The sequence below is a fragment of the Pseudomonas segetis genome, from assembly GCF_900188155.1.
Classification (GTDB): Bacteria; Pseudomonadota; Gammaproteobacteria; order Pseudomonadales; family Pseudomonadaceae; genus Aquipseudomonas; species Aquipseudomonas segetis.
The window spans coordinates 1-57671 of record NZ_FZOG01000006.1; the positions used below are offsets into that span (position 1 = coordinate 1).

Sequence of the window (57671 nt, forward strand, 5' to 3'; positions counted from 1 at the left end):
GGGTGCGGTCAGCGTGGGTGACGCCACCACTGGTCAGTTCCGCCAGATCACTGGCGTCGCGGCAGGTACCGAAGACAGCGATGCGGTAAACGTTGCGCAGTTGACTGCTGTGGCGGATACCGCAAGCGATGAAATCGATGCAGCCAAGACCCACTACTACAGCGTCAACGACAACGGCGTGCAGGGTGCTAACTACGACAACGACGGTGCCACCGGCATCAACGCCTTGGCAGCGGGTGTCAATGCTTCTGCCAGCGTCGACGACGGTATTGCCCTGGGCAGCAACTCGGTTGCCAACACCGCTGGCGGTATCGCGGGCTATACGCCAAGCAGCGCAGATGCTGCCCATATGGCTGCCATCACCGCTACAACCAGTACCTTGGGCGCACTCAGCGTGGGCGATGTTGCCACCGGCCAGTTCCGTCAGATCACTGGTGTGGCGGCAGGTACCGAAGACAGCGATGCAACCAACGTGGCTCAGCTCAAGGCAGTTGCAGCAGCAGCCAGCGATGAGGTTAATGCAGCCAAGACCCATTACTACAGCGTCAACGACAACGGCGTGCAGGGTGGCAACTACGACAACGACGGCGCCACCGGCATCAACGCCTTGGCGGCAGGTGTCAATGCCAGCGCAAGCGTTGAAGGCGGTATTGCCCTGGGTAGCAGCTCGGTTTCAAACCGTGCAGCCGGGTTGGCAAGCTATGTGCCTGCCGGCGCAAGCGATGGCCAGCGCGCTGCGATCAATGCGACCACCAGCACCCAAGGTGCATTCAGTATTGGTGACGCCGATGCTGGCATCTTCCGCCAGATCACTGGCGTGGCTGCCGGTACCGCAGACAGCGACGCGGTTAACGTGGCTCAGTTGAAAGCGGTATCCGCTGCTGCTGCGGCTGGCGCGGTTCATTACTACAGCGTCAACGACAACGGCACCCAAGGGGCCAACTACGACAACACCGGCGCAACTGGCACTAACGCCATGGCTGCAGGTGTTGCTGCAACCGCCACAGGCGAAGCTGCGGTGGCCATGGGTAATGAATCGCAGGCCAATGCAGGCAACAGCGTGGCCGTTGGTAATGGCGCCCATGCCAATGCCGAAGGCGGTGTAGCGTTGGGCGGTGGCTCAGTGGCTGACCGTGAGGCAGGTGCGGCAGGTTATGTTCCTGACGGTGCCAGCGATACTCAGCAAGCTGCAATTGCCGCGACCACCAGCACTCAAGGTGCAGTGAGCGTGGGTGATGCTGCCAACGGCCAATTCCGTCAGATCACCGGTGTCGCCGCCGGTAGCGAAGACAGCGATGCGGTCAACGTAGCTCAGCTCAAGGCGGCCGGTGCGGCCACCAGTGATGAGATCGAAGCCAGCAAGACCCATTACTACAGCGTCAATGACGGTGGCAAACAGTCGGCCAACTACAACAACGATGGCGCGACAGGCAACAACGCCATTGCAGCCGGTACCAACGCTTCGGCTTCTGGTAAGTCTGCTGTCGCCATGGGTGACGGTGCACAGGCTGCCGCTGCCAGCAGCGTGGCGATCGGTAATAACGCTAGAGCGACCACCAGCAACTCGGTCGCCCTGGGTAGCAACTCGGTTGCCAGCCGCGACAACAGTGTCTCGGTAGGTTCTGCGGGTAATGAGCGGCAGATCACCAATGTGGCAGCTGGTACAGCTGATACCGACGCGGTCAACGTGTCGCAACTCAAGCAATCGACTGGCGATATCAACAACCGGATCGACAACACCTACAACGCACTCAGACATGACCTGAAGGATCAGGACGACACGCTGAGCGCGGGTATCGCCGGTGCCATGGCTGCAGCTGCATTGCCACAGCCATATTCTCCAGGCGCCAGCATGGTCTCGGCCGGTGTTGGTAACTACCGCGGTCAAAGCTCTCTGGCGATTGGTGTTTCGACCATCTCGGATAACGGCAAGTGGGTAAGCAAACTGGCGGGCACCGCTGATTCACAAGGCGAGTTCGGTGTGTCAGTGGGTGTTGGTTACCAGTGGTAAGCAACTAGGGCAGCGAGCCCGGTTTCGACCGGGCTCCTCTTTGCAAAGGTTTAGAGGTATTCAAGATGTATAAGCAATTTATCCACAGCGGTTTCCGACTGGCACTGGCTGCCACCGCGCTCGCCGCGTTATCTGCTTGCGGCACCATCAGCAATGTCGATGATGCAGGCAAGACCGACCAGCCGGTTTTTCCCGAGATGAGCGATGCCAGCATGCCCGAGGGCTACTACGTCAATCAGGATAACCTGGCCAGCATTCGCGCCGGCATGACCAAGAAGCAGATCATGGCCTTGATCGGTCATCCGCAGTTCAATGAAGGCATCATTGGGGTACGCGAATGGGACTATATCTTCAAGTTCCGCCAGCCCGAGGGGCCTGACAAGGTGTGTCAGTACAAGGTGTTGTTTGACAAGGACGTGCTGGCGCAGTCGTTCTTTTTCTCCCCTTCCGACTGCATGACACCCGCACCGCAAGCACCAGTTGTGAAGAATGTGGACCTGTCCGCCGATGCAGCCTTCGGTTTTGCAAGTGCAACCCTGAGCGCACAGGGCCGCGCAAGCCTGGATCAGTTGGCCAATGATATTGACCTGACGCAAGTAGATCGAATTGAAGTGGTTGGCTATACCGATCGTATTGGCAGCCGTGCAGACAATGATGCACTGTCGACCGCCCGTGCTGTTGCAGTTCGCAATTACTTGCTTGAAAAGGGCATTCCGCAATCACTCATCAGCGCAGAGGGTCGCGGAGCCAGTGAACCTTTAGTGAACTGCCCTGGTGCAAAGTCTGCTCAAGTCATTGAGTGCCTGGCTCCCAACCGGCGCACAAGCATCACGATTCACTTCATCTAAACCGGATTCAGGGCAGCTCAATGCCGCCCTGCTCCACCAACAACCATTCCCTACGGATCAGGCTGGTTGCGCTCAGCGCTGAGCCTGGGAAATCATCCAATATTGTGAGGTCGCGCCATGGCGTTTCGTTCTCTTACTGCAGTCACCTTGGTTGGGTTGCTGGGGCTAACAGGTTGCAATCAAGCCAACACACCCGTTGCACAAGCCGCTTCCACTCAACGTAATTGGCTGAGCATTCCAGCTCTGCCCATCATTCAAGAAGGGGTATTTTCGCTAAAACCTAATCTGAACAAACAGAACGAATCCGACGTGATGACGCAAATCTGTGGTTTGGCCCGCGGTGACCTCAGCCAAGATAAGGTGAATGCATTTCTTCAGCAGCACAAGGTCGAGCCAGGCACTGTACCCAAGCAAGGCAATCCCTTGTCATTGCTGGTCAATGGCGATAACGCAGCACAGAGCACCGCTTGTGCGGCTTACCTTGCAGCAGGCGTACTTTCACCAGTAGACGCCAAGGAGTTTATGGTCTGGAGCCAGGTAAAACCTGAAGCCTCCACGGCACCTGCCAAGCAGGACAGTAAAAAAGACAACAAAAAGGACAGCAAAAAGGACGAGGCGGATAAACCGAAAGTTGCGGCCCAGCCAAAGACCAAGACAGAGCTGCGCATTGACCAGAAAAGCCTGGCCATGACATTGCCAATCAAGCTGGCAGTTGCGCGGGCAAATGCGGATGTATTCGCCTTGATTGCCAGTGAATTGCAACGCCGACCTGGATTATCGATTGATCAATACCATCGGTTGACCACCCAGCTGTTCGCCAAACTTGCCCCGGTTTATTTAAAGCGCGTCAAGCAGCAACTGCCCGCTGCCGGAACACGCTATAACCTGCTGCGAGCGGACGCTGAACAATTTGCCTTTAGTGCTTCGACAGGCTCTTTATTCGAGTTCGGTGCGGGTGGCTTGACACTTAAGCAAAATGGCATCACCTGGTATGGCCAAGGCAAGTTGCTGGGCCGGGACTACCCGTTGCAGGTGGCTTATTTCGATGCTTCGGTCAACGCCTTGCTAGCCCCCGGAAAAAAATAAATCCACGGCAACATTGCCCCCCCAAAAAGCGTGGGTGATCAGGCAAGCCAACAACGCAGATAGTCTTTGGACAGCAAGCTGCGACTAGACGGTTAGTGAAGCCGTCACCATGACACCCTGCGAGGCGCTGGCTTCGCAGGGTGTTTTAGTTTGCGCAGGCGCTTGGCATTGGATATTTCCGCTCGCCCCTCTTTGCCATGGGGCCAGCAAATCTGAAAAATTCTTTCCTATTCCCCTTCAACCGGGGCCGCGCTGAAATAATCGACCTATAGCGAAATGTTTGTGACTCACAAGCACTTCCCTCTTGAGCTGAGGATTCAATACCGGCCTAACCCCGGCTATTCAATGCTCAGCAACAACAGAACCGTACAAACCAACTCAGACTGGTTAAACCTGGCATCAGTATTCGGCCGCGACCATAAGTGGGCAATTGCAGCCAATGCCATCGTACGGGCTCCCTGAGCAACGCCTGCCAATGGTTTTTAACTCACAGGCCGCTCGCCCATTTAAAAGATGGCTAACGTGATAGTAAATCCTAATTCACCCTTGCTGCGTTTGCGCAGAAAGGCTCATGCCCTTGTGTTCACTGCTCACCCTCTCTGCCTCTGCATGGCGTTGGCGTGTTCGAGCACAGTAGCAGCACAAACTTCAGGCTATGACCAACTTGTGATTGGTGCGCGTGATGGCGACTTTACGCCCGCACTCAACTTCCTGCGTGATGCCAATAAGACCCAGCGCTCACAGCTATATGCCAGCGACCACATACTCATCGCTGGCTGGGCCGGACTGGATAAGGAAGTTGTCAGCCAGTATGAAGACAGCCGCACCTTTCTAAAGCCCAACGCAGATGTATTAGCCACTGTTGCCCGGGCGTATCGCAATTTGCAGCAATGGCCGCAGGCACTGGCCACTTACACTCAGGTACTGCAACTAAGACCGTCCGACAACGGTGCTCTTGTCGGTCGGGTCATGACCCTGGCCGACTCAGGCAAACAAGCTGAAGCAGCACGCCAGGCACAATCCCTGGTGGCCAAACAACCCAAAAATGTAGAACGTCGCTTGGCCCTCGCTTATGCCTACACGCGCAACCAGCAGCCATATAGCGCACTGCAGGAAATGGCCGAAGCTCGCAGATTGGCGCCTAAAAACAACAGCGTAAAACGCGAATACCTCTTGGCTCTGCAGCGTGCGGGCCTGAACTCCAAAGCGCTCAAGCTTGCCGAACAAACGCCAGGCCTGATCAATGACCATGAGTTACGCACCTTGCAAAGATCAAGAGTGGCGGACTACGTGCGCATGTCTGATCTGCCAACAGCCAAAGAAAACGAGCGTTTCAAGCTGGCTGACAAAGCCCTGTCCGAAGCTGGCAAACTGCTGGCTGCCTGGGCGCCCATTGCCCAGGCGAAAGAGGATGCAAAGGCACTGCGAATTGACCGTATTGGCGCACTTTACAGCCGCAGCTATATGCAACAGGTGCTGGATGAATATGCGTACTTCAACGCCCAGGGCGTGCAGCTGCCGAACTATGCATTGCGCTGGGTTGCAGGTGCTCAACTCTATCTGCGCCAACCCGAGAAGGCTGCAACTTTATACCGGCAGATAGTGGACGCAGGCGATAGAAAATCCCCCGCCCACCTGTCTGACTTGCAAGCGCTGTATTACGCCCTTGAAGAAAGCCAGCAAGATGCTGAAGCCGCCCAGCTTATCCCCATAATTGCCGAGCAGCCGAAGCGGCTCTATCAAAAAGGCTTACCCGGCGGGAAGAATAATCCCGACTGGTTGTCCGGCAAGGTCATGGAGGTCAATGCGACTCAATCGAGTAACGACTTGGCTGGCGCTGAAGCAAAAGCCCAAGACCTGGCCAACAGCGCACCAGGCAATACAGAACTCCGAACCCTTCGTGCTGACATCTACTCCGCGCGTGGCTGGCCGCGTCGCTCCGAAACAGAGCTGAAGGAAGCGGAGAATATCTCGCCGCGCTCTCTCGATGTCGAGCTTAGTCAAGGCTATACAGCCCAAGCGCTTCAAGAGTGGCGACAGTTTGAGTTGTATGCAGACGATGTGATTACGCGCAACCCGCAGGGGCTCGCCGCGCAACGTCTTGATCGCGCCCGCCAACTACACAATATGGCGGAGTTGAGGATTTCCAGTAATGGTGGTGTCAGCCCCGACAACACAGCCACAGGCACTGGTGACTTTGGAATCGATACCGTCCTGTACAGCTCACCGATTGACTACAACTGGCGGGTATTTGGCGGCCTTGGTTACAGCCAGGGTGAGTTCCAGGAAGGCAAGGGCCGCAACCGTTACCAGCGTGCAGGTGTCGAGTGGCGCAGCCGCAATCACAGTGTTGAAGCTGAGATTAACAATCAGAATTACGGCCATGGCAACAAACAGGGCTTGCGGCTCAGCGCCAGCCATGACCTCAACGACTACTGGCAATATGGCTGGTCGATGGACTGGCTGTCTCGCGAAACACCCCTGCGCGCGCTAAACAGCGACGTCACCTCCGACAGCTTCTCGGGTTACCTGATGTGGCGCCAGAACGAGAGCCGCATGTGGCGCGTATCGCTTTCGCCTCAGCGCTTTGATGATGGCAACAACCGCATAAGCGGCTCTATTTCAGGTCAGGAGCGAGTTTATACATCGCCCAAGCTGATTGCCGACGCCCTGCTTGATATCAGTGCGAGCCATAACAGCCAACCCGGCGAAGGCCCGTACTTCAGCCCTGACAATGACTTTAGCTTCATGCCTGGCTTACGCCTTTCGCACTCGCTGTATGAACGCTACGAGCGGACCTGGAGCCAACAGGCTCAGTTCGGCCTGGGCAGCTACAACCAGCGCGATTATGGCACCGACCCCATTGGCTTTATCAGCTACGGCCAACGCGTAAGCCTGGATGACCAGCTCAACTTCGGTGCAACCGTCTCTGCACTTAGTCGCCCCTACGACGGTGAACGCGAGACTGAATACCGGCTTGTGTTCGACCTTTCGTACCGTTTTTGATGAGTACCGCCATGCGCTTTCTTTATAAAGTCATCTTTTGGGCATTGAGCCTCACACTCCTCACGGCCTGCGCCTCTGAAGGGCCGCCCTTTGTGCCACCACTTGCCCGCGCCTTGCCCGCTAGCGAAGCCCCCTGGCCAGAAGGTCAGGTCTTGGCTATTTGCTATCACGATATTGAAGACCAGGAAGCAGACCAGAACTATGTGTCGGTGCGCACGGCCAACCTGATCGCCCAGCTTAACTGGTTGCATGACAGCGGTTACCAAGCGGTTTCAGTCGACCAGGTCCTGGCAGCGCGAATAAGCAAAAAACCGCTGCCTGAAAAAGCGATCTTGCTGACCTTCGATGACGGCTACAGCAGTTTCCATGACCGCGTGCTGCCCCTGCTCGAAGCTTACAACTGGCCAGCCGTTTATGCCCCTGTGGGCGCCTGGGTCAGCACGCCCCAGAACAGCCCTGTCGACTTCGCCGGCATGCCCACCGAACGCAAGAAGTTCGCGACCTGGGATCAAATCAAGCGCATGGCCAACAATTCCCTGATCGAGATTGCGGCACACACCGACAACATGCACACCGGGGCCTTGGCAAACCCGCAGGGCAACCTGGAGCCATCGGCAGCCAACCGTCACTACGACCCTGTACAAAAGCGCTATGAGACGGATGCCGAAGCCAAGGCACGCTGGAGCAATGATATTGCCCGGATCAGCACAAAAATACAGCAAGCGACCGGCCGCAAACCACGGGTTTGGGTATGGCCATACGGTCAGCAAAACGGCGAAGTTCTGAGCATTGCGGCCGAGAACGGCTACAGCATCGCGCTCACCCTGGATGATGGCATGAGCCGCATCTCTAGCATCAAGGAAGGGCCTCGTCACTTGGTCAGTGGTGACCCTGAAATCGACCAGTTTGCCTCTGCCATCGTGAACATTCGTGAAACCAGTTCGATGCGCGTTGCCCATGTAGACCTCGACTACGTCTACGACCCTGACCCGCAGCAGATGGACAAGAACATTGGCAGCTTGGTCCAACGCATCTATGACCTGGGAATCAACACGGTCTTCCTGCAAGCATATGCCGACCCCAAAGGTGATGGCACCGTCAGCGAAACCTACTTTCCCAATAGCGTCCTGCCAATGCGCGCCGACCTGTTCAACCGTGCCTCATGGCAGTTGCAGACCCGCGCTCATGTGCAGGTCTACGCGTGGATGCCGGTGTTGAGCTTCGACCTGGATAAAAAACTGCCTCGCGTACAACGCTGGGACCCTGAAACTGGCAACCTATCGGTTGACCCCAAGCAATACCAGCGGCTTTCGCCCTTCAATACCGAAGTGCGCAAGCAAATCACCAAGCTCTACCAGGACCTTGCCCGCTACAGCAATTTCAATGGTGTGCTCTTCCATGATGATGCGCTGCTATCCGACTTCGAGGACGCCGGCCCGGACGCCTTGGCCGCATACCGCAAAGCAGGTTTGCCGGGTGACATATCCCAACTGCGAGGCAACAGCGCAACCCTGCAGAAATGGACGGTGTTCAAGACTGCGTACCTGACTGACTTCACCCTTGAACTGGCAGATAAAGTAAAAGCCATTCGCGGCCCGCAGGTACAGACTGCCCGCAACATCTACGCAGAACCCATCATGAACCCTGAGAGTGAAACCTGGTTCGCGCAAAACCTCGACAACTTCCTCGCCAGCTATGACTGGACGGCGCCAATGGCGATGCCGCTGATGGAAGGGGTCAAGCTGGAGGACTCCAACGCCTGGCTGGAAAAAATGGTGGCCATTATTGGCAAGCGTCCAGGCGCGCTGAAACGCACAGTTTTCGAGTTGCAGGCCCGGGACTGGAGCAAGCCCAACGCACCGGCAATCGATGCCGGGCAACTTGCCCAATGGATGCAGCGCCTGCAATGGCAAGGCGTCGTCAACTACGGCTATTACCCAGACAATTTCGTCCGCAACGAGCCGGCGCTGGAAGGGATTCGCCCGGCATTCTCCAACGCCTGGACGCCGCAACCATGATAGACCGACTGATAGCACTAATAGTCCTGGCCATCGTTATTGGCCTCCCATTTGGCTTGGCTGAAGGCATCAGCAGTGCAGTGATGCTGAATTTTATCTTTATCTACCCATTGCTGATGTCGATGCTTTGGATTGTCGGTGGGCTGTACTTCTGGCTTCACTGGGAGCGCCATTGGAAATGGTCGCATGATGGCGACAACCCAGCCCCTGCCCTGGATGGCGAACCGTTAATTTCAATCATCATCCCCTGCTATGACGAGGGCGATAATGCCCATGAGACCATTCGTGCTGCCCTGAGCCAACGCTACCCGAATATCGAAGTCATAGCGGTAAACGATGGCTCAAAGGACAACACCGGCGAGGTCCTCGATCAAATTGCAGCGCGCGAACCACGCTTGCGTGTGCTCCACCTGGCGCAGAACCAGGGCAAGGCCGTGGCCCTGCGCATGGGCGCGCTTGCCGCTAACAGCGAATACCTGGTCTGCATTGATGGTGATGCACTGCTGAGCCGTGACACTGCAGCATTTCTGGTCAAGCCATTGATCGAAAACCCTCGTGTCGGCGCCGTCACCGGCAACCCGAGGATTCGTACACGCTCAACCCTGGTGGGGCGTATTCAGGTGGGTGAATTCTCTTCGATTATCGGCTTGATCAAGCGCGCGCAAAGGGTCTACGGCCGTGTATTTACAATTTCGGGGGTGGTCGCGAGTTTTCGCCGCAGTGCGTTGGACCGCATTGACTACTGGAGCCCGGACATGATCACCGAAGACATCGACGTCAGCTGGAAACTTCAACTCGACAGTTGGACGATCTTCTATGAGCCGCGTGCCTTGTGCTGGATCCTGATGCCTGAAACCCTGGCCGGGCTCTGGAAACAACGCAAGCGCTGGGCGCAGGGCGGCGCCGAAGTCCTGTTGAAAAACATACGCACCATCTGGTCCTGGCGCTATCGCTATATGTGGCCATTGCTACTGGAGTTCGCCATGTCGGCGACCTGGGCATTTGCGCTGGCACTGTCACTGGTGCTGTGGCTTATCGGCCAGTTTTTCGAGGTAGCGCCTAACTACCGTGTCAACGATATGTTGCCGCCCGGATTTACCGGCGTACTGCTCGCGTCAGTCTGCCTCGCACAATTCGGACTCAGCCTGTTGATTGAGCGCAAGTATGAAAAAGGCCTGGGCCAAGCCCTGTTCTGGACAGTCTGGTACCCCCTGGCCTTCTGGCTACTGACGTTTTTCACGACGTTGGTGAGCTTCCCGAAAGTAATGATTAGCGCTCGAGGAAAACGAGCACGCTGGACCAGCCCTGATCGTGGCATCAAACGGAGTGAACCATGAGCATCATCAGAACTGAACAAAACTGGCTGCCGAAAAGCATCGACACCCTGCTGACCCTGGCTGCATGGGCAGGCTTTATCTACCTCACGACCAACGGCGCGGTGCCCTTTATCAAACAGGTGATTGCCAACCCCGAGCAATACCAGAATTTGTTTGTCCAATCGTTCATGCCGCTGATCGAGCAAATCTCGTTCTACCTGCTCGAAGGCGCATTGCTTGGCGCAATACTGATCACATGGGCCAAGTACAATCAACTGCGCGCACCGCGTCGCTCACGCCGCGAGTACAGCCCTAACCTGTGCGACCGGGGCCTGTCGAAAAGCTTCTCGGTCTCCAGCGACGATATCGATACCTTGCGCAGCATCCAGGTGCTTATCTTGCACAACACTGAACATGGCGACCTGGCTTGGATCGAAACTCCTGGATTACAGCAACCCAAGGTCCTCAGCATCAACAGGCCCAAGTCACGCACAGCGGTATAACCCCCAGCCCTGCAGCCATCGACAGCCTGGCTCTACCAGCACCGAAACCGGGCGCAATACCTGCAACGACTAGACTTACGTCGAATGGGCGCATTGCAGCAAGCAAAGCACCATGGTCAAAACAGGAACGCTGGCATGGCTGAGAACGAGTTCGAACGTGCAGGTAAAACCGCGGTGTCGCAGAACATCCACGGCACCGTTGAATTCCTGCAAAAATTCCCACCTTTCAACCAAATGGACTTGACCCACCTGGTCTATCTGGTTGAACACTGCCAACTGCGCTTCTATAGCCAGGGCGAGAGCATACTCAAGCCCAGCGACGGCCCGGTCGATTACTTTTATATCGTCAAGCAAGGGCTTATCCGTGGCGCCCGCCCCCATGCGGCAAAAGCGAACGGCGAAACCACCTTTGAGATCACCACAGGTGAGTGCTTTCCTCTTTCCGCGCTGATCGGCGAACGCGCTACGCGAACCGAACATATCGCCGCCCAGGACAGTTTTTGCCTGTTATTGCGCAAGGCGATATTCATCAAGCTGTTTGAGCTTTCCGCTCCCTTGCGCGATTTCGCCTTGCGTGGCGTCAGTAGCCTGCTCGACCAGGTCAATCAACAGGTACAGCTACGCGCAACCGAAAGCCTTGGCTCGCAGTACTCGCTGGACAGCAAGCTGAGTGAGCGGCTGATGCGCAAACCGGTCAGCTGCGCGCCGGATACGACTGTGCGCGAAGCCGTCAAAATAATGCATGAGCAACATGTCGGCAGCATCGTGATTGTCAGCCAACGCCTGCAACCGCTGGGCATATTTACCCTGCGTGACTTGCGCCGGGTCATTGCCGATGGCAGTTCACTCGAGTTGCCCATCGAACAATTAATGACCGCCAAGCCCTTTCGCCTGCCCGCCAGCGCCAGCACCTTCGATGCCGCCATTGCCATGACCGAGCGCAATATCGCCCACGTCTGCGTAGTCGAACATGGCCAGCTCAGTGGCGTGGTTTCTGAGCGCGACCTGTTCTCGTTGCAGCGGGTTGACCTGGTCTACCTGGCGCGCAGCATCCGCAATGCAAGCAAGCTGGAAACCCTGATCAATTTGCGCAGCAACATCCAACAGTTGGTTGACCGAATGCTGGCACATGGCGCCAGCTCCACACAGATCACCCAACTGATCACCCAACTCAACGATCACACGGTATGCCGGGTGATTGAACTGACCATCGAGGAACTCGGTGATCCTGGCTTCGCATTTACCTGGCTATGTTTTGGCAGCGAGGGTCGACGCGAACAAACGCTGCTGACCGACCAGGACAACGGCATCATGTTTGCGGCTGAAAACACCGCTGACGCAGCCGCCAAGCGCGAGCGACTGCTACCCTTGGCCCATGCAATCAACCTGCACCTTGCCCAATGCGGCTTCACCTTGTGCAAAGGCAACATCATGGCGGGCAACCCCGAATTGTGTTTGTCGCAACAGGAGTGGTCGCAACGCTTCGACGACTTTATTTCCAATGCCACCCCCGAGAACCTGCTTGGCTCCTGCATCTACTTTGATCTGCGGGTGGTCTGGGGCGAACCGCAAGGCTGCGCGCAGTTACGCACCGAGTTGCTGGATAAGTTTGCCAAGAACACCCTGAGCCAGCGCATGCTTGCCGAGAACGCCCTGCGCCAACGCCCACCGGTCGGGCGATTTAGAGACTTCGTAGTGGCGCGCAAAGGCGTGGAAAAAGACACCCTCGACCTCAAGGTTCAGGGCCTGACACCCTTTGTGGACGGTGCTCGCCTGTTGGCGCTGGCCAACGGAATCGAAAGCAGTAACACCCTTGAGCGCTTGCAGGGCCTGATCGACAAAGGCGTGATTGATGCCCAGGATGGCGCCGCTTATGAGGAGGCCTATCACTTCATTCAGCAAACCCGTATGCAACATCATCAACAACAAGCCAAACAAGGGCTGGAATACTCCAACCGGATTGATCCAGACAGGCTCAACCATCTTGACCGGCGTATCCTGCGTGAATCATTTCGTCAGGCCAAACGCCTGCAGTCCAGCCTGGCGCTACGTTATCAACTATGAATGCACTGAACTGGCTTACCGGCCGCCCAACACAGTTAAGCGGCGAACAACAACATCGACTGGAGCAGTTGGCGGCACCCGCAGCGCTCGACACAGCCATACTCGACCAGCAGCGCATGGTGGTCGTGGATGTGGAAACCAGTGGCCTGAATGTCAAGCGCGACCAATTGCTGGCGATTGGTGCGGTGGTCATCGAAAACGGCGCCGTCGACCTTGCCCAGCACTTCGAATGCACCCTGTCGTGCGAAAACCATAAAGTCAGCGCCAGCGTACTGATCCACGGCCTTGCGCCCAGCATGATCGCCGCCGGAACCGAACCGGCCGAGGCGTTATTGGACTTCATGACATTTGTCGGCAGCAGCCCACTGTTGGCGTTTCATGCCGCCTTCGACCAACGCATGCTCAGCCGGGCACTCAAGCAAAGCCTGGGCTATCGCCTGCAACACGATTTTTTCGACGTTGCCCAACTCGCTCCGATGTTATGTCCGGATGCCGCGCTGGAACACGCTGGGCTGGATAGCTGGACCCAGCATTTTGGCTTGCAGGTGCAGCAGCGTCACAACGCCAGCGCCGATGCACTGGCCACAGCCGAGCTGAGCCTGATCCTGCTCTGCAAGGCGCGCCAGCAAAAGCTCGACAGCCTGCTAGCGCTGCAACAACGGCTTAACCTGTGGCTTCGCCGACCGGGTAGGCACTCGCTTTGACTTGGTTTGGAGCGGCGACAACAGCGTCCAGGTCACGCAGTAACAAGGCGTAATCGAGTTCAAGGTCATCCGGCACGGCCAGGTAAACGACATGGCCGTCTCCGGGCGCAACGAGCAGGTCTTGTCCACAATTCCCATAGAGTTCGGTCAGGGTGAACCGCAGGTTGCCCTTGGGCGTCATCAACTCAAGTCCGTCGCCGACAGCAAAGCGATTCTTCACCTGAACCTCCGCCCTGCCTGAAATGCGCTTGCCGGTGAACTCACCCACAAATTGCTGTTGTTCCGAAACAGACGAGCCACGCTCATAATTCTGGTACTGGTCATGCACATGCCGGCGTAAAAACCCTTCGGTGTAGCCACGGTTGGCCAGCGACTCCAGGGTATCCATCAGCTCCATGGAAAACGGCTTGCCCGCCACGGCATCATCAATCGCCCGGCGATAGGCTTGGGCAGTGCGGGCGCAATAGAAGTGCGACTTGGTCCGTCCTTCAATTTTCAGTGAGTGCACGCCCATGCTTACCAATTGAGCGACGTGCTGGATCGCGCGCAGATCCTTTGAGTTCATGATGTAGGTGCCGTGCTCGTCCTCAAACGCTGGCATGGCCTCGCCCGGCCGAGTGCTTTGCTCCAGTACAAAAACCTTGTCGGTTGGCGCACCCTGTCCAAGGGTTGGCTCTGCCTGTTCAGCGCCTGTGCAATCGGTGCAGCCCTGCTTTGTGGACGCGACAATATTGCCCAGTTCGTTCTCACGACCCTCCTGCGCCTTGTATTCCCAGCGGCAGGCATTGGTGCAGGCGCCTTGGTTGGGATCTCGCTTGTTCATGTAGCCAGAGAGCAGGCAACGCCCTGAATACGCCATGCACAATGCGCCATGGACAAAAACCTCAAGCTCCATATCCGGGACCTGTTGCCGAATTTCGGCGATTTCCTCCAGCGACAACTCGCGTGACAGGATCACCCGGCTCAAGCCCATTTGCTGCCAGAACCTGACACTGGCCCAGTTAACCGCATTGGCCTGGACCGACAGGTGTACAGGCATCTGTGGAAAGGCCTCCCGCACCAGCATAATCAGCCCCGGATCTGACATGATCAAGGCATCCGGGCCCATCTCGACCACAGGCTTCAAGTCCTTGATAAAGGTCTTCAGCTTGGCGTTATGGGCAGCAATATTTACCACCACATAAAACTGCTTGCCCAGCGCATGCGCCTCGTTGATGCCCAGCGCCAGGTGCTGGTGGTCGAACTCGTTATTGCGCACACGCAAGCTATAACGCGGCTGCCCTGCATACACGGCATCGGCGCCATAAGCGAAGGCATAACGCATGTTTTTCAGGCTGCCGGCAGGTGAGAGCAACTCGGTTTTGCGGGGTAAGGTCATGGAATGGCACACAACAAAAGGCGAAAGCTTGAGGTTAAGGCATACCCAGCCAGGACTTATTGATCTGAATCTATGGACAGGGTGATGCCAGCTTCATTCGTCAGCCAGCATTTGCAGCCAGCGCACGACCACTGATCCAGCATTTGCTGGAGTAGATTGCGGTCGACACTGCATTCCTGCGAATATATGCGAATAGTTCTCGATGTATTTTCTATTTAGATAACAGAGCAGTTCGCGTGACTTCGGCAAACTCCATTAACCATCAGCAGGTGGGCATGCTTTATCGTGACCACCGGGATTGGTTATTCGGCTGGTTACGCAAAAGCCTCAACTGCAGCCAACGCGCTGAAGACATCAGCCAAGACACTTTTGTGCGCCTGCTCGGGCGCTCAGAGCTGCTCGCACCTAACGAGCCGCGCGCGTTGCTGACCACCATCGCCAAAGGCCTGCTGATCGATCAGCACCGGCGCAACCGCCTCGAACAGGCGTACCTGGCGGAACTGGCCCAGTTGCCAGAACCCTTGCAGCCAGATCCGGAACAACAACAGATAGCGCTCCAGGCCCTGCTTCGGATCGACCAGTTGCTTGGCGAGCTGTCAGCCAACGCCCGTGCGGCGTTTCTGTATAGCCAGATCGACGGCCTCAAACATATGGAAATCGCCGAGAAACTGGGCGTCTCGGTTTCGCGGGTACGCCAATACCTGGCCCAGGCCCTGCGCCAATGCTACATCGCTCGCTACGGCGCGCCGCAATGAATGACATCAGCCGCGCCATACTCGATAGAGCAATCCACTGGCGCCTCAAGCTCAGTTCGGAAGATCACGACCCGGCTCAACACCGGGCGTTTCAAGCATGGCTAAACGCGGCGCCTGAACATGCCCAGGCCTGGGAACGCCTGGAACTGATAGAGCAGGATATCAGCCGTGATGCCTCACCACTGGTGCGGGCGGCACTGATCAAAGACAAGCCATCGGCCAAAACCGGCACGCTCAAGAAGTCGCTGCTCAGTGTTGCGCTGCTCGCGGTGTTGAGTGCTGGCTGGGCCAATCATCAGCGCCCATTGCGCGACTGGCTTGCGGACCAGGTAACGGCAAGCGGTGAACAGCTGCAAGTTCAGCTGGACGACAACAGCATGCTGCGCCTCAACAGTCGCACCTCGGTCGATATCGAGTTCAATGCCAGGGAGCGCCGCCTGGTACTGCACAGCGGTGAGATCCTGGTGGAAACCGCCCATGGCGATACCCGCCCCTTTATTGTCGAGACCGAGCAAGGTCGCCTGCAAGCGCTCGGTACGCGTTTTCTGGTGCGTGAGTCGAACCAAACCACGCGCTTGGTCGTGCTCAAGTCGGCGGTCGCTGCAGAGCCGGCAAAAGGACCGGATCGGCGCGTCATCAGTGCCGGCCAGCAAGTACTGATCACCGAGCAGGGCCTGAGCCAGCCCAGTCCTGCGCCCATGGCTGCGGATGCCTGGGTTCACGGCATGCTGGTGGTTGAGAACCAGCGCCTGGCCGACCTGGTGGCAACCCTCGCCCAATATCGCAGCGGCTATTTGAGCGTAGACCCACAGGTTGCCGACCTGCGCATCAGCGGCAGCTTCCCGTTGAACAACAGCGACCTTGCACTTGCGACCCTGCTGCCGAGCTTGCCGGTTCGCCTCGAACAACACAGTAAATGGTGGGTACGCGTAGTGCCTGCCGAACCAATGCCAGCAACGGCTGAATAAGGCCCTGGAAAAATATTTCACTCAGGCCCTGACACTTTTCGATTCTGCTTCGGCAATTAAGGTAATGAGACATATTACCCTTTGAGAGCAGTTCACAATGCCAATATTCAACGCACGTTTTCGCCCAAGCCTGCTGCTGGCTGCGATCACCTTGAGCAGCGCCGCAACAGTTGCCAAGGCTGAGACCTACCAACTGCCCGCAGCACCGCTGGCCAGCACACTCAACAACATTGCTGCCCAAGCCGGAATCGCCCTGAGCATCGACCCCAAGCTGACGGCAAACAAAATGTCGCAACCGGTACAGGGTGAATACGAGGCAACCCAGGCACTTGAAGCGGCCTTGCAAGGCAGTGGTTTGCAGCTTGAGCGCAACAGCGCCGGCAGTTACAGCCTCAAAGCAGTTTCAGGCGATCTATCCGCCGCGGCACTGCCCGACGCAACGGTCATTGGCACCCAGTTGACCACGGGCAGCGAAGCCGATGGCTACCGCAGTGAGTCCGTGCAAAACGTTGGTGCGCTCGGTGGCCTACCTTTGCGTGACGCGCCTTACTCGATCAACGTGATCAGCAGCGACCTGTTGGAAAATATCCAGGCCACTTCGATGGATGACGTCTACAAACTCAACCCATCGACGCAGTTCACCTCGCCAAACTCGGCAGGTTATGCCAGCTCTGTAAGCATGCGTGGCTTCAGTAGCTCGGGTAACTTGAGCCTGGCCAGCGACGGCCTGCGTTTCAGCAACGGCTATGACAGCGGCAACTTTGTCGAGGAAATGGAACAGCTGGAAATCCTCACCGGCCTCAGCGGTTTCCTCTATGGCCCAGCCAGCCCTGGCGGTTTGGTCAACTACGTACTCAAGCGCCCGACTTACCAGCGCTACAACAGCGTCACCCTCGGCAACGCTGGCGGCGAAAACTATTACCTGCACGGCGATTTCGGTGGCACCATCGATGAAGCCGGAGTGTTTGCATATCGCCTGAATGTCTTGGCCCAAGACGGCGAGACGGCGATAGATATGCAAAAAGACCGTCGTGAGATGGTTTCCCTGGCACTTGACTGGAATGTCAGCGACGACCTGCTGATCCAGTTTGACGCCTCGCACAAGAAAAGCGAAACCCGCGGCCTGACCAGCTACTGGTACTTTGGCGACCAAGCCCTGCGTCCCGATGCCGACAAACTGGACAATGACAAACTCTACAGCCAGCGCTGGGCGTTCTCCGACAGCGAGCACGACCGCATTGGCAGCCGATTTAACTGGCGGCTAAACGACACCTTCACCGTGCGTGGCGCCCTGGGTTACACCCAGTATGAGAACGAATACACCTACACCGGCCCAACGGTCTACAGTGCCAATGTCTACAGCCAGCCGCTGTATGCCTTTGCCCCGGTTGAAACCGAAGAAACCTCGGGCTACCTGTACCTCGACTCGGTATTTAACACCGGCAGCATTGGCCACAAAGTAACCATGGGTTATCAGGGCAATGTGTCCCGTGAGCGCAACTACGAAGACTACATTCCATACCCTGGCCCACAGTACGTCTCGGTGACTCCAGACCTGCCATTCAACCAGCAACCACAGGTCGACAAGCCCAGCTACAGCGTCGGCCATGGCGACCAACGCCTGTCCAGCCGTACCCAGGCTGACAACTGGCTGATTGGTGACATCATCACCTTCAATGAGCAGTGGTCGACCATTCTTGGCTTGACCCACAGCACCATCGAGACCTACAGCAACGACTTCGTTTTTGCTGGCCCTTTTGGCTATGACGAAACAGCCACCACCTACAAAGAAAGCGAAACCACGCCCAATATCTCGCTGATCTACAAGCCCCTGCCTTGGCTGACTACCTATGCCAGCTACATCGAAGGCCTGGAGGCAGGTGGAATTGCGCCCAACACGGCACTCAACGCTGGCCAGGCATTGGCCCCACAAGTCAGTGAGCAATACGAGCTGGGAGTCAAGGCGACCGTAGGCGAAACCCTGCTGACCATGGCCTTGTTCAATATCGAGAAACCCAACAGCTACACCAATAGCCAGGGTATTTACAGTGACGACGGCCAGCAGGAAAACCGTGGGGTTGAATTCGGTATAACCGGCAAGGTTATTCCGCAGTGGACAGTGGTCGGTGGCTTGACCCTGCTTGATCCAAAGGTCAAAGACTCAAGCAATGCCGCCAGCGAAGGCCAGAAACCGACCAACGTCGCCAGCCAGTTCGCCAAGCTCTACAACGAATACGAGCTCAGTGCCCTGCCGGGCGTAGCCTTGACTGGAGGCGCCTACTACACAGGCAAGATCTACACCGACGAAGCCAACAATCACAGCTTGCCCTCGGTGACAACCTTCGATGCAGGTATGCGTTATCGCACGGCAGTGTCCAACGACAGCAACCTGACCCTGCGTGCCAATGTCAGTAACCTGGCAGACAAGGAATACTGGTTGAGCAGCTATTACCTTGGCGCGCCCCGCACCTTGACCTTCTCGGCTCAACTCGAATTCTAAGTCGAGTAGCGGCCAGGCCACTGGCCGCTCATTTTGATGGACCCCGTCATGCGCAGCAACACCATTAAACGCTGGTCACAAATACACACCTGGACCAGCCTGATCTGCACACTCTTTCTGCTGATGCTGGCCCTTACTGGCCTGCCGTTGACTTTTCACCATGAGCTGGAGCATTTGCTCGGCGAGGCGCCCGAATTGCGCCAGATGCCCGTGGACACGCCTCGGCTCAGCTTGCAACAGCTTGTGGATAAAGCAGAAAGCAGCCGCCCCGGCGAAGTAATCCAGTACATTGGCTACGACGAAGATGACAGCAATGGTGTGATCGCCATTACCGCAGCCACGGCGGGCACCGAACCCAATTCCTCGCACACCTTTATGCTCGACGCCCGCACCGGCGAAGCGGTCGCGATGCCTGCGGCCAATGGCGGCGTACTGATGTTTATCCTGCGTCTGCATGTGGACATGTTTGCCGGTTTGCCCGGCAAGCTGTTATTGGCTTTCATGGGCCTGTTGTTTGTCGTCGCCTGCGTTTCCGGCGCAGTGCTGTACGCACCGTTTATGCGCCGGCTCGATTTCGCCACTGTGCGTCATCAAAAGTCCGCCCGCACCCGCTGGCTCGACTTGCACAACCTGATTGGGATAGTGACCCTGACCTGGGCCATTGTGGTCGGCACCACAGGCGTGATCAGCGCTTGCGCCGATATATTGATCAGTGCCTGGCGCAATGATGCGTTGAGCGCCTTGGTCGAGCCTTATCGTGACGCGCCGCCGCTGACCGAGCGCGCATCCGCCAATAACTTGATAGATATCGCCCAACAAGCCACACCGGGCATGAAACCGGATTTCATCGCCTTTCCCGGTACTCGCTTCTCCAGCGAGCATCATTACAGCGTGTTTATGAAGGGGGCAACGCACCTCACTGCGCACCTGTGGACACCCGTGTTGATTGATGCACGCACCCTTGAAGTGACCGCAGTCGCTGAGCGGCCGTGGTACATGGACGCATTGTCGATGTCGCAACCGCTGCACTTTGGTGATTACGGCGGACGTCCCATGCAGATTCTATGGGCGGTGCTTGATGTGCTGACCATTATCGTACTGATCAGCGGCTTGTATTTGTGGTGGGTACGGCGCTACGGCGCTGCTGCTCGGTCAAATAGCAAGGAGGCCAATGCATGAGCTGGAAGCAATCAACCTTCGCCCTGCCATTGGTCATTGGCTTGCTCAGCCTGCTCGGTTTGTTCTGCGCCCTGCTCGGGGATGGCATGTGGGACTGGGTTGCCTGGCTCGGATTGGGCATCCCGGCGCTGCTAGGCTGCTGGCCATTGCTGTTCCGTCCGCGCAAACCGACAACCCGATAGGCATCGGCCAGCCCCAGCTGTCGCCAATACTTCAATTGAACACTGGCAAGCAGAAGCCCAGCCATAAAAAAATCCGACCTCCTTGCAGAGGTCGGATTTTTGTTTCAGCACACCCGCGCTAACGGGCACCTATAGCTTAGTGATCGATTGCAGCACCCGCACCGCGAGGGATACGGATATCTTCGATCAAGTGCTGGATGCGCTCTGGCGGCGCGCTGGTAACAGAAGCCACAGCTACCGCAACTACGAAGTTGAAGATCATGCCCAAGGTACCGATGCCTTCAGGCGAGATACCAAACCACCAGTCAGCAGCGCCAGCGGTAGGGTTGATGAACTTGTAGTAGACGATATAGCTGAAGGTGAATGCCAGGCCCACAACCATGCCGGCAATCGCACCTTCCTTGTTCATCTTCTTGGAGAAAATCCCCATGACGATGGCCGGGAAGAAGGATGCTGCGGCAAGACCGAAGGCAAATGCCACCACCTGTGCCACAAAGGCTGGCGGATAAATCCCGAACAAGCCTGCCACAACCACCGCAACCCCCGCGGCGATACGAGCAGCAAGCAGCTCTTGCTTCTCGGAGATGCTCGGCATGATGTTGCTCTTGAGCAAGTCATGGGAGATCGAGGTCGAGATAACCAGCAGCAAACCAGCGGCAGTCGACAAGGCAGCCGCCAAACCACCGGCTGCAATCAGGGCGATTACCCAACCTGGCAGGTTGGCGATTTCCGGGTTGGCCAGAACCATGATGTCGCGGTCGACGTAAAACTCGGTAGCCGCATCAGTCGGGGCATTGGTCACCTGGCGCTCGCCATGGGCACCGGTTTCAGCCGAAAAGGTTGGCGCGCCGGCAAATGGAGCACCTGGACCGTACTGAATCTTACCGTCGCCATTCTTGTCGAGCCAGGCGATCAGACCGGATTTCTCCCAGTTTTTAACCCACTGTGGTGCATTGCTGTATTCAACACCTGGAATGGTCGTCAGCAGGTTGGTACGCGCAAACGCGGCAACAGCTGGAGCCGTGGTGTACAGAATGGCAATGAACAACAGAGCATAACCGGCCGACTGGCGAGCAGCGCGTACGGTTGGCGTGGTGAAGAAACGTACAATTACGTGCGGCAGGCCCGCAGTACCAACCATCAGCGCCATGGTGATGAAGAACACGTCGATAGTCGACTTGCTTCCATCAGTGTAAACGCCAAAGCCCAGCTCAGTACCCAGACCGTTAAGACGCTCCAGAACCGACTGGCCAGTGCCCGTCACTTCGCTACCAAAGCCCAGTTGTGGGATTGGGTTACCGGTGATCAGCATCGAAATGTAGATCGCTGGCACCATGTAGGCGAAGATCATCACGCAGTATTGCGCCACCTGAGTGTAGGTGATGCCCTTCATGCCGCCAAGAACGGAGTAGAAGAACACGATGCACATGCCGATGATTACACCGGTGTTGATGTCTACTTCCAGATAACGCGAGAAGACGATACCAACGCCGCGCATTTGCCCGGCCACATAGGTGAAGGAAATGAAGATCACGCAGATTACCGCGACCACGCGAGCCGTCTGCGAGTAGTAACGCTCGCCGATAAACTCAGGCACGGTGAATTTGCCGAACTTGCGCAGGTACGGTGCCAGGCACATGGCCAGGAGCACGTAGCCGCCGGTCCAGCCCATCAGGTAAACGCTGCCGTCAAAGCCGGTGAAGGAAATAATCCCCGCCATTGAGATAAACGAAGCCGCGGACATCCAGTCGGCGCCCGTAGCCATGCCGTTGAGAACTGGATGAACGCCTTTACTGGCAACGTAGTATTCACTGGTAGACCCGGCACGGGTCCAGATGGCGATGCCGATGTACAGTGCAAAGGTTGCACCGACAAACAGATAAATCAGAGTTTGGGTATCCATTGTCGGCGCCTCAGTCTTCGTGGACGTCGTGTTTGCGGTCGTACTGATTCATCTTCCAGACGTAGAAGAAAATCATCGCCACAAATACGTAGATGGACCCTTGCTGGGCAAACCAGAATCCCAGTGGGAAACCGAAGAACTGAATGGTATTGAGCTCATCAACGAACAGAATACCGCAGCCGAATGACACCACAAACCAGACCACCAGCAGCGTCAACATCAGCCGCAGGTTGTCTTTCCAATAGGCCTTGGCAGCCTCTTGCTTAGACGCAGACATGTGAGGTTCTCCTCAATTGTTTTTGTTGTTTTGACACCTGCAACTTAGCAGCACAGGGCGTAAGCGCCAGTGAGACTTTGGTCGAGTGCAGCCAGGACATGTGCTGGCCATCACTGTTTATAGGGCATCTAGCGCAGCGGCGCCCCAGTTGCCCTGTGCACCCACGACCAAGGTCGTATACTGCCCGGCGAACAGAAACAAACAGCTAATGTGATCTACCCCTGAAAAAGATTGGAAACCAGCCAATGTCCTGCAAGGAAATGACCCTGTTTTACTCGCCAGCCTCACCCTTCGCACGCAAGGTAATAGTGCTGCTGCACGAGACCCGGCAACTGGACAATGTCGAGCTTTTCGATGTCCAGCTCAGCCCGGTCAGTCCCAGCGGGGATGTCATCGCACGCAACCCATCGGGCAAGATCCCGGCGCTTGAACTGGCCAATGGCGATACCCTGCACGACAGCCGGGTAATCCTTGACTACCTCGACCACCAGCACGGCGGCGAACCGCTCATTCCCCGTGACGGTGCAGCCCGCTGGCAGCGCCTGACCCTGGCCTCACTGGCTGACGCGATACTCGACGCAGCTATTTTGATCCGCTATGAAACCTTTCTGCGCCCCAAAGAGCTGCATTGGCCAACCTGGCTGGACGCCCAGCAGGAAAAAATCGAGCGGGGCCTGGCAGAGTTGGAAACCCAGGCTGCTAGCGACCGACTGCAATGCTTTAATATCGCATCGATCGGCATTGCCTGTGCCTTGGGCTATCTGGACTTTCGCCAGCCGCAACTGGGATGGCGCGCACGTTTTGCCTGCCTGGCGAGCTGGTACGAAGATGTCAGCCAGCGCGAATCCATGCGCAGCACCCAACCACCGGCCTGAACTGGGCCAGCTAGGCCTTGGCTGGGCTGCTCCTCAACCCATCGCTGTCACCCGTGCGCCGGGGTGTCCTGGCCAGCCCCAAGTGCTTGGCAGAAGGCGCGAACAATTGCGCAATCTGCCGAGCCAGCCGGGCCCCACAGCGTGCATCCTCGCGCAAGCCGATATGCCCGCTCACCGGCGATACCAGTAGTAGTAAAAACCACCACCGAGCAACACCGCCAATTGCCCCAGCGCCGCGCAAAGCTGGGCAAAAGACTGAACAGAAGGGTTGCTGGAGGCATTGGCGACCCCGGTCAGGCTACTCAGGAAATCCGCCGGCAAGCTGTTCAAGACCAGCCAGCTCAGTGGCATGCCAGTCGATGTCAGCCCACTGATCAGATCAAAGCGCCTGAAGAACATCAGGCCAATCAGCAGAAACAGGCTGAGAACAGCCCCCAGAAAGCAACACAGCGAAATCCGCATAAAGACTCGCATCTTCGACACTCCATAAGCGGCGCGGCTTGCCCGCGCCGCAACTTGATTAGTTGAGGGACGTTTCGGCAGCGCCCTTACCGACGCCATACCAGTCGAGATTACGGGTTAGCACCATAAAGCCGCCGAGCACCACGAAGACCAGTATCGAGCCCATCAGCAATGCGTAGTCCTCCGCGCTAAGCAAGCCGTAGAGCATGGCGTAGAGCATGCCGAGCAGCAGGCCAAAACCCAGCCCCCGCGCAGCACTGCGCAATACATAGCTGACATAAAAGCTGATCAACGACACGCAGGCACCGGCTGAAACCACATAGGCCAGGGCAAACCCCATGTGCTCGGAAAGCGAAATCAGCAGCAGGTAGAACAGCGCCAGCGACAATCCAACCAATGCATACTGCATCGGGTGCACGGCCATGCGCTTGAGGATTTCAAAGAGGAAGAACACTGCGAACGTCAAGACAATAAACAACAGGGCATATTTGATTGAACGATCAGCCTTGAGATATTGATCGACCGGGTCGACAAAGCTCACCCCCAGGTTGCGTGACGACAAGCCCTGGCACTGGCCACCCGAACGACAGCCCGCCAGGACCTCCTCCATATTGGTGGCGAAGAAACTGGTGTGCCACTTGGCCTTGAACCCCTGGTCTGTCACCGAGCGCTCAGTCGGCAGGTACAGCCCGCTAAAACTTGGATGGGGCCAGTCCGACGAGAGCTCCACCACGCTGTCACGGCCAATAGGGGTCACATGCAGGCTGGCGGTGCCCTGCAGCTTGAGGTCAAAGGCAAAACTCAGGCTCTGCTCACTTGTCGTATCCATGGCCGGTAAAGGCACATGCACCCCGCTCCCCAGCATCGGCTCGCCGCTGCCTGGCTGAAAATTCAGGCGCTGGTTGTTGAGCTCTAACTTGAGGTCGTTATTGATACCGCGGATATCACTGATACCCACGGCCAGAAATGCCGGATCGAAGCTGTAGTCTTCGAGTTTGCCACTGACGCCATAGTGGGCAGGCAAGCTGAACGAACCGCTGACACGATTATCGCTGTGGTACAGGCGCGCCTGGTAGATACCACGGTTGCGCAGTTCAGTGCGCATCGAGCCATTGAGCTTGAACTGCTCGGGCAAAAAGTACATGCGCCCGCGTACTTGCCATTCATCCCAGTAGCGCTCACCGGTTTTCTCGTTGGTTTTCCAGCCACGCTTGGCTTGGGTATAGGGCACGACCAAAATCGGCCCGGTCAGTTGCTGGGCAAAGCTGGAACTGCGGGCAATGTCCTGGACCACCTCATCACGTTGGCTCTGCCGTTCACTGACCAGGTTGCCAATCATCAGCAGCGGAATAATCAACAGCACAATTAACAGGGCTATGGTGCCCAGCTTGAATAACAAAGGTCGGTTCATGGTGCAGCTCTCCATGCATGGGTTGATGGAGAGCACTGTGCGCCGTCGAAATGGTGGCTTTATGGAGCCTTTATGGAGACTCTGTGGAGCTTGTGTGTTGGCCTAGCCTGCAGTCGGGAGCAATATCCTGACCTCGACGCCACCCTCGACATTGGCAATCTGCAATTGGCCGCCATGCAACTCGATGACTTCCTCGACGAAGTTCAAACCCAGCCCGGTACTTTTTCGCCCGGTTTGCGGCCTGGGCAGCGAATAAAAGCGCTCGGTCAGGCGCGCCAGCGCATAGTCGGGAATTGCCTCGCCCTGATTGAAAAAGCGAACCCACACGCCCTGCATGCAAGCTTCGGCCTGAATACGAATCAGCCCATGCTCAGGGACGAATGCCAATGCGTTATCCAGGATGTTGGCCAAGGCCTGGCGCAGCAAAAACCGCTCGCCCAAAAGCACAAGGCCCGGGGCGATATTGAGCTCGACCCTTACCTTGGACTGAGCGATGGCGGCCGCCTGGCCCTCCACCAATGCACCTATCAGCTCAGCCAATGGCAGCTTGGCGCGTTCCTCCAGGGCTTGCATTTGTTCGACCTGCGCCAGGCGCAGCAGGCGTTCGATCAGTTGCTGAAGGCGCGTGCTTTCCTGACTGATATTGGCAATGAAACGCTTTCGCGAAGCATCCGGCAATTCTTCATCGAGCAGTTCAGCGGCACCACGAATCGCCGCCAGCGGGCTTTTCAATTCATGGGTCAGGGTATGCACATAGCGCTCGACATAGGCCTTGCCTTCAAGCTCGGTGCGCATGCGCTCGACCGCCAGGGCCAGCTGGGTCATTTCTCCACCCGGCATGCGTGGCAAGGCTGCCCGCTGCCCTTCACTGACCGCTTGTGCGTATCGCGTCAGTTGGCGCAGCGATGAACTCAACCACCAACTAAGCAGGCCACCGACCAACAAGCCCAAGGCAATCAACCCATAACCCAGCCACGATAATCGCCGCTGCGAGCGCTCGATATAAGGCTGCAAGGTCTGGTTGGGCTTGGCCACGGTCACCACGCCAATAATGCGTTGCCCAACCTTGATGGGCGCTGCCACATACATCACCGAGCTTTCTGGATCATTCGGATCTTCGCGGGTAGAGCGAGCGCCGTATTCACCTCGCAGCGTGCGATAGACATCATTCCAGCGCGAGTAATCCTGGCCAACCGCCTGCCCCGTGGAATCAAGCAAGACAATGCCCTTGGCATCAGTCACATAGATGCGGTGATTGACCTGCGTTTTTTGCACGCCCCAGATATCAGCGTTGGGCGAGCGCACACCGTAGGTTTTCAGCAACTGCGGCCAGTGGCTCTGACTGAGTTTTCCAGCCTGCACATCATCGCGCAGTACCTCGGCCAGCAGGTTGGCGGTATCGACCAGGGTTTCCTCGGTGGACTGGCGCACACCGGGTCGGATCTCGTCCATGACAGTGCTCAGCACGAACCAGCCGGACAAGCCAACAAACAGGAAATACACCAGGAAGATACGAATCGCGATGGGCATCAGCCGTTACCCGGGCATTTTAGGCTGTAGCCCAGGCCACGGTGGGTCTGGATCGGGTCTTGGGTCGCATTCACCAGCCGCAGCTTCGCACGCAGGCTCTTGATATGGCTGTCGATATTGCGCTCATAGCCCGCATCTGCGGCGATGCCCAGGCCATCAAGCAGTTGCTCGCGAGAAAACACGCGCTCTGGTTGCTCAAGCAGCACGCTGAGCAACTTGAACTCATGTCGGGTCAGGCTCAATGACTGCCCAAAGTAATGCACCTGATCGCGCTGGCTGTCCAGCTCAAAGCTCTGATAGCGAAGCAAGGTCGCATTGGGGGTCACCTCACGCGGGGCTACACGTTTCAGAATCGCTTTGACCCGCGCGGCAACCTCGCGAGGACTAAAGGGCTTGACCACATAATCGTCGGCGCCAATTTCCAGGCCCACCACCCGATCAATTTCGCCATCGCGCGCGGTAAGAAAAATCACCGGCACTTCGCAGAAGCGGCGCAACTGCTTGCACACCTCAAAACCACTGATGTCCGGCAGGCCGACGTCCAGGATCAGCAGATCAGGCTCCGCTTGCCGCACGGAATCAAGACAGGCCTGCCCCAATGCCAGCCAGGTGGTGGTGAAACCCTCTGATTGCAGGGCATAGATCAGGGTATCTGCAATGGCGGCTTCATCTTCGACAATCAGAATGTGTGGCATCAGCGTCCTGCATGGTGGCGGTCCCGTCGGGAAGACTGCGACAGGCGCCCGCCAGCGTCAAGCCGACACCAGCCAGGGCCGTGAATAAAGGCCTGGGCAGGCGCCTGGCTTGATGATCAACCCAGGCGGAAACGCCCGGTATTCTGCGCCAGCTCAAGACTGCCCATGCGCAGCTGCTCCGAGGCCTGACTCACCGCTTGTGCGCCATCGAGCAAGGTGCTGGCGTCCTGGTCGACCTGCTGGATATTACCGCTGACTTCATCCGCCGTGGCGGCTTGCTCCTCGGCTGCTGTAGCGATCTGTGCCAGACGGTCGCTCACACGCTGGACCGACTCGACTATACCGCTCAGATCATCACTCATCGCCAGCACACTGCTGACATCGCCCTCGGCCTGGGCTACGGCCTGCTCCATCATTTCAACGGACTCGCCGACCACCTTATGCAAGTCGGCAACGGTTTGCGCAATTTCCGCGGTGGAGTTTTGCGTGCGCTGCGACAGGCTGCGGACCTCGTCGGCAACCACGGCAAAGCCTCGGCCTTGCTCGCCCGCCCGCGCAGCTTCAATTGCCGCATTAAGCGCCAGCAGGTTGGTCTGCTCGGCAATTCCCTTGATCACATCAACCACACGGGTGATCTGCTCGGTTTGCTGCTGCAACTGCTTCAAGGTTGCCGAACTATCCCCCAGGCGAGCACTGAGTTGGCGCATGCTGGAACTGGTGCGCTCACTGCGCTGGTTACTTTGATTGGCCACTTCCTGGGTTTGCACCGCCTCGACTGCAGCCTCCTCGCAGCTTTGGGCGACACTTTGCGCAGTCGCCGCCATTTGCGTGGCAGCAGCGGCAATCTGGCTCATCTGGCCTTGCTGGCGCTCGACGGCCTGCAACGAATTCTGCGCCTGGCGACTCAGCACCTGAACCGTACCGCCCAGGCCTTCGCTTTCATGGTTGACGCCCTGTAGCGAGCCGCGCAGTTGAGTCACGGCGGTATTGAGCGCCAAGGCAATTTGCGCCAGCTCATCCTTGCCGTACACCTGCATCTGCACACGCAAGTCGCCATCACGCAGGCCCTGGGCCGCCGCAATAACCTCATGGGCGCTGCGGCGAATCGACCAGTTAAGGCAAACAAGACCGTAGAGCGCGGCCAGGGTCAGCAGCGCAAATACCAGGACGATATCTAGCATGTGCATTGTTGCGACGTGCTGGTAGGCGTTTTGGCTCTGCTCGAATTGCTCAACTTGTGCCTGCTGCAACGCGAGCAAATGCTGACGCAAGGCTTCGATTCGCTGAATAAACTGTGCGGGCGTCAACTGCATGGGGTTGGCGTCAAACATGTCCCGATCGATCTCTTTCAAGAACAGTTCGATGCCTTGCTCGGCGGCCATAAACGGTGCCTGCAGCTTTTTCATCGAGTCAGGAGCGGTGCGCTCGAGGGTGTTATGCGCCTTGAGCAACTGCGCGCTCGATTCATCGATGCTGCGTCGCAGGTCACGAATCCCGACCCGGCTCTGCAAGGTGAAATGCTCGGAAACCACAGCGCCGTAGCCTCGACTGGCAAAACTGGCGAGGTTTTCAAGCAAGCGCGGCAAGGTAAAGGTCAACTGCTCCATCATCAGGTAGGTGTCGAGATGAGGGTCCAGAATCATTCCGCTGTCGGTGGCGATCTGCTCCCGAAGCGCGGTGAGATGCTGGAGATTCATTTGGTAACGCTCCAAGGCATCAGGTAACGCAATGTTACTCAGCTCAGCGGAACTCAAGCGGCTGCGATCCGCCTGCAGGGTTTGCAACAACTCCTTTGCCTGGCTCGACATTGCGCCGCCCGACAATTGCTCGGACGCCTGCTTCAGCGCTTCATCGAGCTTGGCTTCACGACTGGTCAATAAGCCTTGGGCGGCATCATCGGTGCCTTTCCAGCGCGCCAATAGAGTGCGTTGCTCAAGCACCTCGCGCTGCACCTGCGCCAATGCCTGAATATCGTGGAGGCCTTTGATCTGCTGATCAATCAACCGCTGGCCGGCCTGGTACTCAGACCATATGGCCCACAAGGCGTAGGTCAGCGGCAATATGAACAGGACAGCGAGGATAAGAAACTTACGGGCAAAACTAAAACGCTCGAGCAAACTGACGCCCGGCTTGAGTACTACAGTCATGACGACACCTCAAAACACTTAATGCACGCTCAGTGGCAAGCGTAACAAGCTAAAGTCCAAGCAAGAACTACGCCGATGCCAAGGTGCCACTATCCAGCAAGATGGCCATACCGCTTGGCTAAGACTTATATCGGCAGGAAAGCCATTCTCAATATGCTGTGCGTCGCATAATTTATGCTGCGCTGGGAGCGCTCCGAGGTGATGGTTGCCATCATGTCTTGATAAGCGATGATCTTGCCGAATAATCGCTCGAAACTTAGGTTATAGGGTGGTTTGTCAAAACCATTGGTAAAAAGCAGACGCTCGCCATTGGCGTCCAGGCGATGCTTTAGGCGCCAGACCAGGATTTCAACATTGCGCGCACTGTTGTAAAGCGCCTGCTGGTCCGGCGTATCAAACAGGTAGAAGTCATCAATATAGCCATAGGAGCGGCTAAGCATGCCGCGCAGTCCGGCCATCACGGCATACACGCGATCGCCCTTGAAATGCACATCGAGGGCAACATCCATGGCTGACAATTCACTTTTGCCAAGATAAGCGGTTTGTTGGTCAAGCGGTGTCGCCCACAACTGCTGCTGGCGGGAAAGTATGGTCGCGTTCGGGGTTTTGTGAAGTTCGTCCGGGTTGCGCTCATAGAGCTTGCCCATCAGCACAATCAGGCTCTGGTCGATGGTGCGCCAGTGCATATCGACAACCATGTCGATATCGGTCTTGGCGACTTTATTCAGCTTAAGCGGCCCCCCGCTGCACGCGAGCAGGTTAAGGCAAAATAGGGCGATCACAGCAATATGCAAAAAGCCAGAGCCCATGGGCCTGATACCTGATGCTGCCGACACTAGAACAAAAGCCCGTCCGTGGAGCGTTTTTGTACGCGTTGCTGTTGCACCTGAGTCATCCTTGTAGCGGTCAACAGCTCATTTCGAATGAGCTGTAAGTATTGTTATACCGACAACATAGAACACTCGCCTGCAAGTCTCAAACCCCTGGTGATGCCAATCGGAGGCGGATGACGCTTTTTTCATCCGCCATTGCTGATGCCATGCGTCTGAGCTATTGGCCCATCGGTGTACAGCAGATGGACAAGCTCTGCGTGGTCACAGCCTACAGACTCAACACTCAGGGCGTTCGACGGTGTAACGCTCGGCCGGGTTGATGGCCGCATCCAGCTTGCGAATCGCGCTGGCACCGATCAGCAACGGATAATCAAAGTGAGTCCGGTCAGTCAGGTTCACTTCGACAGTACGCGATTGATGGCCTACGCAAACTTCAAGGTTGACCACCGGGCGCTCTGTGGTCGAAGGGCTGCTGGATGTCACATTAGCGCCCTCCTCTGCACGGTTCTTGATTTCGGTAATGCGCACCAAGGGCTGTTCATACAGGGTGTCGTCGGCGTCCTTGATGGCCAGACGAAAGCGCACCCATTCGCCGCCATCGCGTTTGAATCGCTCAATATCCTTGGCTGACAAAGAGGCGGTCATTGCGCCTGTATCCATCTTGGCCTTCAAGGTTTGGCCAATTTGCGGCAGCGTTACCAGCTCGTAGCGACCGTATGTGTTGAGCTCGGAGGCGTTTTTTTCAGCGGCCATCACCGGCAGGGTCAAAAGAGCAGCTGTTAGCGCGATCACAATCTTCAAACGTCATTTCTCCATGAAAGTCTGGTGCATCTGACTCTGATGACTGAAAGAGGTTCTGCACAATTTGTGAGACTTGATGTCGCACTATTGCTTGGACTGCGTCGGCGCCAACCCTATGATATAGGCGATCCTGCATATCAAGGAGCTGCCATGCGCCGCTTGCTCACTGGCCTGAGCGTCACCCTTCTGCTGCTGTTAAACACGTTGATCCTGATCGGCCCACTGCTGTTGATTGCATTGGGCAAATTCATCCTGCCTGGCAAGCAGCTCAAGGCGAGCTGCTCGCGCGGGGTCATGTGGGTTGCCGAAACCTGGGCTGAAATCAACAAACTGATCTTCGCTTGCCTGCTGCCAACGGTCTGGGATATTCGCGGCAATGCGCAATTGCGCAAGACCACCTCATACCTGGTTATCAGCAACCATCAATCGTGGGTCGATATCCCGGCACTGGTGCAGGTTTTCAACCGGAAAACGCCCTACTTCAAGTTCTTCCTCAAACAGCAACTGATCTGGGTGCCCTTTCTCGGCCTGGCGTTCTGGGCACTGGACTATCCCTTTATGCGGCGCTATTCCAAGGCCTATTTAGCCAAACACCCGGAGCGTCGCGGTGAAGACCTGGAGATAACCAAGCGCGCCTGCGAAAAATTCAAGGACATACCGGTAACAGTGGTCAACTACCTTGAAGGCACACGCTGCACCCCGGCAAAACAGGTGCAACAACAATCGCCTTATCGCTACTTGCTAAAACCCAAGGCCGGCGGCGTGGCATTTGTATTAGCCGCCCTGGGCGAACAGCTCGATGCGGTGCTGGATGTCACTGTGGTTTACCCAAGCGCGCAAATCCCCGGCTTCTGGACCTTGATCAGCGGCCAGGTGCCAAAGGTCATCGTCGATATCCAAACCCTTGAGCTCGACCCCGCGTTGCATCAGGGCGACTACCAGAACGACGAACAATTTCGCCAGCAGGTACAGGCGTGGGTGACGGATATGTGGCAACGCAAAGACGCACGCATTGCGCAGATCCGCAGTGAATTGCAGCTACCCTGAGTCCGCCTGACACACCAAAAAGCTCGCCGTTCGGAACAACGGCGAGCTTGATTTAGACCGCGACCCGTAAATCAGGCAGCGCTAAATGAACGGTGTGGATCGATGACGAATTTCTTCGGTACACCGGCATCAAACTCGCCATAGCCTTGTGGCGCCTGGTCGAGGCTGATCACCTGCACGCCCACCACTTCAGCAATATTGATCCGGTCCCACATGATCGCTTGCATCAACTGGCGGTTGTACTTCATTACTGGTGTTTGCCCGGTATGGAAGCTGTGCGATTTAGCCCAGCCCAGGCCAAAGCGAATGCTCAGGCTACCGATTTTCGCCGCTGCATCCACCGCGCCCGGATCTTCGGTCACATACAAGCCGGGAATACCAATCTTGCCGGCCACCCGCACCACGCCCATCAGCGAGTTCAACACCGTAGCTGGCGCTTCATGCTGCGCGCCGGAATGCCCGTGACCGCGCGCTTCAAAGCCTACGGCATCAACAGCGCAATCGACCTCAGGCTCGCCCAGCAACTCAGCGATTTGTTCGTGCAGCGGCGTGTCTTTCGACAGGTCGGCAATCTCGAACCCCTGGGCCTTGGCATGGGCCAGACGTACAGGATTGACGTCGCCGACAATCACCACAGCGGCGCCCAACAGACGGGCGGATGCAGCCGCAGCCAAGCCCACGGGACCGGCGCCAGCGACATACACCGTGCTGCCCGGGCCAACGCCCGCAGTCACTGCGCCGTGATAACCGGTCGGCAGGATGTCTGAAAGACAGGTCAGGTCGCGAATTTTTTCCATCGCCTTGTCGCGATCAGGCAATTTCAGCAGGTTGAAGTCGGCATATGGCACCAGCACGTAATTTGCCTGGCCACCGGTCCAGTCGCCCATGTCGACATAGCCATAGGCGCCACCGGCACGCGCCGGGTTTACGGTCAGGCAAACGCCGGTGTGCTGCTCTTTACAGCTGCGGCAACGGCCGCAAGCCACGTTGAACGGCACCGAAACCAGATCACCTATCTTCAAGTGCTCAACATCGCGGCCTTTCTCGATCACCTCACCGGTAATCTCATGGCCCAGAACCAGGCCAACCTGCGCCGTGGTACGGCCACGCACCATGTGCTGGTCGGAACCACAGATGTTGGTTGAAATGACTTTGAGGATGACGCCGTGCTCGATCTTCTTGCCGCGCGGATCCTGCATTTTCGGATAGTCGATACTTTGCACCTCGACCTTGCCAGCACCGAGATACACCACACCACGATTATCAGACATCGTTTGCTCTCCTTCTTGTTGTCGTAACAAAAGCGCAGCCAATGGCCGCGCGGCCTTGCACTGGAGCATTTGCAGCGGCTGAAGCATTCACAAAGAGTTTGATCTGAGCGCTAAACCAGAAACTCTAAGGCAGTGTGAAACAGCTGTTTCAGCTTGGGAAAGGCAGGTCGTGCTACAGCACAACCGTGCGATTTGCGTTTAAAAAGACCCTGCGCTCGAGGTGATAACCGATGGCCTTGGCCAAGGTCAGGCATTCGATATCACGCCCCTTGGCGATCAAGTCTTCTGGGTAATGGCTGTGATCGACCGGCTCAACGCCCTGGGCAATGATCGGCCCTTCATCGAGATCGTTATTGATGTAGTGCGCGGTGGCACCGACCAGTTTCACGCCCTTTTGGTAAGCCTGGTGATAAGGTTTTGCGCCCTTGAAACCCGGCAGCAAGGAGTGGTGAATATTGATCGCCCATCCGTCCAGCTTGCGGCACAACTCTGGCGACAGCACTTGCATATAACGGGCAAGCACGACCAGTTCGGCGCCGGTTTCCTCAATGACTTGCAGTACCTTGCGCTCCTGGGACGGCTTGTCATTCGGGTCTAGGGCGAAGTGGTAATAGGGAATCGCATGCCAACGCGCCAGCGGCTCCAGGTCCGGATGATTGGAAATCACCGCGACCACGTCCATGGGCAAATGGCCAATGCGTTGGCGATAGAGCAAGTCATTCAAGCAGTGATCCGACTTGGAAACCATCAGCACCACCTTGGCACGGTAGCCCGGCGGGGTCAGTTCGGTTTGCATCTCGAACATGGCACTGCGCTGATCCAGCTCATCACGAAAAGCCTGCTCGTCAAAGTCGTCCGGCTGGCGAAACTCAATGCGAATAAAGAACCGCGACGACAACCGATCATCAAAGGAGTGATGTTCGGTGACATAGCAGCGCTGCTCGAACAGGAACCGTGTCAACGCATCCACCGTGCCCAGCACGCTTGGGCATTGCGCTGTCAAAATCCAGGTATCCGGGGTTCTGCTCATTACAATCTCCCTGCATTCACACGCGGCATCAGCGCAGCCTCAGGCAACTGCGCCAAGCTTCGATAAACATGGTTATTGGCTGATGTTGAGCCCAAATTCGGCGCTGGCATCCTGCAGCCACAACCAAAAGTAGTCGGAGAAGCTGCGCCGGATCACCAGCTCCCAGGTGTGTTCGCCCGTGTGGCGAATCACCAGTTGCGCCTTGGCAAAATGAGTTGCCACCGCCTTGCCGACCGGGAAGTTGCTCGGGTGTACGTCGTAGGAGGTCGACTTCATCAAGACCTCACGCACCTTGCTACCGCTCAGCTCCAGCAGTGTTTGGCCGCCACTGACATTGACGATCGAGATATGCTGACCGGCCAGCGCCTCGCGCAACTTTTGCTCAACAGCGAACTCTTCGCCACTGGGCACGATCAGCAGCCACTCGTCTGGCGACATCCATTGCAACGAGGTATCGCCGCTGCTCGTCAGGGTCAGTGCGACCGGCAGTTCCATGCCCAATGCACTGTGCACGCCACTGGCAAACGTCGGGTCACTGGCATCGCCGCGCAGGGTCAGGTGCCCCAACAATTTCTTCTCGCGCAGGTTCACACCGGCGTTTCTGGACCCTTTGCCAACCAGTTCGTGCAGGCTGGCATGAAACAGTGGCGACTCCGCTTGAGCCGCATCCGGGCGCTGTTTGTAGACATTGACGTTAGACATTCTGGCGATCCCCTTTGGGGTCATAAAACACGGAGCTGACGATTTCGGCTTCAATTACGCTGCCATCGACCAGCGGCGCGAATACACGCTCACCGATGCGCTGCAGGCCGCCCTTGACCACCGCCATCGCAAAGGAATATCCCAAGGCGGCACTCATGTAGCTTGAAGTGACGTGGCCAACCATGGTCATCGGTATCGACTGGTTCGGGTCGAACACCAATTGCGCACCTTCAGGCAGTACCTGGTCAGGGTTGAGCGGTTTCAAGCCAACCAGTTGCTTGCGCTGCTCACGCACGCAATCTTCACGATTCATGCCGCGCCAGCCAATCCAGGAGAACGGCTTGGTCCGCCCGACACACCAGCCCATGTTGAGATCGTCTGGCGTGACCGAACCATCGGTGTCCTGACCGACGATGATGAACCCCTTCTCGGCACGCAGTACGTGCATGGTTTCAGTGCCGTAAGGCGTCAAGCCATGCTTCTTGCCAGCCTCGATGATCTTCTGCCACACGCCCATGGCGTAGTCGGCCTGGACGTTGACTTCGTAGCTCAGCTCGCCGGTAAAGGAGATCCGGAATACCCGCGCAGGTACACCACCGACTTCACCCTCTTTCCAGGTCATGAAGGGGAACGCCTCTTTGTCGAGGTCGATATCCGTCACTTCAGCCAGCAGCTTGCGACTGTTTGGCCCCGAGAGCGTCATGGTCGCCCAGTGGTCGGTGACCGAGGTGAAGTACACCTTCAGCTCCGGCCATTCGGTCTGGTGGTAAATCTCCAGCCAATCCAGCACGCGCGCGGCACCGCCGGTGGTGGTGGTCATCAGGAAGTGATTGTCCGCCAGGCAGGCCGTAACACCGTCATCGAAGACCATGCCGTCTTCCTTGCACATCAGCCCGTAACGCGCCTTGCCTACATCCAGCTTGGTCCAGGCGTTGGTGTAGACACGATTGAGGAACTCACGCGCATCCGGGCCCTGGATATCAATCTTGCCCAGTGTCGAGGCGTCCAGGATACCGACCGCATTACGCACCGCCAGGCATTCGCGCGCCACCGCAGCATGGAGATCTTCGCCATTCTTCGGAAAGTACCAAGGGCGCTTCCACTGGCCGACATCTTCAAATTCGGCACCGTTGGCGACATGCCAGGCATGCATGGCGGTATAGCGATTAGGCTCGAACAGCGCACCGCAGTGACGCCCTGCCACCGCGCCGAAGGTCACCGGCGTGTAGTTGGGCCGGAACATGGTGGTGCCCATCTGCTCGATACTGATGCCCAGCGAGCGCGCGGCAATGGCCAGGCCGTTGATATTGCCGAGCTTGCCTTGGTCAGTACCAAAACCCAGCGCGGTGTAGCGCTTGACGTGCTCGACCGACTCAAAACCCTCGCGGGTCGCCAGCTCGATACCGGCTGCGGTCACGTCATTCTGGAAGTCCACAAACTGCTTCGGTGCACGGGCGGTTGGCTTGTCGTGCGGCACCTGGAACAGCGCAAGGCTGGCCTCTTCATGGCGCATTTCAGCGCTTGGCAGGGTACCAATAACAGCCTTGAAGCCAGATTCGGAAGCAGCCAGCACACCGGCTTCAAAGCCGTCAGCCAAGGTGTCGCCCAAGGCAAACACACCCTTCACGGCACCTGCGCAAACGCGCTTCTGCAAACCTTCGCCGGGCACGAATGCCAGCAGCTTTTCTTGCCAGACAGGACGCCCACCCAAGTGGGATGCAAGGTGCACGACAGGGCTGTAGCCGCCGGAGCTGACGATCAGGTCGCAATCGAGCACTTCGCCAGGGCTGGTGACCTTGAATGAAGCCACATCGATTGCACAGATACGCGCTCCGGTCACCCGCTTGCTGCCCCGGGCCTCAACCACGGCGCTGCCGGTCAGAATCCGCACACCACGAGCACGCACCTCTTCCACCCAGGCACCACGCGGGTTGGCGCGAACATCCGCCACCGCCACCACCTGCTGGCCAGCATCCAGCCAGTCAAGCACCACGCGGTAGGCATAATCATTGTTGGTCGACAGCACCAGCTTGCGTCCTGGTAGTACGGCGTAGCGACGCACATAGGTCGACACAGCGCCTGCAAGCATATTGCCCGGCACATCATTATTGGCGTAGACCAACGGCCGCTCATGCGCACCGGTTGCCAGCACCACACGCTTGGCGCGCACCCGGTGCATACGCTGACGCACGCTGCCCATTGGCGCCAGCTCACCGAGGTGGTCGGTCATGCGCTGGTGAATGGTCAGGAAGTTGTGGTCGTGGTAACCGTTAACCGTTGAGCGAGGCAGCAAGGTGACTTCAGGCATGCCCTCCAACTCGGCCACAGCCTTGGCCACCCATTTCGCCGCGGGTTCACCTTCGAGTTGCTCGCGGGTGTCGAGCAGGCTGCCGCCAAACTCTTCCTGCTCATCGGCCAGGATCACCCGCGCACCGCTGCGCCCGGCAGCCAATGCAGCAGCCAGGCCCGCCGGGCCTGCACCCACGACCAAGACATCGCAATGCTGGTTGAGGTAGTCGTAGCTGTCCGGATCGACCTCGGTCGGCGCACGCCCCAGACCTGCGGCCTTGCGAATGTATTTTTCGTAGGTCAGCCACAGGTTTTGCGGGTACATGAAGGTTTTGTAGTAGAAACCCGGCGGCATCATCTTGCCACCGACTTTACCGAGAATTCCCATCATGTCGGTATTGACGCTCGGCCAGCCGTTGGTGCTGTTGGCAACCAGCCCCGCATACAAGGCTTGCTGAGTGGCTCGCACGTTGGGGATTTGCGCCGCCTCGGTCGAGCCAATCTGCAGTACCGCGTTAGGCTCTTCGCTCCCGGCTGCAACGATGCCCCGTGGACGCGAATATTTGAAGCTGCGCCCGACAATATCAACACCGTTGGCCAGCAATGCAGCCGCCAACGAGTCGCCGGCAAAGCCCTGGTAGGACTCACCGTTGAAACTGAAGCTCAGTGGCTGGCTACGGTCGACCCGGCCACCACTTGCAAGACGATTGATCTGACTCATGCCGTGACTCCTTCAGCGCTGGCTTTTGCCGCTGCAACACTGGCCTCGGTGACACTCGGTTTCTCACCGATCTTGTAGGTTTCAAGAATTTCGTAGGTCACGGTATGGCGCGTGGCATTGAAGAACTTGCGGCAACCGGCAGAGTGCACCCACAACTCATGGTGGATACCGCGCGGATTGTCGCGAAAAAAGATGTAGTCGCCCCACTCGGCATCGCTGCATGCGCCGGGGTCTTCCGGGCGAGCGATATGGGCCTGGCCGTGAGCATGAAACTCTTCTTCAGAGCGCATCTCTGAGCAATGAGGGCAATAAATATTGAGCATGGTCTTAGGCCCCTGTTAGTGAGCAACGGCAGCAGCGCCGTGCTCGTCGATCAATGCGCCGGTGTGGAAACGGTCCATCGCAAATGGCTTGGCCAGCGGGTGCATTTCACCCTTGGCCAGGCTTGCGGCAAACACATGGCCCGAGCCAGGCGTCGCTTTGAAGCCGCCGGTGCCCCAACCGCAGTTGAAGAACAGATTAGGCACAGGCGTTTTCGAGATAATCGGGCAGGCGTCCGGGCTGGTGTCGACGATGCCACCCCACTGGCGGTTCATGCGAACCCGCGAAAGCACGGGGAACATTTCGACAATGGCTTGCAAGGTGTGCTCTATGGTCGGGTAAGAACCGCGCTGGCCGTAGCCATTCCATCCGTCGATACCGGCGCCGATCACCAGGTCGCCTTTGTCCGACTGGCTGATGTAGCCATGGACCGCGTTGGACATGATCACACTGTCGATCACCGGCTTGATCGGCTCGGAAACCAATGCCTGCAATGGGTGCGACTCCAGCGGCAGGCGGAAGCCTGCAAGCTTGGCCATGTGCCCTGAGTTACCCGCAGTCACCACGCCGACACGCTTGCCGCCAATGAAGCCACGATTGGTTTCAACGCCAATCACCACGCCGTTTTCCTTGCGAAAGCCTGTCACTTCAGTCTGTTGCAACAGGTCGACGCCCAGGGCATCGGCGGCGCGCGCATAGCCCCAGGCCACGGCATCGTGACGCGCTACACCGCCGCGCCGCTGTACAGTCGAGCCCATGATTGGGTAGCGCGTGTTTTTGCTGCAATCAAGGTAGGGGATTTCTTCGGCGACCTGGCGCGCATCGAGCAATTCACCATCGACACCGTTTAGCCGGTTGGCACTGACACGACGCTCCGAGTCACGCATGTCCTGCAAGGTGTGACACAGGTTATAGACGCCACGCTGCGAGAACATGACGTTGTAGTTGAGGTCCTGGGACAGGCCCTCCCACAACTTCATCGCGTGCTCATAGAGATGAGCCGACTCATCCCACAGGTAGTTGGAACGCACAATGGTGGTGTTACGTGCGGTATTACCGCCGCCCAGCCAGCCCTTCTCGACCACGGCGACGTTTTTCACGCCGAACTCCTTGGCCAGGTAATACGCGGTTGCCAAGCCATGACCACCACCGCCAACGATGATCACATCGTAGACGGGCTTGGGGGTCGGGTTGCGCCACATGCGCTGCCAGTTTTCATGATGACTGAAGGCATGTTTGAACAGGCCAAAGCCAGAATATCGTTGCATGTGATGCTCCTAAATTTGAACCTGACTTAACCCGGCCAATCAACGGTAAACGGGATAGTCCGCGCAGAGACCGCCAGCCAATGCCGCCACTTGTGCTTCAACATCGGCATCACCAAGGTGATCGAGGATGTCGCAAATCCAACCCGCCAAGGCCACGCACTGGGGCTCCTTGAAACCACGGGTAGTGACCGCTGGCGTACCGATACGCAAGCCCGAGGTCACAAAGGGTGATTGCGGATCATTGGGCACCGCATTTTTGTTAACCGTGATACCGGCACGCCCCAAGGCGGCGTCGGCGTCTTTGCCGGTGATGCCTTGCTTGATCAAGCTGACCAGGAAAAGGTGGTTATCGGTACCACCGGAAACCACATCAAAACCGCGCTCGATAAACACCCGGGCCATGGCCTGGGCATTGCTGATGACTTGCGCCTGGTAGGCCACGAAGCCTGGCTCCAGCGCCTCTTTGAAACACACGGCCTTCGCTGCAATCACATGCATCAAGGGGCCGCCTTGCGCGCCGGGGAATACGGCAGCGTTGAGCTTTTTCTCGATCTCTTCGTTGCTTTTAGCCAGGATCAAACCACCACGCGGGCCGCGCAGGGTTTTGTGGGTGGTGGTGGTCACCACGTCGGCAAATGGCAGCGGATTCGGATACAGGCCTGCGGCAACCAAGCCAGCCACGTGGGCCATGTCCACAAACAGGTAGGCACCCACTTTGTCGGCGATTTCGCGGAAACGTGGGAAGTCCAGGGTTTTCGAGTAGGCCGAGAATCCAGCCACGATCATCTTGGGCTTGTGCTCCAGGGCCAACCGTTCGATTTCATCGTAATCAATCAAGCCGGTGCTGGTGTCGATCCCATATTGCACGGCGTTGTACAGCTTGCCGGATGAACTGACTTTGGCGCCGTGGGTCAGGTGTCCACCATGGGCAAGGCTCATGCCCAGGATGGTATCGCCAGCTTGCAACAATGCCAGATACACCGCCGAGTTGGCGGACGATCCCGAGTGCGGCTGCACGTTGGCGTAATCAGCACCAAAGAGTTGCTTGGCACGGTCGATCGCCAGCTGCTCGACCTTGTCGACGAACTCGCAACCACCGTAATAGCGCTTGCCCGGGTAGCCTTCAGCGTATTTGTTGGTCAATCCGCTGCCTTGCGCTTCCATCACGCGCTGGCTGGTGTAGTTCTCCGAGGCGATCAGCTCGATGTGATGCTCCTGACGCCGCTCTTCTTCATTAATTGCGCTGAGCAAGGCGTCGTCGTAACCCTGAATTTGGTCATGCTTGCTAAACATCGCTGATCTCCTGCGGCACAGTATTGTTGGGCTCGGTGTATTGCCGTTTGCAGCGATGGTATGACTCGGCTCAGGCACCCAGATGCCTATGTACGTCATGGGGAAATTCGTTTACGACATGCCCATGTCGCAAATCAGTCACTGCGTGCTGCAGCTCCTGCCGCACGTCCGAAAAGATTGCTTGCTGGCGCTGGCCGGGCGAAAAACCCGTGTTATAGTCTCGGCACAGCGCATTGGTGCCTTGGGCATCAAACCCGCTGCCTTTCATTCAACATGGCTGAAGCACTGATGACGTTCGCGCATGTACTTACTCAAGTTGCCACGGTTATCCTGACCGCTGAGTTCGCGCGACCGCTACCTTTTGCCATCGCACCACCTCCTGTCGCAACAAGCCCAAGCGGCGTATGCCCGCCACCAGCGCCATAACGCTCGCCTGACACCGAAACTTTTTCTGGCTCCAACCTGACGCACTTGCTGCTAATCAGCCCGTGCCCGGAGCCTATGGCTTGACGACAGGAACAACCCAATGAAACTCAGCCAAGCAATGGGGGCATACGCCACCACGAGCCTTTTTGTATTGCTCTGGAGCAGCGGTGCAATTTTCGCCAAATGGGGGCTTGACCACTCCTCGGCATTCGCTTTTCTCTTGCTTCGTTTTGCAATCGCCTTTGGTGCCCTGTTACTTCTCGGCATCTATCGCAAACGCCTGCTGCCGGACAGCGGTACGCGCAAACGGGTTGCCGCCACCGGCCTGCTCATGATCGGCGGCTATTCGGTTTGCTATTTGATGGCACTCGACAAAGGCATCACACCCGGCGTGCTGGCAACCCTGCTGGGCGTGCAGCCCATTCTCACCTTGCTGGTACTGGAAAGACGCTTTGCTGCACGTCGTCTTATCGGCCTGGGCCTGGCACTGGCCGGTTTGGTTATGGTGGTACTGCAGAGCTTGCTTGCAGCTGACTTCTCACTCGCCGGCATCGCTTTTGCGCTGGGCGCATTGGTCTGCGTCACCTGCGGTGCCATTGCACAGAAAAGCATCCAGCAGGAACCCTTCCAGGTGCTGCCGCTGCAATATGCCATCAGCCTGTTGCTATGCCTGGTAGTGGCCCCGAGCCAACCCTTGCACTTTGAACACAGCTTGAGCTTTTTGATTCCGTTGCTGTGGCTGGGACTGGTGATTTCGGTGGTCGCGCAACTCTTGCTGTATCGCTTGATCAGCGCCGGAAACCTGGTCAATGTCACCAGCTTGTTTTATCTGATTCCGGTGGTAACGGCCATCATGGACTACCTGTTTTTCGGCAACCTGCTTTCTGGCCTGAGCCTGCTCGGAATGCTGGCTATCCTGTTGGGGCTGGGGTTGGTGTTTCGCCAACCTAGAACCTGACCGATGCAAGCAATGGGGCAAGGCAATATGACGCTTGCCTCTCCTGGCTCAACCTCGCGTAAAATGCGGCCATACCGCCTGCCCTCACGAGGGGCATTCAGGCAACGGCCAGAAGGACCCAAGATGACCGATCAAACGCAACAGTTCGCCAGTGACAACTATTCCGGTATCTGCCCTGAAGCCTGGGCAGCCATGGCCGAAGCCAACCAGGGCCACGACCGTGCCTACGGAGACGATCAATGGACCGCCCGCGCCGCCGATCACTTTCGTAAGCTGTTTGAGACTGACTGCGAAGTATTCTTTGCCTTTAACGGAACCGCCGCCAACTCACTGGCGCTGGCGGCTCTATGCCAGAGCTACCACAGCGTGATTTGCTCCGAGACAGCCCACGTCGAAACCGACGAATGCGGCGCGCCGGAGTTTTTCTCCAATGGCTCGAAACTGCTGGTCGCAAGCAGCGAAAGCGGCAAGATGACCCCACAATCGATCCGCGAAGTCGCCCTCAAGCGTCAGGACATCCACTACCCCAAGCCCCGTGTGGTAACCCTGACCCAGGCCACGGAAGTCGGTACCGTCTACACCCCGGAAGAAATTCGCGCTATCAGCGACACCTGCCACGAACTTGGCCTTAACCTGCACATGGACGGCGCCCGCTTCTCCAACGCCTGCGCATTTCTCGGCTGCTCACCCGCAGAGCTGACCTGGAAAGCTGGCGTTGACGTGTTGTGCTTTGGCGGCACCAAGAATGGCATGGCCGTTGGTGAAGCAATTCTGTTCTTTAACAAGGACCTGGCCGAAGACTTCGATTATCGCTGCAAACAGGCCGGCCAACTGGCCTCGAAAATGCGCTACCTGTCAGCGCCATGGGTCGGCATTTTGCAAAACGATGCCTGGCTGCATTACGCCCAACACGCCAATAGCTGCGCTCGCCTGCTCGCTGAATTGGTCAGCGACGTGCCCGGCGTCAGCCTGATGTTCCCGGTACAGGCCAACGGGGTATTCCTGCAGATGTCAGAACCCGCCCTGGAAACCCTGCGCAACAAAGGTTGGCGCTTCTACACCTTCATCGGTGCCGGCGGCGCCCGCTTTATGTGCTCCTGGGATACCGATAAAGAACGCGTACGCCAACTGGCCGCCGACATTCGCTCGGCTATGGGTACAGCAGTTTAGTCCACAAGCAAACTTCAAGAACCGCCAACCAAATAATATAACGGGAGCAACTGATCAGTTGCTCCCGTCCTTAGAGTTTTGTTTTTGGCCATTACAGATGGCATATAGAGTTAACTGTTACAGGCCAAAACAATCCAACCCGTACTTTCAATCAAATCAATTGGCATACCCAACATGCTGCGCCAGCACATTGGAGCGACTCAGGGCATAGCTACGAAAACCCAGCACCAATTTAATCTCAATAAATATCATCAAAGATACTTCCTTTGATGATATTTAAAGCCGTGACCAATAAGCTAAAAATCAAAACCCTAGCTTATCAGGATAAAACGACACTGGCGGATGTGTCTTCTTCCACTGTTCAGCAAATACCTTGGCTTGCTCTAATTCTTCAGGAGTCATCTTGGCGGCTATTTCAGGCATAACCTCATCTAAATAGACTTGAATATTACCGCCGCCGTCTAAAACTCTAAGCAGTGATAACAGGCCATAGCCTTTAACCCGATCAAGCGGATAGCCTATCGCATCAGGTTCATGAGCCAGGTACGCACCGTAACTGGAAATAGCTGAAACATAACCCAGCTTACTTGCCTCTGCCATCCAATGACGCACTTCCTCAATATCTTTGCCCTTGGCATGACCATCATTATAAAGAGTGTCTGCATATTGCATCATACCTTTCGGATCCCCCCCTTCAGCGCTAGCCTTGAGCCATTTCTTAACTGCAGCGCTTCGGTTCCATGGTAGGAAGAAACCATTACCCTCTAAATATTTATTTGCTAACAACCACTGTGCTGGTGCGTAACCTGCTTCAGCAGATTGTTTCAGCCACTCTATATCTGCAGTGGCGTTATACATAATATTCATCGCCTCGCTATCACCTTGCTCTGCCAGTGGGCGGGCTGTATTTCTAAGCTGTAACAGCCAATCACCAGCTGACTTAGTTCCGGCAGGGCAGTTTTTCATGATCGAACACAAGTCACTGTCCGCACCCGACAGCCTGAACATTGCGTAATAGTCGCCTTGATTTGCAGCCGCGATGTACCATTTCGCGGCTTCTTTAGTGACGTACCGATGTTCTAGACGTATATCTTCAGCAAGATAATACTGCGCATCTGAGTCACCTGCCTCAGCGGCTATCAGCAAATCGTTATATGCTGGCTTGTATTGGTTAAATAGCGTAATCCCACGTTCTTTAGCAGCTTGCTGCTCAGGGCTAAGTTGCGCGCAGGCCATATTCACAACAGCAAACATCAACGCAACAACCGAAATAGCTTTTCTTAAAAACATAACGCTCACTTTTATATAACTCATTGAGCCGGACCAATATATTCCGCTCGACCTGCCGGTATAAATGTTCGACCATAATAACTACTGCGCTGACAAAAGCCATCCTTCAAGGCACCTAAAGTCATGGTATATGCTTTATATCTTGCTCGCATTCTATTATTAGCCCCGTCCAAGCCTAATACACGTTCAGCCATAAAGTTATCTAATGCCAAGCGATTTTCACAATAGCTCTGGCCTGAAGTTTCTGGCTTGGTGCCAAAGCGATTCATACGAGTGCAGGCCTCTTCAAATTGGCGTTGGGCTTCAGCCAACTTGCCAGTGGCCTGGGCTTGCCTTGTAATCCACCCTAGAATCCGTTCAATTGCCTGCTGTTGAAGTAAGTGACACTGTACTTCGGCATAACGTTGAACCCGGCTTTCGGGCTGCCCATCAATAATCACTGTATTTGTTACAGAGAACGCCTCTGGAGGGCTAATCAGCGTCATTAGCATCGGCCCAAGCGCTTCAGGGATAGCCTCGACAAACCACCGCTCAAGCTCTGCCGGTTTTCTGTAAGTCATGATGCCGTGTGCTATCGGCCCGCCTTTGCCTCCTTGCGTCAGGGCTTCGTACAGGGAAAAAGCCATGTCCATCATGTAGACCATTTTCATGTCGAGACCCACCGCGGCCAGCAGGTTGAGCATAGACATCATGCCAAATGCGTCACTGGTGACCCAGCCTAATGGGCGGTAATGATTTTCTCGCAGTTCACGGCGAAATATATTAATCAGCTCGGCAACCGCTTGGTAACCGACCTCAAAACTGAATACGCCATCCACACCCGGCCCGGCGATAACGGCGGCTTTGATGGTAAGGATCAAACGGTTGTTTTGCAGCGAGATGCTCAACTCGGCCTTGGCACCTATACCTGCCGCAATGCTCAGGTTCGCGCCCAATCGCGCCAGGCTGAGCCACTGATTGTCTTGCGCCACAGTGCTTGCATCCGCTCCTGCTAGTGGAGCGCTACGCAATGCGGCCAGAGCCGCAGGCGGTGCCCAATTGACTGCACCGGTTATCTTGATACCAGCTTGCACTCCGGCGAAGACATTGAACTGCGCCTTGACGCCATCGTCGACGCGCATGTCGCCCGATCCGCTTGTAACTGGCTGGCTGGCATGGGTGCTATTGATGGTACCGGGCGTACGTGTGCCTGGCTGGGATGGATCCAGCAACAGATCATGGCTGGATTTATCTGGCCCAAAGCGCAAGCTGCCAGCCAGCATCAGTGAAGCGCCAGCGTAGCCCCAGGCCAGGATGCTGCAATGGAACGAAAACCGCCCCAGATTCAGCTCTTGCTTAGCCCCTTTATAATCGACATATGTCAGCTTGAGATCGGTTGCAGTGCTTCGCTCAGGTATATCGACCTTGAGCAACTCCACTTCGCCCCGGGCCAAGTCGATATCCAAGGTTGCACTGGCAAAGGCCTGGAAGCCTTCCGCCATTGTAAAGTTTGGCGTGGCAACAGATGCGGCTGAATGGATGCTCGGCTGCGGTGGTGTCAGGCAACGTATAAGCTGCGCCTGCGGGCTTTGATCAAACAGGCGTAATGCAGTACGTGCATCTTGCCTGAACAGTATTTGTTGCAAACGTTCGCCCCACTCAGCGCGGGTGCCGGCATCATCCAAAATGGCTACCTGCCAATGCTGCGTCTGCAAATACTGATAAAACAATTCGATGTCGAACCAGCCTTCGTCGTCGAACCAATTACCGGCTTGGTCTTTTAACTGTTTTGCGCCCTGGCTGAGAAGCCATTCTTGAAACTCAGTTCGCGCCCCTTCAGCGACTGAATTGGCACCACTGACCGAACTGCGTAACTTCGAGGGAGAGTCTTTGAGTAACTTGACGGCATCAGCTTTGAAGTTATCGCCCATGTCCTTGAGGCTAAAGTGGCTGAGTACACTTTTACCGTCGGCAAAGCTGACTTCGCGCAAGGGGAAATGGGTTTTTACCAAGCGCTCCACCGGCTTGGGCTTGAAATCGTCAGGCTGCCATATCAAATGACGGCGTGGGTGCATGCTAGCCACATTCTGTTCAGCAAGCGTTTTCAAGCTCAATTTTTCTGTGAGCAGGGCACTACGCTCCAAACTCTCTGCTTCGACCAAACCTGCTGGGGCTGGCGTGTTCTCACCACTGGCCTCGATCCAGGCTTTGTATTTGTCACTTATGCGCTGAGTAACTTGCAACAAGCGCTGCTCAAGCGATAAGTAGTGTTTGAATGCAGCCACGCCACTATCAAGCCCTGCCCCTGCGGCGCTATCGACCAGGGCAAATTCAGGCAATGCAAGCCCGTAGTCGGCAACCGCAATAATCGCGTCTAGATACTCACTGTACTGAATACCCTGTTCGTTGCTATCGATCCAACTCATATAGGTAGCGAGCTTTGCACGGCAGTTAACAGTACAGTCAAGTGCATCGTCGTAACGCGACTTTCTTTCCGCTAGCAATTTGGCAATTTCATCCAGGCTATAAACCGGAAGCTCGCCCTGGCTAAGCAGTGCATCCCGAGCTTTGAGATAGGTCTCTACACGCTTACGCGCCTCCATGGCTTCGGGGGTAAAAAGGTGTTCGTTTTCGTATGTGTAGCCTTGGCTTTGAGCAATCTGGAGCGCGCGATCACGCAATGAGTCCCACTCGCGGTATAGGGGATCAAGTCGTTGATACTCATCCCAAGTTGGAGTTGCTCGCATACGCGGGTCCATCAGCGCATAGGCACGCTTTTGCAAATAGCGCGCTTCCAGATGAGGCTCTTCGGCCTCAATCTGCAGCATTCTGTCTCTCTGAGCGCCCCCAAGGAAGTTTGCCAGTACTGGCTCCATGAAGTACTCAAGCAGGCCGCTCTCATCCAAGCCTTTTTTGCGCTCATCAGGGCTTTTAGTCGGTGCGATTTGTTGCCCGAGCTTATGCTCAGCTTCTTTAAGCAGCGAGGCGACACGCTCGGGAATTAGCCAGAAAGCCTTCTCGTCCGTGGCATAGATAATGCTGCCATAGCGCGTCGTACAAGGGTGCGCAGCTTCTTCATCAAAGCTTTGCTCACAGGTCGGCAGTTCTTGGGGCAGTGGGTCAAGTTGCAGTACATCGCGAGTGCCTGCCGCCTGATCTGACGATGCCTGAGCGGACGTATCACCCGAGTTTTGCTGCTGGGTTGACGGCCCTGCCTGCGCTGGGCTTGAAGTGTTGTCCATGAGTGATTCCATTCAACTGGATTAGGAAGCGGCGCTCAATGCCTTGAGGTGTTCGATCTTAACAAAGGCTTCATTTCGGCTTTGTAGTATCGCCATGATATTGGCTTGCCCGCTCACTGCCTGACCTGAAACCAGTTCTGGGAGCTGCACTAGATGACGACCCTGGTAGATCCCTTGTTGCACCAACAGTTCAAGGTTGTCGATTATTTGTGGAAGCTGTTGCCCAGTGGGCGCCCCAAATGCCGGATACACTTCATCTATCCAATACACCCAGCGCAAGGTTCGAAAGATAGGCATAACTTTCTGCGGTAGATTAAACAGTTGGTTTTCTAGTGGCAGTTGAGTGCTTTCAGGCGTCTCACGATGCCAGCTCAGCCAATGATCACTTTGGGAATCGAGATAACCAGGCACTGAGCTGTAAACACTGCGCCAAGGCCCCATTAGCTCCGCGCCTTGTGTGCCGCTAACAGCTCCAGCCAAAGCAGCCCAGAAACTCGGTAAGTAATAGGTCGCTAGGCTTTGGCCGCCAGAGCCGTCATTGACCTTTATTAACCACTGGGCATGTGCAAAAGCACGCTGGCCATCATCTGCGCTGATAATAATTCCAGCATGTTTTTCTTTGCATAAATTCATACCCAGCGTGGCCAGCCCAGTCCCTTTTTCGGCACTAAACCAAAGAGGACCGGATTCAGCCAAGTGGCTGTACTCTGTATTACCCAGCAGATACTCCGGGTTCCAGGACTGGCCAATGCCGTATAAGCGCTCTAATGCATCAGGCTGACGCCCTTGATCGATAATAAAATAAAGAACATTAGCGTCGCTGCCAGCGGGTGACTTTTGCGATGGACCCTTCGCGCTCTCTATAAATTGTGTCAAGCCTTCATGCATGGGCAATCCCCCCGACTGCACGCTGTTGCGCTTAGCCTTCCGCACAAAGGTGTCAAGCCCTCTCGCAAAGCTAGCGGCATGGTTGGCTCACCCGCCACATCCGCATCCGCTGGCTTAACCTTGCCCGGCAACAACGGCGCAGCTCCTGTGCCTCGCCCTGCGCTGCCGCCGCTGTTGGATTTGACGCTTGGGCCGACCAGGGTGACGCCGCTGGCGTCGAATTTGATAAAGCTGCCGGAGGCTTTGAAGGTCAGTTCGCTGCCGGCTTCGAGCACCACCTTGAGGCCGCTGGACAGGTGGATTTCGTTACCAGCGTTGATGAACTGGCTGGTGCCGATCTTGATGTGCTGGTTTTGGCCCACGGTGATGTGGTCGCTGGCCTGGACATCGGTCTTGCGGTCCGCGCGGGTGGTGCGGTGTTCTTCGGCCTTGAATTCGCTGTAGCTGTTGGCCACGACTGTGTCGCTGCGCTCGTTGCCGATGCGGATTTTCTGGTCGTGCTCGACGTTTTCGTCCCAGTCTTTTTGCGCATGGACAAAGATTTGCTCTTCGCCCTTTTTGTCCTCGATGCGCAATTCATTGAAGCCACCGCCGCCCGGTGAGCTGAGGCTCTTGAATACACTGCGGGTTTTGTTGGCGGGCAACGCGTAAGGCACCGGGTTTTCTTTGTGATGCAAACAGCCGGTCACCAGCGGTTGATCCGGGTCGCCTTCCAGGAAGCTGACCACCACTTCCATGCCGATGCGCGGGATGGCGATGGCGCCGTAGCCATCACCGGCCCAGCTTGAGGAGACGCGCAACCAGCAGCTGCTTTTGTCGCTGGCAAGGTCGGCTCGGTCCCAGAAGAATTCAACCTTCACCCGGCCGTATTGATCGCAATAGATTTCTTCACCCGCCGGGCCGGTCACGATTGCGCTCTGGGTGCCGAGAATACGTGGCTTGGGGTGCTGCAGGCTGGGCCGGAAAGGCACCGTCCAGGGCGTTGCCTTAAAGCGGTTGCGATAGCCTTGCTGGAAGCCATCTGCGGCTTTGGTATCGCTGGTGACCGACTCTTCCAGCACTTGCGGTTGCTTGCCTTGATGCTGGACTTCAGTCAGCAGCCAAAGATCATTCCATGCCGCACGCGGGTGATCGCTCAACGCCAGGAAGTGGCCACTGACCAGCAGGTGTTGATCCCCTTCGCCTTCGGCCAGTTGGTAGTCGTGACGATGGCGCTCCAGCGCCCGCTGGCTAAGGTGTTTGCCGCGCTCGCGGTCGATAAATCGGCCTGGGTAATCGTAGTCTTCAAGGTCGGGCTTGAACTCGCTTTTGACGGCGGCCTCAAGGGTCATGCGCGGCTTTTCGAAGTCGTAATCGCGGCGCGTGACCCGGCTGGTACGGGTTTCCACCCGCACGCCAAAGCGCTTGATCACCGGGTTGTCGGCAACCAGGCCACTGTCTTGCTGGTAGGCGGTGGGTTCCAGCTTGGGGAAAGGTGTCTGGTCATCGCCAAACACCAGCATGTGGCCTTGCGCGCTGTGCTGAAAGTGGTAGTGAATACCTTCTTCCTCGCACAGGCGCTGGACGAAGTGCAGGTCAGATTCGTCGTACTGCACGCAATACTCGCGCTCGGGGTAAATCGAGCCGAGTTGGAATTGATAGGCATCGGCCTGGATGCCGTGCTCTTCAAGCACCTGGCTGATGATCTGAGCCACGCTCAAGTTCTGAAAAATGCGCTGGTTGACCCGCTGCGACAGGTAATAAAGCTGGGGTCGCAAGCTGATGTGATAACGGGTCAGGCGCTTGCCGGATTCGCCCTGGGCGATACGGTAGATGTGGCCGTGGATACCATTGCCGGCCTGGGACAGCGCGAGAAATGCGCGCTGATGCAAAAAACTTTCAAGGTCGAGGTCCGGGCGCTCGCTGACCAGTTCTAACTCAAATTCGTAAGGCTGGCTGATCGCCTCGCGACCGGTGAATTCGAGAACCTGTAAATCGTGGCCAAGGCCTTCAATATTCAGGCTGAAGTGGGTCTGGTTGGCGGGGGCGAACATCCTTTGTTCCTCTTTTGGAATCTCTGAAAAACTACTGCGCTCGATATTACGGGGCCAGCCCTTGCTGCGTTAAAAAACTGCTCACAGCCTTTCAGAAAGAGGTTCGGCCAGTAAATCTGGCCGAACCTTTTACACAATCGTTTAATCCGTGATTAAGCGATTGGAGTGCGCCAGTCATCCGAACCGGAAGTACCGGATACTTCGTGGGTCCAGACGATTTTGCGGTAGGTGAAGTACACGTCTTCCAGGTGGGTGAAGTGCGACATGTTCGGATCTTGGCAGTTCGGCATGTGCGACTGCACGTCCACGACTACAGCATCTTCCAGTTCGATGGTGAAGTAATGCTCTTGGGTACCAGTCGAAGAGGTGCGGTACCACTCCAGACGGCACTTGTTCAGGCGCTCACCCGAAGTCAAGGCATTGAAAATCAGTGGCGAAGCCTTGTCGAACACCTTGGTGATCATCAGCGGCTTGTGTACGCGCTGACCAGTCGGCTGGCCCGACTGTGGATCACGTGGGATGATGACCTGGTGGTTAAAACCTTGAACCAGAATCTGGTCTTCGTGACCTTCCTGGAAGATGTTGCCGACCGAGTCTTCGGTGAAAGTGCCGGCAGTGATTAAACCTTGTTTTGTGCCTTCGAGGGACAGGTACGCAGGTGTTGGCATGAAAGCTCTCCTTGCCTTGGGTCATGGATCGAAAAAATGATCCGGTGACCAAGAACAGACAACAAGCATGCCATCCAAAAAAATATTCTTTTATTACAGTAGCTTACAAAAAAATCACCAGCAAAACCCCATGGCAAGGCTTAAGAAACCGCATAACCTGCGCAGTTTCCTGCGCACCACTGCGCAATTTGTTGCGCAGCCATCTCCAGCCCTAGTGCTATCTTGACTCTGGCGATAACCGCAACGGATTGCGGGAAATATATGCGCAGAAAATTGCGCAGCGAGATTTAGGCGACGTGGCCAGAATTGAGCAGCAAAATTACTCAAGACACCCTACTTCTACACTTGCGCACCTTGCGCGGCAACCCCGATGCTAAAGGCTGCGAGCAAGTAGATTCAGACCAGACATCAGTGCGAGGTGAAACATGCGTGGAAGTTGCTTGTGCGGGGCAATTGAATATCAGGTCGAGCAACTCGACATGCCCATCGGCCATTGCCACTGCAATACATGCCGCAAGGCGCATTCTGCAGCCTTTGCCACCACGGCGGGCGTTTTGCGCGAACATTTTAGCTGGCTAAAAGGTCAAGACAAACTCAGTAGTTATGAGTCATCACCCGGCAAGCTAAGGCACTTTTGTTCGGTTTGCGGTTCTCAGTTGATAGCCCAGAGGCCCGCGCAAGGCCATGTCATTGTGCGGGTGGCAACGCTGGACGAAGACCCAGGCAGCAGGCCGGCACATCATATCTGGTGTGCGCATGACAAACCCTGGCTGGCACCTGACGACACTGAAATACCGCGCTATCCGGAGTGGCAACCGGGTCGCTAGCCCAGCATACAACCTAAGGATCCAGACCATGCAACTGCAAGGTAAAGTCGCTTTTATCACGGGAGCAGCGAGTGGAATCGGCAAGCAAATCGCTGCAGTTTTTGCTGCGGAAGGCGCCAATGTGGTCATAGCCGATCTCGACTTCAAGGCAGCCCAGCAAACAGCCCAGGTACTGTCTGCCAGCCGTGGCCAGACCCTTGCGGTAGAAGTTGATGTGACCGATGAAGCCCAGGTCAATGCTGGGGTCGAGCTGGCGGCCAAGACTTTCGGCGGCATCGACATCCTGGTCAGCAATGCAGGCATTCAAATCATTCAACCAGTGCAGGAGCTCAGCTATGCCGACTGGAAGAAGATGCTGGCAATCCATCTCGACGGCGCCTTTTTAACCACCAAGGCATGCCTCAAGCACATGTATGCCCAGGGCCGTGGCGGCAGCATCATCTATATGGGCTCGGTTCACTCCAAAGAAGCCTCCAAACTCAAGGCCCCTTATGTCACGGCCAAACATGGCTTGCTGGGGCTGGCTAAAACCGTGGCCAAAGAAGCAGGCCCGGCCGGTATACACGCCAATGTGATTTGCCCCGGTTTTGTGCGCACGCCACTGGTGGACAGGCAAATTCCCGAGCAGGCCAAGGAGCTGGGCATTAGCGAGGAGCAGGTCATCAGCGATGTAATGCTCAAGGACACCGTCGATGGTGAGTTCACCAGCCTGGAAGATGTAGCCCGGGTGGCCCTGCTCTTTGCCGCCTTCCCCAGCAATGCGCTCACCGGTCAATCATTGACCGTAAGTCATGGCTGGAGCATGGAATAAGCTGGCGATTGCCCCTAGAACTCAATCGCCACATCGCCTTGCGGCACGCTGCAGCACGACAGGATATAACCCTCGGCAACGTCTTCATCGGTGATCCCGCCGTTGTGCTCCATGTTCACCTCGCCTGAGGTTTTAAGCACCTTGCAGGTGCCGCAAATCCCCATGCCGCAAGCCTTGGGGATATGCAGCCCCAACTGTGCCGCCGCAGAATGCACCGTTTCTCCCGGCCCCACGCGAATGCTCTTGCCGGTCAGGACAAACTCAACCTGACGCAAGTCGGTTGCCGGCACTTCGGCTGCGTCAGCCGCTTCTGCAGCCAGCTCCTTAACCTCGGCCCGCACTTCTGGCGGGGTTGGGCCGAAGGCTTCTTCATGGTAGCGCTGCATGTCATAGCCATTGGCTTGCAACAGGCGCTTGACCGCCGCCATATAAGGCGTCGGCCCGCAGCAGAAGATTTCCCGGTCGAGATAATCCGGGGCAATCAACTCCAGCATCGGCTGGTTCAGATAACCGCGATAACCGGCCCAGGCTTCGCCCAAGCCATGCTTCTCGCAGATGACGTGCAGGCTGAAGTTATTGATCCGCGCGGCCATGTGCTCAAGCTCGCGGTGGTAAATGATGTCCTTGGGCGAACGTGCACTGTGCACGAAGACCATGTCGACATTGGCGTTGGTGTCGTAGAACCAGCGCGCCATAGACATCACCGGGGTAATACCCACGCCACCACTGAGGAACAGCACCTTGTCAGTGGGGAAATCAATGGCGTTGAAATTGCCCACAGGCCCGTGCACGGCCAGATCCTGGCCCTCTTGCAGGTTGTCATGCAGCCAATTGGACACCTTGCCGCCCGGCACACGCTTGATCGTGATAGAGAAACTGTACGGCACCGATGGCGCGCTGGAGATGGTGTAGGAGCGCATGATCGGCACGCCGTCGATCTCAAGCTCGAGGGTGACGAACTGCCCCGGCTTGAAGAAGAACAACACTGGCTGGTCTGCCATAAAGCAGAAGGTGCGCACATCCCAGGTTTCCTGGATAACCTTGACGCAACGCACCAAGTGGCGGCCGTTGCTCCAGGTTTGCGTGGTAACCGGGTTTAAAAAATCATTAGTGGTCATGCACGTGTCTCCGCGCGCGGCCGGATATCGGCCTAGATGGGGCGGATTGTGCTTAACGTGGATTAGCGCCATTTACCTGTCAGCGACACTCACATACTTATCGCGACCTGCCCTGTGCCACGGGCGATAGCGCGTCGGAAACTGATTCGGCCGTGTCGCCCATGGATATGGATCACAATGCACGCCCAGCCACACTCGCCCTCAGCCGAAACACAAATACCCGCACCGACGGCCTGCGTATGAACGCGCATTTTGGGTTCAGCCAATCCGCTATTCGGCTGGCGAGAACAGACCAGTTGGTTCGCCTTGCGATTTGCAGTTAAAAACACTTTTACGGCGGCCAAACCGCCATTGAGGAGCTAATGATGGACGTCACTTCGACCCTGAGCCTGGGCGATCCTCTTGAGCCGGCACGCAAGGCCACAGCCGAGATGCTGCACAGCCGCGAGCGAACCTTCTCTTTGCCGCAACCCTTTTACAACGACGAGCGGCTGTTCCAGATCGACATGCAGGAGATCTTCCACAAAGAGTGGTTGATTGCCGGCATGACCTGCGAAATACCCACCAAGGGCAACTACCTGACCCTGCAGATTGGCGATAACCCGATCATCGTGATTCGGGGTGCCGAAGGTGTGGTTCACGCCTTCCACAACGTCTGTCGCCATCGTGGTTCGCGCTTATGCACCAGCGACAAAGGCAAGGTCGCCAAGCTGGTCTGCCACTATCACCAATGGACCTACGAACTCGACGGACGATTGATTTTCGCCGGTACCGAAATGGGCGCTGACTTCGACATGAAGCAGTACGGTCTCAAGCCGGTCAATTGCAAGACCGCAGGCGGATACATCTTTATCTCGTTGGCCGAGAACCCGCCAGCGGTCGACGACTTTCTCGAAACCCTGGCTCACTACATGGAGCCCTACGACATGGAAAACACCAAGGTGGCAGCGCAAACCACCCTGGTCGAGAAAGCCAACTGGAAGCTGGTATTAGAGAACAACCGCGAGTGCTATCACTGCAATGGCGCGCACCCGGAACTACTCAAGAGCCTGCTGGAGTGGGATGACGTTACCGATCCTCGTGCCGATCAGGCGTTCAAGGACCATGTGGCCGAGTCGGCCGCCAAATGGGAAGCGGAGAAGATCCCCTTTGCCCACGCCAGCTTTGGCTTGCGCAACCGGATAGTGCGCATGCCGCTGCTCAAGGGCACCGAGTCGATGACCATGGATGGCAAGCGTGGCTGCCAGAAGCTCATGGGCCGCATTCAAAACCCGGAACTTGGTTCCATGCGTATCCTGCACCTGCCCCATTCGTGGAACCACTGCATGGGCGATCACCTGATCGTGTTCACGGTATGGCCCATTAGCGCCCAGGAAACCGTGGTCACCACCAAATGGCTGGTACACAAGGATGCGGTCGAGGGTGTCGATTACGATCCAGAGCGCCTTACCCAGGTATGGGATGCAACCAACAATCAGGACCGGCGCCTGGCGGAAGAAAACCAGCGCGGCATCAACTCCAGCGCCTACCAACCTGGGCCGTATTCAAAAACCTACGAGTTCGGGGTGGTCAACTTTATCGACTGGTACAGTGAGCGCATGCTCAACAACCTGGGCGCACAGCCAGTAGCCCAACTGCGCCAAGTGTCGGCGGAGTAAGCCGGGTATGTCCTTGAGCTTGCTCGTGGTGATTGCGCTGATGATATATGCAGTGGCGACAATGGTGCCTCACCGCGACAAGCCCAAGACCTGAGCCCCTCAGTGCTGGCGAATGATCAACTGCTCATTCGCCGCATTGATCTCGGCGGCGTCAAGGCCCCAGTCGCCATGGGCATACCAGTCATCGCCGAGCATCTCGGCAGGGTGCATGGTGCGGTCGGCACCATTACCGCAGGCCAAAGACCGGGAGGGGCAGTACAGGTCGCAGCCCCAGCAGATTCGCTCTGGGTGTTTGGGGTGCAACGGAAATTTCTTGGCCATGTTGCTGCGCTCAATAGACTGAGTCAGCAACAGGTTACGCCTGCTCGTTTACGCAGAAACTGACCTGCATCAACAACAAGGGCGTCGGGATATTGGCCGTGACCCGCTTACCCATGCTGATGCGCGGCTCGATACTGTAGCCAAGAGCTTCATAAAACGCGCTGACCCGAGCGTTTGCCTCGACTACCTGGAGATTGATTTTCATACAGCCACGCTCCACCAAGGCATGCTCTGCATGCTTGACCAGTTGCGCACCAATGCCTTGCCGCTGGCGCTGCGGGTCCACCGCGACGCTATAGAGCCAGCCACGATGACCATCGTATCCGGCGAGTACCGTGCCAACGACCGCATCGCCCGCCAAGGCAACAAAGAACAGGCCATCGGCCATCTGCAACTTGGTATTTATCGCAAGACCCGGTTCGTTGTGCCCACTCATGTCGCCAAAGGTGGCCTGCCAAAGCGTGATAACAGCCTGGCGATGCAGATGATCGGAGTATTGGCGGATTGAATTCATTGCCGTGCCTCAGCCAAAGCGTCGAGCATAACGCCCCGGCCAAGGCTATTCGACCCTGTTCAGCGTTTAGGCAAACCTATGACCCGACCGACATACACCGGCGCCGGCAAGTGCTGATGGGCAGCGGCCAAGGTATCGACCCGGGGTTGCACGGCATCGGCAAATACCGCTGAGCGCCCGGTGTTGACGTCGATATTCATCAACATCTGCTCGCTCTCGGCCAAGGCGGCTTCAACCCCCACCAGGTGCAGGCTGTGATGTATATGCAAGCGCTTTTGGTCATGGGCGAGGATTTGCGTTCGCACCTCGACCTGCGCGCCCAAACGCACCTCGTTGAGGTAATTGAGGTGGCACTCAAGGGTATACAAGGTATG

General features: G+C 56.7%; 47 protein-coding genes (1 of these 47 running past the window's edge). 21 read left to right on the forward strand and 26 right to left on the reverse strand.

The window, feature by feature from the left end:
• The 9 genes from CHB79_RS17395 to CHB79_RS17435 form a co-directional block, all read left to right on the forward strand.
• Window positions 1-2011, forward strand: a 2011-nt coding sequence (locus CHB79_RS17395) for a YadA family autotransporter adhesin (protein ID WP_089360823.1), incomplete at its 5' end; no start/stop codon positions are given.
• A gap of 65 nt (window positions 2012-2076) precedes the next feature.
• A complete protein-coding gene (locus CHB79_RS17400) occupies window positions 2077-2859 on the forward strand; it encodes an OmpA family protein (protein ID WP_089360824.1) in 783 nt (260 codons plus the stop codon).
• A gap of 117 nt (window positions 2860-2976) precedes the next feature.
• The gene (locus CHB79_RS17405) at window positions 2977-3945 is read left to right on the forward strand and encodes a hypothetical protein (RefSeq protein ID WP_089360825.1); all 969 of its coding nucleotides are present in this window, start codon (window positions 2977-2979) and stop codon (window positions 3943-3945) included.
• 609 nt (window positions 3946-4554) lie between these two features.
• Complete coding sequence (pgaA, locus tag CHB79_RS17410) at window positions 4555-6951, forward strand: poly-beta-1,6 N-acetyl-D-glucosamine export porin PgaA (protein ID WP_281254633.1); 2397 nt, start codon at window positions 4555-4557, stop codon at window positions 6949-6951.
• 11 nt (window positions 6952-6962) lie between these two features.
• Window positions 6963-8969: a poly-beta-1,6-N-acetyl-D-glucosamine N-deacetylase PgaB gene (gene pgaB, locus CHB79_RS17415; protein WP_089360827.1), complete on the forward strand. Its 2007-nt coding sequence runs from the start codon at window positions 6963-6965 to the stop codon at window positions 8967-8969.
• A complete protein-coding gene (gene pgaC, locus CHB79_RS17420) occupies window positions 8966-10306 on the forward strand; it encodes a poly-beta-1,6-N-acetyl-D-glucosamine synthase (RefSeq protein ID WP_089360828.1) in 1341 nt (446 codons plus the stop codon). Before pgaB ends, pgaC begins: the two co-directional genes overlap by 4 nt.
• Entirely contained in the window at window positions 10303-10788 is a 486-nt protein-coding gene (pgaD, locus tag CHB79_RS17425) for a poly-beta-1,6-N-acetyl-D-glucosamine biosynthesis protein PgaD (RefSeq protein WP_089360829.1), read from the forward strand. Before pgaC ends, pgaD begins: the two co-directional genes overlap by 4 nt.
• A gap of 135 nt (window positions 10789-10923) precedes the next feature.
• Window positions 10924-12852, forward strand: coding sequence for a putative nucleotidyltransferase substrate binding domain-containing protein (locus CHB79_RS17430; protein WP_089360830.1), 1929 nt, complete (start codon window positions 10924-10926; stop codon window positions 12850-12852).
• Entirely contained in the window at window positions 12849-13556 is a 708-nt protein-coding gene (locus CHB79_RS17435) for a 3'-5' exonuclease (RefSeq protein WP_089360831.1), read from the forward strand. The genes CHB79_RS17430 and CHB79_RS17435 overlap by 4 nt, the downstream gene beginning before the upstream one ends.
• On the opposite strand, the gene trhP is transcribed toward CHB79_RS17435, so the two are convergent.
• Complete coding sequence (trhP, locus tag CHB79_RS17440) at window positions 13516-14934, reverse strand: prephenate-dependent tRNA uridine(34) hydroxylase TrhP (protein WP_089360832.1); 1419 nt, start codon at window positions 14932-14934, stop codon at window positions 13516-13518. The genes CHB79_RS17435 and trhP overlap by 41 nt on opposite strands.
• A gap of 275 nt (window positions 14935-15209) precedes the next feature.
• Between trhP and CHB79_RS17445 the strand changes: the two genes are divergently transcribed.
• The 5 genes from CHB79_RS17445 to CHB79_RS17465 all read left to right on the forward strand — a co-directional run bounded on the left by CHB79_RS17445 (window position 15210) and on the right by CHB79_RS17465 (window position 20518).
• Entirely contained in the window at window positions 15210-15689 is a 480-nt protein-coding gene (locus CHB79_RS17445) for a sigma-70 family RNA polymerase sigma factor (protein ID WP_425439611.1), read from the forward strand.
• Window positions 15686-16657, forward strand: coding sequence for a FecR domain-containing protein (locus CHB79_RS17450; protein WP_089360834.1), 972 nt, complete (start codon window positions 15686-15688; stop codon window positions 16655-16657). Before CHB79_RS17445 ends, CHB79_RS17450 begins: the two co-directional genes overlap by 4 nt.
• Window positions 16658-16754: 97 nt before the next feature.
• Window positions 16755-19157: a TonB-dependent receptor gene (locus tag CHB79_RS17455; protein ID WP_089360835.1), complete on the forward strand. Its 2403-nt coding sequence runs from the start codon at window positions 16755-16757 to the stop codon at window positions 19155-19157.
• Between the two features lie 48 nt (window positions 19158-19205).
• Window positions 19206-20336, forward strand: coding sequence for a PepSY-associated TM helix domain-containing protein (locus CHB79_RS17460; RefSeq protein ID WP_089360836.1), 1131 nt, complete (start codon window positions 19206-19208; stop codon window positions 20334-20336).
• The gene (locus tag CHB79_RS17465) at window positions 20333-20518 is read left to right on the forward strand and encodes a hypothetical protein (protein ID WP_010485921.1); all 186 of its coding nucleotides are present in this window, start codon (window positions 20333-20335) and stop codon (window positions 20516-20518) included. Before CHB79_RS17460 ends, CHB79_RS17465 begins: the two co-directional genes overlap by 4 nt.
• Window positions 20519-20654: 136 nt before the next feature.
• Here CHB79_RS17465 and CHB79_RS17470 read toward each other — a convergent pair whose 3' ends face one another.
• Both CHB79_RS17470 and CHB79_RS17475 read right to left on the reverse strand, forming a co-directional pair.
• Window positions 20655-22421 carry a sodium:solute symporter family protein gene (locus CHB79_RS17470; protein WP_089360837.1) on the reverse strand — a complete coding sequence of 589 codons (1767 nt, stop codon included), beginning with the start codon at window positions 22419-22421 and terminating at the stop codon, window positions 20655-20657.
• A 10-nt stretch (window positions 22422-22431) separates the two neighbouring features.
• Window positions 22432-22698, reverse strand: a complete 267-nt coding sequence (locus CHB79_RS17475) for a DUF4212 domain-containing protein (protein ID WP_010485917.1) — start codon at window positions 22696-22698, stop codon at window positions 22432-22434.
• A 245-nt stretch (window positions 22699-22943) separates the two neighbouring features.
• On the opposite strand from CHB79_RS17475, the gene CHB79_RS17480 reads away from it, so the two are divergent.
• On the forward strand, window positions 22944-23573 hold the full coding sequence (locus tag CHB79_RS17480; protein ID WP_089360838.1) for a glutathione S-transferase family protein: 630 nt from the start codon (window positions 22944-22946) through the stop codon (window positions 23571-23573).
• Between the two features lie 171 nt (window positions 23574-23744).
• Here the strand turns inward: CHB79_RS17480 and CHB79_RS17485 are convergent, their stop codons facing one another.
• The 7 genes from CHB79_RS17485 to rloA2 form a co-directional block, all read right to left on the reverse strand.
• A complete protein-coding gene (locus tag CHB79_RS17485) occupies window positions 23745-24047 on the reverse strand; it encodes a hypothetical protein (RefSeq protein ID WP_089360839.1) in 303 nt (100 codons plus the stop codon).
• Between the two features lie 46 nt (window positions 24048-24093).
• The gene (gene creD, locus CHB79_RS17490) at window positions 24094-25446 is read right to left on the reverse strand and encodes a cell envelope integrity protein CreD (protein WP_089360840.1); all 1353 of its coding nucleotides are present in this window, start codon (window positions 25444-25446) and stop codon (window positions 24094-24096) included.
• Window positions 25447-25548: 102 nt separating this feature from the next.
• Complete coding sequence (gene creC, locus CHB79_RS17495; RefSeq protein ID WP_089360841.1) at window positions 25549-26976, reverse strand: two-component system sensor histidine kinase CreC; 1428 nt, start codon at window positions 26974-26976, stop codon at window positions 25549-25551.
• Window positions 26976-27671: a two-component system response regulator CreB gene (gene creB / locus CHB79_RS17500; protein ID WP_010485912.1), complete on the reverse strand. Its 696-nt coding sequence runs from the start codon at window positions 27669-27671 to the stop codon at window positions 26976-26978. Before creB ends, creC begins: the two co-directional genes overlap by 1 nt.
• A gap of 116 nt (window positions 27672-27787) precedes the next feature.
• Window positions 27788-29818 (reverse strand): methyl-accepting chemotaxis protein, encoded by a 2031-nt coding sequence (locus CHB79_RS17505; RefSeq protein WP_089360842.1) that lies wholly within the window; start codon window positions 29816-29818, stop codon window positions 27788-27790.
• 125 nt (window positions 29819-29943) lie between these two features.
• Entirely contained in the window at window positions 29944-30627 is a 684-nt protein-coding gene (locus CHB79_RS17510) for a hypothetical protein (RefSeq protein ID WP_089360843.1), read from the reverse strand.
• 300 nt (window positions 30628-30927) lie between these two features.
• Complete coding sequence (gene rloA2, locus CHB79_RS17515; RefSeq protein ID WP_010485902.1) at window positions 30928-31452, reverse strand: retropepsin-like aspartic peptidase RloA2; 525 nt, start codon at window positions 31450-31452, stop codon at window positions 30928-30930.
• A 150-nt stretch (window positions 31453-31602) separates the two neighbouring features.
• On the opposite strand from rloA2, the gene CHB79_RS17520 reads away from it, so the two are divergent.
• Window positions 31603-32499 carry an acyltransferase gene (locus CHB79_RS17520; protein ID WP_010485897.1) on the forward strand — a complete coding sequence of 299 codons (897 nt, stop codon included), beginning with the start codon at window positions 31603-31605 and terminating at the stop codon, window positions 32497-32499.
• Between the two features lie 71 nt (window positions 32500-32570).
• Here the strand turns inward: CHB79_RS17520 and fdhA are convergent, their stop codons facing one another.
• The 7 genes from fdhA to glyA form a co-directional block, all read right to left on the reverse strand.
• Window positions 32571-33770 (reverse strand): formaldehyde dehydrogenase, glutathione-independent, encoded by a 1200-nt coding sequence (gene fdhA, locus CHB79_RS17525; RefSeq protein WP_089360844.1) that lies wholly within the window; start codon window positions 33768-33770, stop codon window positions 32571-32573.
• Window positions 33771-33942: 172 nt separating this feature from the next.
• Window positions 33943-34800, reverse strand: a complete 858-nt coding sequence (gene purU / locus CHB79_RS17530) for a formyltetrahydrofolate deformylase (RefSeq protein ID WP_010485893.1) — start codon at window positions 34798-34800, stop codon at window positions 33943-33945.
• A gap of 72 nt (window positions 34801-34872) precedes the next feature.
• Window positions 34873-35502, reverse strand: coding sequence for a sarcosine oxidase subunit gamma (locus tag CHB79_RS17535; RefSeq protein ID WP_010485891.1), 630 nt, complete (start codon window positions 35500-35502; stop codon window positions 34873-34875).
• Window positions 35495-38512 (reverse strand): sarcosine oxidase subunit alpha, encoded by a 3018-nt coding sequence (locus tag CHB79_RS17540; protein ID WP_089360845.1) that lies wholly within the window; start codon window positions 38510-38512, stop codon window positions 35495-35497. Before CHB79_RS17540 ends, CHB79_RS17535 begins: the two co-directional genes overlap by 8 nt.
• Window positions 38509-38835, reverse strand: a complete 327-nt coding sequence (locus CHB79_RS17545) for a sarcosine oxidase subunit delta (RefSeq protein WP_010485888.1) — start codon at window positions 38833-38835, stop codon at window positions 38509-38511. Before CHB79_RS17545 ends, CHB79_RS17540 begins: the two co-directional genes overlap by 4 nt.
• A 15-nt stretch (window positions 38836-38850) precedes the next feature.
• Window positions 38851-40101 carry a sarcosine oxidase subunit beta gene (locus CHB79_RS17550; RefSeq protein ID WP_089360846.1) on the reverse strand — a complete coding sequence of 417 codons (1251 nt, stop codon included), beginning with the start codon at window positions 40099-40101 and terminating at the stop codon, window positions 38851-38853.
• A 39-nt stretch (window positions 40102-40140) separates the two neighbouring features.
• Window positions 40141-41394 carry a serine hydroxymethyltransferase gene (gene glyA, locus CHB79_RS17555; RefSeq protein ID WP_089360847.1) on the reverse strand — a complete coding sequence of 418 codons (1254 nt, stop codon included), beginning with the start codon at window positions 41392-41394 and terminating at the stop codon, window positions 40141-40143.
• A 526-nt stretch (window positions 41395-41920) separates the two neighbouring features.
• Between glyA and CHB79_RS17565 the strand changes: the two genes are divergently transcribed.
• Window positions 41921-42778, forward strand: coding sequence for a DMT family transporter (locus CHB79_RS17565; protein WP_089360849.1), 858 nt, complete (start codon window positions 41921-41923; stop codon window positions 42776-42778).
• A gap of 123 nt (window positions 42779-42901) precedes the next feature.
• The gene (locus tag CHB79_RS17570; protein WP_089360850.1) at window positions 42902-43948 is read left to right on the forward strand and encodes a threonine aldolase family protein; all 1047 of its coding nucleotides are present in this window, start codon (window positions 42902-42904) and stop codon (window positions 43946-43948) included.
• Between the two features lie 303 nt (window positions 43949-44251).
• On the opposite strand, the gene CHB79_RS17575 is transcribed toward CHB79_RS17570, so the two are convergent.
• The 5 genes from CHB79_RS17575 to CHB79_RS17595 form a co-directional block, all read right to left on the reverse strand.
• Window positions 44252-45262, reverse strand: a complete 1011-nt coding sequence (locus tag CHB79_RS17575) for a tetratricopeptide repeat protein (RefSeq protein ID WP_089360851.1) — start codon at window positions 45260-45262, stop codon at window positions 44252-44254.
• Window positions 45259-48459, reverse strand: coding sequence for a hypothetical protein (locus CHB79_RS17580; protein WP_089360852.1), 3201 nt, complete (start codon window positions 48457-48459; stop codon window positions 45259-45261). Before CHB79_RS17580 ends, CHB79_RS17575 begins: the two co-directional genes overlap by 4 nt.
• Window positions 48460-48480: 21 nt before the next feature.
• Window positions 48481-49347 (reverse strand): DUF4123 domain-containing protein, encoded by an 867-nt coding sequence (locus CHB79_RS17585; protein ID WP_089360853.1) that lies wholly within the window; start codon window positions 49345-49347, stop codon window positions 48481-48483.
• Window positions 49332-51380: a type VI secretion system Vgr family protein gene (locus CHB79_RS17590; RefSeq protein WP_089360854.1), complete on the reverse strand. Its 2049-nt coding sequence runs from the start codon at window positions 51378-51380 to the stop codon at window positions 49332-49334. The genes CHB79_RS17585 and CHB79_RS17590 overlap by 16 nt, the downstream gene beginning before the upstream one ends.
• A gap of 152 nt (window positions 51381-51532) precedes the next feature.
• A complete protein-coding gene (locus CHB79_RS17595; RefSeq protein WP_010485868.1) occupies window positions 51533-52048 on the reverse strand; it encodes an Hcp family type VI secretion system effector in 516 nt (171 codons plus the stop codon).
• 425 nt (window positions 52049-52473) lie between these two features.
• Between CHB79_RS17595 and CHB79_RS17600 the strand changes: the two genes are divergently transcribed.
• Entirely contained in the window at window positions 52474-52875 is a 402-nt protein-coding gene (locus CHB79_RS17600) for a GFA family protein (protein ID WP_089360855.1), read from the forward strand.
• Between the two features lie 28 nt (window positions 52876-52903).
• Complete coding sequence (locus tag CHB79_RS17605) at window positions 52904-53686, forward strand: 3-hydroxybutyrate dehydrogenase (RefSeq protein ID WP_010485864.1); 783 nt, start codon at window positions 52904-52906, stop codon at window positions 53684-53686.
• Window positions 53687-53700: 14 nt separating this feature from the next.
• Here the strand turns inward: CHB79_RS17605 and gbcB are convergent, their stop codons facing one another.
• The gene (gbcB, locus tag CHB79_RS17610) at window positions 53701-54804 is read right to left on the reverse strand and encodes a glycine-betaine demethylase subunit GbcB (protein ID WP_089360856.1); all 1104 of its coding nucleotides are present in this window, start codon (window positions 54802-54804) and stop codon (window positions 53701-53703) included.
• A gap of 365 nt (window positions 54805-55169) precedes the next feature.
• On the opposite strand from gbcB, the gene gbcA reads away from it, so the two are divergent.
• The gene (gene gbcA / locus CHB79_RS17615; RefSeq protein WP_010485860.1) at window positions 55170-56462 is read left to right on the forward strand and encodes a glycine-betaine demethylase subunit GbcA; all 1293 of its coding nucleotides are present in this window, start codon (window positions 55170-55172) and stop codon (window positions 56460-56462) included.
• Window positions 56463-56561: 99 nt separating this feature from the next.
• Here the strand turns inward: gbcA and CHB79_RS17620 are convergent, their stop codons facing one another.
• The 3 genes in view from CHB79_RS17620 to CHB79_RS17630 are tightly spaced (at most 59 nt apart) and all read right to left on the reverse strand, a layout consistent with a single transcriptional unit that may run on beyond the window.
• Window positions 56562-56783: a DUF3079 domain-containing protein gene (locus CHB79_RS17620; RefSeq protein WP_029529440.1), complete on the reverse strand. Its 222-nt coding sequence runs from the start codon at window positions 56781-56783 to the stop codon at window positions 56562-56564.
• A gap of 34 nt (window positions 56784-56817) precedes the next feature.
• Complete coding sequence (locus CHB79_RS17625) at window positions 56818-57297, reverse strand: GNAT family acetyltransferase (RefSeq protein ID WP_089360857.1); 480 nt, start codon at window positions 57295-57297, stop codon at window positions 56818-56820.
• A 59-nt stretch (window positions 57298-57356) separates the two neighbouring features.
• Window positions 57357-57671 carry the 3' portion of a thioesterase family protein gene (locus tag CHB79_RS17630; protein WP_089360858.1) on the reverse strand. The gene runs 159 nt beyond the window's last position, so only the last 315 of its 474 coding nucleotides appear in the window; its start codon lies off the right edge, out of view; the stop codon is at window positions 57357-57359.

Excerpts from the sequence above, each read along its gene's own strand:
- CHB79_RS17400 (WP_089360824.1), top strand. The coding sequence starts at position 2,077 with ATGTATAAGCAATTTATCCACAGCGGTTTCCGACTGGCACTGGCTGCC.
- CHB79_RS17405 (WP_089360825.1), top strand. The coding sequence starts at position 2,977 with ATGGCGTTTCGTTCTCTTACTGCAGTCACCTTGGTTGGGTTGCTGGGG.
- pgaA (WP_281254633.1), top strand. The coding sequence starts at position 4,555 with ATGGCGTTGGCGTGTTCGAGCACAGTAGCAGCACAAACTTCAGGCTAT.
- pgaB (WP_089360827.1), top strand. The coding sequence starts at position 6,963 with ATGCGCTTTCTTTATAAAGTCATCTTTTGGGCATTGAGCCTCACACTC.
- pgaC (WP_089360828.1), top strand. The coding sequence starts at position 8,966 with ATGATAGACCGACTGATAGCACTAATAGTCCTGGCCATCGTTATTGGC.
- pgaD (WP_089360829.1), top strand. The coding sequence starts at position 10,303 with ATGAGCATCATCAGAACTGAACAAAACTGGCTGCCGAAAAGCATCGAC.
- CHB79_RS17430 (WP_089360830.1), top strand. The coding sequence starts at position 10,924 with ATGGCTGAGAACGAGTTCGAACGTGCAGGTAAAACCGCGGTGTCGCAG.
- CHB79_RS17435 (WP_089360831.1), top strand. The coding sequence starts at position 12,849 with ATGAATGCACTGAACTGGCTTACCGGCCGCCCAACACAGTTAAGCGGC.
- trhP (WP_089360832.1), bottom strand. The coding sequence starts at position 14,934 with ATGACCTTACCCCGCAAAACCGAGTTGCTCTCACCTGCCGGCAGCCTG.
- CHB79_RS17445 (WP_425439611.1), top strand. The coding sequence starts at position 15,210 with ATGCTTTATCGTGACCACCGGGATTGGTTATTCGGCTGGTTACGCAAA.
- CHB79_RS17450 (WP_089360834.1), top strand. The coding sequence starts at position 15,686 with ATGAATGACATCAGCCGCGCCATACTCGATAGAGCAATCCACTGGCGC.
- CHB79_RS17455 (WP_089360835.1), top strand. The coding sequence starts at position 16,755 with ATGCCAATATTCAACGCACGTTTTCGCCCAAGCCTGCTGCTGGCTGCG.
- CHB79_RS17460 (WP_089360836.1), top strand. The coding sequence starts at position 19,206 with ATGCGCAGCAACACCATTAAACGCTGGTCACAAATACACACCTGGACC.
- CHB79_RS17465 (WP_010485921.1), top strand. The coding sequence starts at position 20,333 with ATGAGCTGGAAGCAATCAACCTTCGCCCTGCCATTGGTCATTGGCTTG.
- CHB79_RS17470 (WP_089360837.1), bottom strand. The coding sequence starts at position 22,421 with ATGGATACCCAAACTCTGATTTATCTGTTTGTCGGTGCAACCTTTGCA.
- CHB79_RS17475 (WP_010485917.1), bottom strand. The coding sequence starts at position 22,698 with ATGTCTGCGTCTAAGCAAGAGGCTGCCAAGGCCTATTGGAAAGACAAC.
- CHB79_RS17480 (WP_089360838.1), top strand. The coding sequence starts at position 22,944 with ATGTCCTGCAAGGAAATGACCCTGTTTTACTCGCCAGCCTCACCCTTC.
- CHB79_RS17485 (WP_089360839.1), bottom strand. The coding sequence starts at position 24,047 with ATGCGAGTCTTTATGCGGATTTCGCTGTGTTGCTTTCTGGGGGCTGTT.
- creD (WP_089360840.1), bottom strand. The coding sequence starts at position 25,446 with ATGAACCGACCTTTGTTATTCAAGCTGGGCACCATAGCCCTGTTAATT.
- creC (WP_089360841.1), bottom strand. The coding sequence starts at position 26,976 with ATGCCCATCGCGATTCGTATCTTCCTGGTGTATTTCCTGTTTGTTGGC.
- creB (WP_010485912.1), bottom strand. The coding sequence starts at position 27,671 with ATGCCACACATTCTGATTGTCGAAGATGAAGCCGCCATTGCAGATACC.
- CHB79_RS17505 (WP_089360842.1), bottom strand. The coding sequence starts at position 29,818 with ATGACTGTAGTACTCAAGCCGGGCGTCAGTTTGCTCGAGCGTTTTAGT.
- CHB79_RS17510 (WP_089360843.1), bottom strand. The coding sequence starts at position 30,627 with ATGGGCTCTGGCTTTTTGCATATTGCTGTGATCGCCCTATTTTGCCTT.
- CHB79_RS17520 (WP_010485897.1), top strand. The coding sequence starts at position 31,603 with ATGCGCCGCTTGCTCACTGGCCTGAGCGTCACCCTTCTGCTGCTGTTA.
- fdhA (WP_089360844.1), bottom strand. The coding sequence starts at position 33,770 with ATGTCTGATAATCGTGGTGTGGTGTATCTCGGTGCTGGCAAGGTCGAG.
- purU (WP_010485893.1), bottom strand. The coding sequence starts at position 34,800 with ATGAGCAGAACCCCGGATACCTGGATTTTGACAGCGCAATGCCCAAGC.
- CHB79_RS17535 (WP_010485891.1), bottom strand. The coding sequence starts at position 35,502 with ATGTCTAACGTCAATGTCTACAAACAGCGCCCGGATGCGGCTCAAGCG.
- CHB79_RS17540 (WP_089360845.1), bottom strand. The coding sequence starts at position 38,512 with ATGAGTCAGATCAATCGTCTTGCAAGTGGTGGCCGGGTCGACCGTAGC.
- CHB79_RS17545 (WP_010485888.1), bottom strand. The coding sequence starts at position 38,835 with ATGCTCAATATTTATTGCCCTCATTGCTCAGAGATGCGCTCTGAAGAA.
- CHB79_RS17550 (WP_089360846.1), bottom strand. The coding sequence starts at position 40,101 with ATGCAACGATATTCTGGCTTTGGCCTGTTCAAACATGCCTTCAGTCAT.
- glyA (WP_089360847.1), bottom strand. The coding sequence starts at position 41,394 with ATGTTTAGCAAGCATGACCAAATTCAGGGTTACGACGACGCCTTGCTC.
- CHB79_RS17565 (WP_089360849.1), top strand. The coding sequence starts at position 41,921 with ATGAAACTCAGCCAAGCAATGGGGGCATACGCCACCACGAGCCTTTTT.
- CHB79_RS17570 (WP_089360850.1), top strand. The coding sequence starts at position 42,902 with ATGACCGATCAAACGCAACAGTTCGCCAGTGACAACTATTCCGGTATC.
- CHB79_RS17575 (WP_089360851.1), bottom strand. The coding sequence starts at position 45,262 with ATGAGTTATATAAAAGTGAGCGTTATGTTTTTAAGAAAAGCTATTTCG.
- CHB79_RS17580 (WP_089360852.1), bottom strand. The coding sequence starts at position 48,459 with ATGGACAACACTTCAAGCCCAGCGCAGGCAGGGCCGTCAACCCAGCAG.
- CHB79_RS17585 (WP_089360853.1), bottom strand. The coding sequence starts at position 49,347 with ATGCATGAAGGCTTGACACAATTTATAGAGAGCGCGAAGGGTCCATCG.
- CHB79_RS17590 (WP_089360854.1), bottom strand. The coding sequence starts at position 51,380 with ATGTTCGCCCCCGCCAACCAGACCCACTTCAGCCTGAATATTGAAGGC.
- CHB79_RS17595 (WP_010485868.1), bottom strand. The coding sequence starts at position 52,048 with ATGCCAACACCTGCGTACCTGTCCCTCGAAGGCACAAAACAAGGTTTA.
- CHB79_RS17600 (WP_089360855.1), top strand. The coding sequence starts at position 52,474 with ATGCGTGGAAGTTGCTTGTGCGGGGCAATTGAATATCAGGTCGAGCAA.
- CHB79_RS17605 (WP_010485864.1), top strand. The coding sequence starts at position 52,904 with ATGCAACTGCAAGGTAAAGTCGCTTTTATCACGGGAGCAGCGAGTGGA.
- gbcB (WP_089360856.1), bottom strand. The coding sequence starts at position 54,804 with ATGACCACTAATGATTTTTTAAACCCGGTTACCACGCAAACCTGGAGC.
- gbcA (WP_010485860.1), top strand. The coding sequence starts at position 55,170 with ATGGACGTCACTTCGACCCTGAGCCTGGGCGATCCTCTTGAGCCGGCA.
- CHB79_RS17620 (WP_029529440.1), bottom strand. The coding sequence starts at position 56,783 with ATGGCCAAGAAATTTCCGTTGCACCCCAAACACCCAGAGCGAATCTGC.
- CHB79_RS17625 (WP_089360857.1), bottom strand. The coding sequence starts at position 57,297 with ATGAATTCAATCCGCCAATACTCCGATCATCTGCATCGCCAGGCTGTT.